Source organism: Paenirhodobacter sp. (assembly GCF_041916475.1).
Lineage (GTDB): Bacteria > Pseudomonadota > Alphaproteobacteria > Rhodobacterales > Rhodobacteraceae > Rhodobacter.
On sequence record NZ_JAYRZN010000002.1, the window covers coordinates 1 to 54,662 of the forward strand.

The 54,662-nt window shown below is 68.3% G+C and carries 53 protein-coding genes, 1 pseudogene and 1 riboswitch (1 of these 55 running past the window's edge); of the genes and pseudogenes, 20 read left to right on the forward strand and 34 right to left on the reverse strand.

Annotation, left to right across the window (positions count from 1 at the left end):
* A partial coding sequence (locus tag ACOMG5_RS00925; RefSeq protein WP_420342063.1) for an ABC transporter transmembrane domain-containing protein occupies positions 1-1,075 on the reverse strand: 1,075 nt, incomplete at its 3' end.
* A 565-nt stretch (positions 1,076-1,640) separates the two neighbouring features.
* On the opposite strand from ACOMG5_RS00925, the gene ACOMG5_RS00930 reads away from it, so the two are divergent.
* A complete protein-coding gene (locus ACOMG5_RS00930; protein ID WP_420341895.1) occupies positions 1,641-2,840 on the forward strand; it encodes a pyridoxal-phosphate-dependent aminotransferase family protein in 1,200 nt (399 codons plus the stop codon).
* Positions 2,841-2,949: 109 nt separating this feature from the next.
* Here ACOMG5_RS00930 and ACOMG5_RS00935 read toward each other — a convergent pair whose 3' ends face one another.
* The 3 genes from ACOMG5_RS00935 to ACOMG5_RS00945 form a co-directional block, all read right to left on the reverse strand.
* Positions 2,950-3,321: a DUF305 domain-containing protein gene (locus ACOMG5_RS00935; RefSeq protein WP_420341896.1), complete on the reverse strand. Its 372-nt coding sequence runs from the start codon at positions 3,319-3,321 to the stop codon at positions 2,950-2,952.
* Positions 3,322-3,425: 104 nt separating this feature from the next.
* Positions 3,426-4,529: a pyridoxal phosphate-dependent aminotransferase gene (locus ACOMG5_RS00940; RefSeq protein ID WP_420341897.1), complete on the reverse strand. Its 1,104-nt coding sequence runs from the start codon at positions 4,527-4,529 to the stop codon at positions 3,426-3,428.
* 39 nt (positions 4,530-4,568) lie between these two features.
* Positions 4,569-5,339, reverse strand: coding sequence for a DeoR/GlpR family DNA-binding transcription regulator (locus ACOMG5_RS00945; RefSeq protein ID WP_420341898.1), 771 nt, complete (start codon positions 5,337-5,339; stop codon positions 4,569-4,571).
* Positions 5,340-5,474: 135 nt separating this feature from the next.
* Here ACOMG5_RS00945 and glpD point away from each other — a divergent pair, with 135 nt between their 5' ends.
* Complete coding sequence (gene glpD, locus ACOMG5_RS00950; RefSeq protein ID WP_420341899.1) at positions 5,475-7,103, forward strand: glycerol-3-phosphate dehydrogenase; 1,629 nt, start codon at positions 5,475-5,477, stop codon at positions 7,101-7,103.
* Positions 7,104-7,156: 53 nt separating this feature from the next.
* Positions 7,157-8,647 (forward strand): glycerol kinase GlpK, encoded by a 1,491-nt coding sequence (gene glpK, locus ACOMG5_RS00955; RefSeq protein ID WP_420341900.1) that lies wholly within the window; start codon positions 7,157-7,159, stop codon positions 8,645-8,647.
* A gap of 53 nt (positions 8,648-8,700) precedes the next feature.
* On the opposite strand, the gene ACOMG5_RS00960 is transcribed toward glpK, so the two are convergent.
* From ACOMG5_RS00960 to ACOMG5_RS00995, 8 genes are all read right to left on the reverse strand, one after another.
* Positions 8,701-9,639 (reverse strand): 2-hydroxyacid dehydrogenase, encoded by a 939-nt coding sequence (locus ACOMG5_RS00960; protein ID WP_420341901.1) that lies wholly within the window; start codon positions 9,637-9,639, stop codon positions 8,701-8,703.
* The gene (gene rodA, locus ACOMG5_RS00965) at positions 9,639-10,778 is read right to left on the reverse strand and encodes a rod shape-determining protein RodA (RefSeq protein WP_420341902.1); all 1,140 of its coding nucleotides are present in this window, start codon (positions 10,776-10,778) and stop codon (positions 9,639-9,641) included. Before rodA ends, ACOMG5_RS00960 begins: the two co-directional genes overlap by 1 nt.
* 3 nt (positions 10,779-10,781) lie before the next feature.
* Positions 10,782-12,725 (reverse strand): penicillin-binding protein 2, encoded by a 1,944-nt coding sequence (gene mrdA, locus ACOMG5_RS00970; protein WP_420341903.1) that lies wholly within the window; start codon positions 12,723-12,725, stop codon positions 10,782-10,784.
* 11 nt (positions 12,726-12,736) lie between these two features.
* A complete protein-coding gene (locus ACOMG5_RS00975) occupies positions 12,737-13,276 on the reverse strand; it encodes a rod shape-determining protein MreD (protein ID WP_420341904.1) in 540 nt (179 codons plus the stop codon).
* Entirely contained in the window at positions 13,269-14,153 is an 885-nt protein-coding gene (gene mreC / locus ACOMG5_RS00980) for a rod shape-determining protein MreC (RefSeq protein WP_420341905.1), read from the reverse strand. Before mreC ends, ACOMG5_RS00975 begins: the two co-directional genes overlap by 8 nt.
* A 5-nt stretch (positions 14,154-14,158) precedes the next feature.
* Positions 14,159-15,193, reverse strand: a complete 1,035-nt coding sequence (locus tag ACOMG5_RS00985) for a rod shape-determining protein (protein ID WP_420341906.1) — start codon at positions 15,191-15,193, stop codon at positions 14,159-14,161.
* Between the two features lie 299 nt (positions 15,194-15,492).
* A complete protein-coding gene (locus tag ACOMG5_RS00990; RefSeq protein WP_420341907.1) occupies positions 15,493-17,049 on the reverse strand; it encodes a 2-isopropylmalate synthase in 1,557 nt (518 codons plus the stop codon).
* A 314-nt stretch (positions 17,050-17,363) separates the two neighbouring features.
* A complete protein-coding gene (locus ACOMG5_RS00995) occupies positions 17,364-18,761 on the reverse strand; it encodes an MORN repeat-containing protein (RefSeq protein ID WP_420341908.1) in 1,398 nt (465 codons plus the stop codon).
* A 145-nt stretch (positions 18,762-18,906) separates the two neighbouring features.
* Between ACOMG5_RS00995 and ACOMG5_RS01000 the strand changes: the two genes are divergently transcribed.
* Positions 18,907-20,571, forward strand: coding sequence for an NAD+ synthase (locus tag ACOMG5_RS01000; protein WP_420341909.1), 1,665 nt, complete (start codon positions 18,907-18,909; stop codon positions 20,569-20,571).
* A gap of 33 nt (positions 20,572-20,604) precedes the next feature.
* Here the strand turns inward: ACOMG5_RS01000 and ACOMG5_RS01005 are convergent, their stop codons facing one another.
* From ACOMG5_RS01005 to ACOMG5_RS01020, 4 genes and pseudogenes are all read right to left on the reverse strand, one after another.
* On the reverse strand, positions 20,605-20,979 hold the full coding sequence (locus ACOMG5_RS01005) for a hypothetical protein (RefSeq protein ID WP_420341910.1): 375 nt from the start codon (positions 20,977-20,979) through the stop codon (positions 20,605-20,607).
* Between the two features lie 134 nt (positions 20,980-21,113).
* Positions 21,114-22,061 (reverse strand): 1-phosphofructokinase family hexose kinase, encoded by a 948-nt coding sequence (locus tag ACOMG5_RS01010; protein ID WP_420341911.1) that lies wholly within the window; start codon positions 22,059-22,061, stop codon positions 21,114-21,116.
* Positions 22,062-22,134: 73 nt separating this feature from the next.
* Positions 22,135-23,055, reverse strand: a pseudogene (locus tag ACOMG5_RS01015) (MBL fold metallo-hydrolase).
* A 61-nt stretch (positions 23,056-23,116) separates the two neighbouring features.
* Positions 23,117-23,521: a metallopeptidase family protein gene (locus ACOMG5_RS01020; RefSeq protein WP_420341912.1), complete on the reverse strand. Its 405-nt coding sequence runs from the start codon at positions 23,519-23,521 to the stop codon at positions 23,117-23,119.
* Between the two features lie 78 nt (positions 23,522-23,599).
* On the opposite strand from ACOMG5_RS01020, the gene gltX reads away from it, so the two are divergent.
* Positions 23,600-24,928 (forward strand): glutamate--tRNA ligase, encoded by a 1,329-nt coding sequence (gltX, locus tag ACOMG5_RS01025; RefSeq protein WP_420341913.1) that lies wholly within the window; start codon positions 23,600-23,602, stop codon positions 24,926-24,928.
* A 7-nt stretch (positions 24,929-24,935) separates the two neighbouring features.
* Here gltX and ACOMG5_RS01030 read toward each other — a convergent pair whose 3' ends face one another.
* Positions 24,936-25,505, reverse strand: coding sequence for a hypothetical protein (locus ACOMG5_RS01030; RefSeq protein ID WP_420341914.1), 570 nt, complete (start codon positions 25,503-25,505; stop codon positions 24,936-24,938).
* A gap of 181 nt (positions 25,506-25,686) precedes the next feature.
* A riboswitch (glycine riboswitch) is annotated at positions 25,687-25,777 on the forward strand.
* A 134-nt stretch (positions 25,778-25,911) separates the two neighbouring features.
* Between ACOMG5_RS01030 and gcvT the strand changes: the two genes are divergently transcribed.
* From gcvT to gcvP, 4 genes are read left to right on the forward strand one after another with little or no spacing between them, the layout of a single operon-like run.
* Entirely contained in the window at positions 25,912-27,003 is a 1,092-nt protein-coding gene (gene gcvT / locus ACOMG5_RS01035; RefSeq protein ID WP_420341915.1) for a glycine cleavage system aminomethyltransferase GcvT, read from the forward strand.
* 10 nt (positions 27,004-27,013) lie between these two features.
* Positions 27,014-27,376, forward strand: coding sequence for a glycine cleavage system protein GcvH (gene gcvH / locus ACOMG5_RS01040; protein WP_420341916.1), 363 nt, complete (start codon positions 27,014-27,016; stop codon positions 27,374-27,376).
* Entirely contained in the window at positions 27,373-27,723 is a 351-nt protein-coding gene (locus tag ACOMG5_RS01045) for a VOC family protein (RefSeq protein WP_420341917.1), read from the forward strand. Before gcvH ends, ACOMG5_RS01045 begins: the two co-directional genes overlap by 4 nt.
* Before the next feature lies 1 nt (position 27,724).
* Positions 27,725-30,547, forward strand: a complete 2,823-nt coding sequence (gene gcvP / locus ACOMG5_RS01050; protein WP_420341918.1) for an aminomethyl-transferring glycine dehydrogenase — start codon at positions 27,725-27,727, stop codon at positions 30,545-30,547.
* 121 nt (positions 30,548-30,668) lie between these two features.
* Here the strand turns inward: gcvP and ACOMG5_RS01055 are convergent, their stop codons facing one another.
* The 12 genes from ACOMG5_RS01055 to ACOMG5_RS01110 all read right to left on the reverse strand — a co-directional run bounded on the left by ACOMG5_RS01055 (position 30,669) and on the right by ACOMG5_RS01110 (position 38,681).
* Positions 30,669-30,842, reverse strand: coding sequence for a DNA gyrase inhibitor YacG (locus ACOMG5_RS01055; protein ID WP_420341919.1), 174 nt, complete (start codon positions 30,840-30,842; stop codon positions 30,669-30,671).
* On the reverse strand, positions 30,839-31,879 hold the full coding sequence (locus ACOMG5_RS01060) for a ribonuclease E/G (protein ID WP_420341920.1): 1,041 nt from the start codon (positions 31,877-31,879) through the stop codon (positions 30,839-30,841). Before ACOMG5_RS01060 ends, ACOMG5_RS01055 begins: the two co-directional genes overlap by 4 nt.
* Positions 31,876-32,439, reverse strand: a complete 564-nt coding sequence (locus tag ACOMG5_RS01065) for a Maf family protein (protein ID WP_420341921.1) — start codon at positions 32,437-32,439, stop codon at positions 31,876-31,878. Before ACOMG5_RS01065 ends, ACOMG5_RS01060 begins: the two co-directional genes overlap by 4 nt.
* Entirely contained in the window at positions 32,436-32,654 is a 219-nt protein-coding gene (gene infA / locus ACOMG5_RS01070) for a translation initiation factor IF-1 (protein ID WP_036636451.1), read from the reverse strand. The genes ACOMG5_RS01065 and infA overlap by 4 nt, the downstream gene beginning before the upstream one ends.
* An 80-nt stretch (positions 32,655-32,734) precedes the next feature.
* Positions 32,735-33,619: a carbon-nitrogen hydrolase family protein gene (locus ACOMG5_RS01075; protein WP_420341922.1), complete on the reverse strand. Its 885-nt coding sequence runs from the start codon at positions 33,617-33,619 to the stop codon at positions 32,735-32,737.
* Positions 33,616-34,197 carry a GNAT family N-acetyltransferase gene (locus tag ACOMG5_RS01080; RefSeq protein ID WP_420341923.1) on the reverse strand — a complete coding sequence of 194 codons (582 nt, stop codon included), beginning with the start codon at positions 34,195-34,197 and terminating at the stop codon, positions 33,616-33,618. The genes ACOMG5_RS01075 and ACOMG5_RS01080 overlap by 4 nt, the downstream gene beginning before the upstream one ends.
* Entirely contained in the window at positions 34,197-34,601 is a 405-nt protein-coding gene (locus ACOMG5_RS01085; RefSeq protein ID WP_420341924.1) for a ketosteroid isomerase-related protein, read from the reverse strand. Before ACOMG5_RS01085 ends, ACOMG5_RS01080 begins: the two co-directional genes overlap by 1 nt.
* The gene (locus ACOMG5_RS01090) at positions 34,601-35,056 is read right to left on the reverse strand and encodes a low molecular weight phosphatase family protein (protein ID WP_420341925.1); all 456 of its coding nucleotides are present in this window, start codon (positions 35,054-35,056) and stop codon (positions 34,601-34,603) included. The genes ACOMG5_RS01085 and ACOMG5_RS01090 overlap by 1 nt, the downstream gene beginning before the upstream one ends.
* Complete coding sequence (locus tag ACOMG5_RS01095) at positions 35,056-35,535, reverse strand: UPF0262 family protein (RefSeq protein ID WP_420341926.1); 480 nt, start codon at positions 35,533-35,535, stop codon at positions 35,056-35,058. The genes ACOMG5_RS01090 and ACOMG5_RS01095 overlap by 1 nt, the downstream gene beginning before the upstream one ends.
* Positions 35,535-36,863: a histidinol dehydrogenase gene (gene hisD / locus ACOMG5_RS01100; RefSeq protein ID WP_420341927.1), complete on the reverse strand. Its 1,329-nt coding sequence runs from the start codon at positions 36,861-36,863 to the stop codon at positions 35,535-35,537. Before hisD ends, ACOMG5_RS01095 begins: the two co-directional genes overlap by 1 nt.
* Positions 36,864-36,920: 57 nt before the next feature.
* On the reverse strand, positions 36,921-37,316 hold the full coding sequence (locus tag ACOMG5_RS01105) for a VOC family protein (protein WP_420341928.1): 396 nt from the start codon (positions 37,314-37,316) through the stop codon (positions 36,921-36,923).
* Positions 37,317-37,388: 72 nt separating this feature from the next.
* On the reverse strand, positions 37,389-38,681 hold the full coding sequence (locus ACOMG5_RS01110; protein ID WP_420341929.1) for an Nramp family divalent metal transporter: 1,293 nt from the start codon (positions 38,679-38,681) through the stop codon (positions 37,389-37,391).
* 126 nt (positions 38,682-38,807) lie between these two features.
* On the opposite strand from ACOMG5_RS01110, the gene mntR reads away from it, so the two are divergent.
* Together mntR and ACOMG5_RS01120 are read left to right on the forward strand one after the other, a co-directional pair.
* The gene (gene mntR, locus ACOMG5_RS01115; protein ID WP_420341930.1) at positions 38,808-39,245 is read left to right on the forward strand and encodes a manganese-binding transcriptional regulator MntR; all 438 of its coding nucleotides are present in this window, start codon (positions 38,808-38,810) and stop codon (positions 39,243-39,245) included.
* Positions 39,245-39,907, forward strand: coding sequence for a GntR family transcriptional regulator (locus tag ACOMG5_RS01120; protein WP_420341931.1), 663 nt, complete (start codon positions 39,245-39,247; stop codon positions 39,905-39,907). The genes mntR and ACOMG5_RS01120 overlap by 1 nt, the downstream gene beginning before the upstream one ends.
* Before the next feature lie 5 nt (positions 39,908-39,912).
* Here ACOMG5_RS01120 and ACOMG5_RS01125 read toward each other — a convergent pair whose 3' ends face one another.
* Positions 39,913-41,316 (reverse strand): aspartate aminotransferase family protein, encoded by a 1,404-nt coding sequence (locus ACOMG5_RS01125; protein WP_420341932.1) that lies wholly within the window; start codon positions 41,314-41,316, stop codon positions 39,913-39,915.
* Between the two features lie 138 nt (positions 41,317-41,454).
* Here ACOMG5_RS01125 and ACOMG5_RS01130 point away from each other — a divergent pair, with 138 nt between their 5' ends.
* The 6 genes from ACOMG5_RS01130 to ACOMG5_RS01155 all read left to right on the forward strand — a co-directional run bounded on the left by ACOMG5_RS01130 (position 41,455) and on the right by ACOMG5_RS01155 (position 48,007).
* Positions 41,455-42,594 carry a M24 family metallopeptidase gene (locus ACOMG5_RS01130; protein ID WP_420341933.1) on the forward strand — a complete coding sequence of 380 codons (1,140 nt, stop codon included), beginning with the start codon at positions 41,455-41,457 and terminating at the stop codon, positions 42,592-42,594.
* A 161-nt stretch (positions 42,595-42,755) separates the two neighbouring features.
* A complete protein-coding gene (locus ACOMG5_RS01135; protein ID WP_420341934.1) occupies positions 42,756-44,360 on the forward strand; it encodes an ABC transporter substrate-binding protein in 1,605 nt (534 codons plus the stop codon).
* 66 nt (positions 44,361-44,426) lie between these two features.
* Complete coding sequence (locus ACOMG5_RS01140) at positions 44,427-45,434, forward strand: ABC transporter permease subunit (RefSeq protein ID WP_420341935.1); 1,008 nt, start codon at positions 44,427-44,429, stop codon at positions 45,432-45,434.
* Positions 45,431-46,333, forward strand: coding sequence for an ABC transporter permease subunit (locus ACOMG5_RS01145; protein ID WP_420341936.1), 903 nt, complete (start codon positions 45,431-45,433; stop codon positions 46,331-46,333). The genes ACOMG5_RS01140 and ACOMG5_RS01145 overlap by 4 nt, the downstream gene beginning before the upstream one ends.
* Before the next feature lie 4 nt (positions 46,334-46,337).
* Entirely contained in the window at positions 46,338-47,177 is an 840-nt protein-coding gene (locus tag ACOMG5_RS01150; protein WP_420341937.1) for an ABC transporter ATP-binding protein, read from the forward strand.
* On the forward strand, positions 47,174-48,007 hold the full coding sequence (locus ACOMG5_RS01155) for a dipeptide ABC transporter ATP-binding protein (protein ID WP_420341938.1): 834 nt from the start codon (positions 47,174-47,176) through the stop codon (positions 48,005-48,007). The genes ACOMG5_RS01150 and ACOMG5_RS01155 overlap by 4 nt, the downstream gene beginning before the upstream one ends.
* Positions 48,008-48,158: 151 nt before the next feature.
* Here the strand turns inward: ACOMG5_RS01155 and ACOMG5_RS01160 are convergent, their stop codons facing one another.
* Both ACOMG5_RS01160 and ACOMG5_RS01165 read right to left on the reverse strand, forming a co-directional pair.
* A complete protein-coding gene (locus ACOMG5_RS01160; protein WP_420341939.1) occupies positions 48,159-49,097 on the reverse strand; it encodes a nucleoside hydrolase in 939 nt (312 codons plus the stop codon).
* Between the two features lie 42 nt (positions 49,098-49,139).
* Positions 49,140-49,409: a DksA/TraR family C4-type zinc finger protein gene (locus ACOMG5_RS01165; protein WP_420341940.1), complete on the reverse strand. Its 270-nt coding sequence runs from the start codon at positions 49,407-49,409 to the stop codon at positions 49,140-49,142.
* Positions 49,410-49,581: 172 nt separating this feature from the next.
* Here ACOMG5_RS01165 and ACOMG5_RS01170 point away from each other — a divergent pair, with 172 nt between their 5' ends.
* Entirely contained in the window at positions 49,582-50,976 is a 1,395-nt protein-coding gene (locus tag ACOMG5_RS01170; protein ID WP_420341941.1) for an ethanolamine ammonia-lyase subunit EutB, read from the forward strand.
* Complete coding sequence (gene eutC / locus ACOMG5_RS01175) at positions 50,973-51,713, forward strand: ethanolamine ammonia-lyase subunit EutC (RefSeq protein ID WP_420341942.1); 741 nt, start codon at positions 50,973-50,975, stop codon at positions 51,711-51,713. Before ACOMG5_RS01170 ends, eutC begins: the two co-directional genes overlap by 4 nt.
* A 94-nt stretch (positions 51,714-51,807) precedes the next feature.
* On the opposite strand, the gene ACOMG5_RS01180 is transcribed toward eutC, so the two are convergent.
* Positions 51,808-53,178: a phosphomannomutase gene (locus tag ACOMG5_RS01180; protein WP_420341943.1), complete on the reverse strand. Its 1,371-nt coding sequence runs from the start codon at positions 53,176-53,178 to the stop codon at positions 51,808-51,810.
* 66 nt (positions 53,179-53,244) lie between these two features.
* Positions 53,245-54,342, reverse strand: coding sequence for a redox-regulated ATPase YchF (gene ychF, locus ACOMG5_RS01185; RefSeq protein ID WP_420341944.1), 1,098 nt, complete (start codon positions 54,340-54,342; stop codon positions 53,245-53,247).
* Positions 54,343-54,458: 116 nt separating this feature from the next.
* Between ychF and ACOMG5_RS01190 the strand changes: the two genes are divergently transcribed.
* Positions 54,459-54,662 carry the start of a VOC family protein gene (locus tag ACOMG5_RS01190; RefSeq protein WP_420341945.1) on the forward strand. 210 nt of this gene lie beyond the right edge of the window, so only the first 204 of its 414 coding nucleotides appear in the window; the start codon lies at positions 54,459-54,461; its stop codon lies beyond the right edge, outside the window.

Below are 54,662 nucleotides of genomic sequence, written 5' to 3' on the forward strand. Positions count from 1 at the left end.
GCGCGGTTGTCTGCCCGGCCTCGGCGATGAAGCTGAGCCCGCGCAGCACCTCCTTGGCGCCATAGTTCAGATAGACGTCATCGAGCCGCACATCCATCTGCTGCGGCCGCGGCAGCGCCGGGACCGGATCGTGGATCTTCGGGCGGATGTCGAACACGCGGTAGATCCGCTCTAGGCTCGCCGCCGCCGATTGCCAGGTGCCCGCGAGGCCCCCCAGCCGCCGCAGCGGCTGGAACGCCAGCGCCATCGCCGTGAAGAACGACATGAACTCGCCCACGGTACGCTGCCCCTCGGCGATCTCGTGCCCGCCGAGCACCAGCACCGCAAAGAAGCCGAAGCCGGTGACCACGTCGATCAGCGCCGGGATCATGGATTGCGTGAGCGCCATCTTGATCATCGCGCGCCGGATCCGCTCCACCAGGAGCGCGAAACGGCCGATCTGATAGTCCTCCAGCCGGTTCAGCTTCACCGCCGCGATACCGTGGAACACTTCGTCGAGCCGCGTGGCCCGGGCGCCGGCCTGCGCGCGCATCTGGCCGGTCTTGCGGCGGATGTATTTCTGCGCCATCGCCGTCGGCGCAATCAGGAGCGGCGCCCCCACCAGCGCGGCCAGCGTCCAGCGCCAGTCGATCGAGACCGCCACGGCGAAGAGCGACACGAGGGCGATGGCATCGCGCCCGGCGCCGGTGATGAACACCTGCCACACGCCCTGTACGGCCTGGGTATCGCCCTGCACCCGCTCGATCAGGGCGCCGGGGGAGTTCTCCATGAAATAGCTCTGATCGAGGGTCAGCATGTGGCGCACGAGGTCCACCTGCATCTGCGAGGACGAGCTTTGCGAGATGTTCGACAGCATCGTGCGCGAGCCCACCGATGTGAGCGCGCGCAGCAGGAACAGCCCGAAGATCGCCCCGCCCGCGCCCCAGATCATGCCCGCGCGGCCTTCCACGAACACCTTGTCGAACAGCGGCTCCAGCATCCAGCTGAGCGCGCCGAGGGTCGAGCCCTCCACCACCATGAGCGCGATGGCCACCAGCATCTTCGGCCAGTGCTGGACCAGGTAGCTGCGCCACATCCGGGCAAACAGCCGGTGCGATCCGTAGGGATCCGAGTTGCTGGCCACGACACCCTCCACCTGGTTTCGGAACACGGGACTTAGCGCGAACCGGCCTGCGCGGCAAGAACGGGCCGCTGGTGCGGCGCTGCCATGCTCCGGCTGGAAAGGCCTCATGGGCCAACACTGTCGCTACCCTGGCCCGTACTGGCTCCATACAGGCGGCGCCAGCACTGGCCCCGCCGGACCGGGAAATGGCTTAGGTTTCCCCTGCCGCGGTCGGCTGGTCCGGCGATCGGGGAAGTGAAAACAGTATGAGCCCCCTGCGCCCGCCTGGCAAAGCTGCGCCAGCCGCCCATGGCGCAGAGATACCGGCGCGACCGCCCCGAAATGCCCGAAAGGCACGGCCTCCGGATCCGCCGCGCGGGGCTCGCTTCTCCCGCCGCGCATCGCCGCTTTGGCATCAGACCGGCCGCAGCCGCCGCAGCGGCGGGCCCTGCGTGATTTGTGTCGGGTACAGCCCGCCCGTTGACCGGCGCGGCAGGGTTCAGTAACCCAATCCCGCAATCAGCCTCAGGAGCAGATGATGAGCCTCGCGCAGGGCCGCCCCTATCTTGCCATTCCCGGGCCCTCGGCCATGCCCGACCGGGTGCTGGCGGCGATGCACCGCCCGGCACCGAATATCTACGAAGGCGATATCGTCGCGATGACCGAAGGCGTGATCGACGGGCTGCGCCGCGTCGCGCTCATGCAGCAGAACGTCGCCTTCTATATCAGCAACGGCCACGGCATCTGGGAGGCGGCGATCGCCAACCTGTTCTCGCGCGGCGACAGGGCGCTGTCGCTGGTCACGGGGCGCTTCGGGCTGGGCTGGGCGCAGCACGCGCGCGCGATGGGTGTGGAGGTCGATATGATCGACTTCGGCCTGCGCACACCGGTGGATCCGGGCCGTGTGGAGGCCGCGCTGCGCGCCGATCCCGCGGGGCGGATCAAGGTCGTCCTGCTGACGCATGTCGATACCGCGACGGGGGTTCTGAACGATGTGGCGGCGGTGCGCCAGGCGATCGATGCCGCGGGTCATCCGGCGCTCTTGGCGGTCGATTGCATCGCCTCGCTCGGCTGCGACCCGTTCCGCTTCGATGACTGGGGCGTGGATATCATGGTCGCCGCCAGCCAGAAGGGGCTGATGGTGCCGCCGGGCGTCGGCTTCCTGTGGTTCTCGGAAAAGGCGCGTGCGCGCTGCGCCAGCGCCGATCTGCGCACCCCCTATTGGGACTGGACGCCGCGCGCCTTCCCGCAGTTCTACTACGAATATTTTGCAGGCACCGCGCCCACGCACCATATCTTCGGTCTGGCTGAGGCGCTGAAGATGCTGCTGGACGAGGAGGGGCTGGAGCACGCCTGGGCCCGGCACGAGACGCTCGCGCGCATGGTCTGGGTGGCGTTCGATGCCTGGGGGCAGGGCGGCGATATCCGCCTGAACATCGCAGATCCCGCGCAGCGCGGCCATTCGGTCACCGCGGCGCGGCTGGGCGGCGGCGTGGCCACCCGGTTGCGCAGCTGGTGCGAGCGCGAGGCGGGCGTGACCCTCGGCATCGGGCTCGGCATGGCCGAACCCGGCACGCCGGAGGCCGACGATTTCCTGCGCGTCGCCCATATGGGCCATGTGAACGCGCATATGACGCTGGGTGTGCTCGCGGTGATGGAGGCGGGGCTGCAGGCGCTGCAGGTGCCGCATGGCGCGGGCGCGCTGGCCGCGGCCACGGCCATCTGCGCCGGGGCCTGACATCCGGGCGCGGGCGGCGCGGGGAGGGATAGACCCGCGCCGCCCGTGCTCCTCCGGGATGGGGGATGGATCCCCGGAGGTATCTCTACTTGGGCTCGTGCTGCGCAAGCTAATCCTTCATCCAGGCGATCTCGCCCTGCTGCGCGGTGATGATGTCCTGTGCCAGCTTGCGCACATCCGGATCCGAGCCGTAATCCAGCACGACTTTCGCCATGCCGATCGCGCCCTCGTGGTGGGCGATCATGCCGCGGACGAAATCCACATCGGCATCGCCGGTGTAGGGGATTTCCATCCCGGCATGCATTTCCTTGTTCACCGCGATGTAGCCCTGGGTGGAGGGCGCGGCATCCGCGGTGGAGGCCTCGGTCGACATCTTGCTCATGTCATGCCCGCTATGGGCCGCATCCTGCGCCAGCGCCGGCAGCGCGGCCCCCAGAGAGGCAAGCACGACCGCGCAGCGCAGCATATCTCGTCCGGTCATCTTTCCAGTCCGTTCTGATCCAAGGCCTTCGCCCGCAGCCTGCGGCAGAAACCGCGGCCGTGCAAATCACCAGACGGAGAGAGAAACGTGACGCGGCGTGTGCTTCAGCGGGCCCGGGCGAGGGCGCCCGGGAGGGCTGCGGCGAAGGCGGCCATCTCCGGCTCCGGGCCGCAGGATACGCGGATGCAGCGGTCTTGTGGCGCGACCCCCGGCATGCGCACGAAAATGCCGGCCGCGGCCAGCTCCTCCAGCACCCGGCGCGCGAAGGCGCCATCGGCGCCGCAGTCGATCGCGACGAAATTCGTGGCCGAGGGCAGCGGTGCCAGCCCGTTTTCCCGGGCGATGGCGGCGATCCGGTCGCGCGAGGCGGCGATCAGGCGGCGCATATAGGCGGCCCAGGTGGTGTCGCCGAGTGCCGCGAGCGCGCCGGCCTGGCCGATGCGGCTCATGCCGAAATGGTTGCGCACCTTGTCGAAGGCCGCGATCAGCGGCGCCGCCCCGATCGCATAGCCGACGCGGGCGCCCGCCATGCCATGCGCCTTGGAAAACGTCCGCATCCGGATCACGCGGGCATCATCCGGGTCCAGAGGCGCCTCGGTGCCTTCGGGCGCAAGCTCCACATAGGCCTCGTCCAGCACCAGCAGGCTGCCCTGCGGCACCTGCGCAACCATCCGCGCGATCTCGGCGCCGGGATGGGCGCTGCCCATCGGGTTGTCCGGATTGGCAATATAGATCAGCTTCGGCCCGACCTGCCGCGCCAGCGCGATCAGCGCCTCCGGGTCTTCGTGGTCGTTCTTGTAGGGCACCCGGTGCAGCACGCCGCCGAAGCCCGACACATGGAAATTGAACGTGGGATAGGCGCCGAGCGAGGTGACGACGGCATCGCCTTCAGCCACCAGCATACGCACCAGATAGCCCAGAAGCCCGTCGATCCCTTCGCCGACGACGATATTTTCCGGGCGGCAGCCGTGATGGGCGGCCAGCGCCTGCTTCAGGTCGTGGTTCTCCGGATCGCCATACATCCAGGCCGTCCCGGCCGCCGCGGCCATGGCGGCAATGGCTTTCGGGGAGGGGCCGAAGCCGTTCTCATTGGCGCCGAGGCGGGCGGTGAAAGGGTGCCCCATGCGGCGCTCCTGCGCCTCCGGCCCGACGAAGGGCACAGTGGCGGGCAGGGTCTCTACGAGCGGGGTGTAGCGTGGTCCGGTCATGCGCCTGTGCTAGGCGCAAAGCGGCGCCCGGGCAAGTGGCTAGCTGCGTGGCGGGCAGAGCGTGACCGCCGTGTGCCACTCCGTGCAGCGCCGCGCGAGGTCTGCGGGCAGGGGCGCGTCGGTGAACAGCCGGTCCACCTCCGACAGGCTCGCGATCCGCGCCGGGGCCGGGCGGCCGATCTTGCTGTGATCGCTCACCACGAAGGCCTGCCGCGCCTGGCGCAGGATCGCCCGGCTGACCCGGACTTCCGCGAGGTCGAAATCCAGCAGGTCGCCCTCCTGATCCAGCGCCGAGGTGCCGATCACCGCGTAATCCACCTTGAACTGTTCGAAGAACTGCGTCGTCAGCTCCCCCACCAGGCCCCCGTCCTGCCGGCGCAGCCCGCCGCCCGCCACCATGATCTCGCAGCCCGGATTGGCCAGCAGGATATTGGCCACATTCATGTTGTTCGTCACCACCATGATGTTCTTGTGCCCGAGCAGCGCGCGGGCGACGGCCTCGGTCGTGGTGCCGATGTTCAGGATCAGGCTGGAATTGTCGGGGATCGCCGCCGCGCAGGCCGCGCCGATGGCGGCCTTGGCCTCGGCATTCATGCGCCGGCGCGCCTCGTAGCCCAGGTTCACCACGCCTGCGCGCGGCACCGCGCCGCCATGCACCCGCTCCAGCAGCCCGGCCTCGGCCATGTCCGTCAGGTCGCGCCGAATCGTCTGCAGCGTCACGTCGAACCGCGCCGCCAGATCCTCCACCCGGACCTGCCCCTCTGCCCGTGCGAGCTCCATGATCGCGCTCTGGCGCATGTTCAGCGGCATGGTTCCTCCATTTTGGCCCAGTCTATGGGCTTCGCACCCGTTCGCAATGGCTTCGCGCGAATTGTGCGCGAAATTGTTCGGTATCGCGCAAAAACGCGCTATAAGGAGCATAGGGCATATCTGGCGGAGGCGGCGATGACACAGGCGGTAGCGGATCTCTTCGTGATCGGCGGCGGCATCAACGGCTGCGGCATTGCGCGCGATGCGGCCGGGCGCGGGCTTTCCGTGACGCTGGCGGAGCAGGGGGATCTTGCGCAGGGCACCTCTTCCGCCTCGACGAAGCTCTTCCATGGCGGGCTGCGCTATCTCGAATATTTCGAGTTCCACCTCGTGCGCGAGGCGCTCGAGGAGCGCGAGACCCTGCTCTGCGCCATGCCCCATATCAGCTGGCCAATGCGCTTCGTGCTGCCCTATTCGCCGCAGATGCGCTTCGAGAACGACACGCCCACCTCGCGGCTGCTGTCGGCGGTGATGCCCTGGATGAAGGGGCGCCGCCCGGCCTGGCTGATCCGGCTCGGGCTGTTCCTCTACGATCACCTGGGCGGGCGCAGGATCCTGCCGGGCACCCGGCGGCTGGACCTGAGCCGCGATCCGGCCGGCCAACCCTTGCGCCCGGGCTTCCGCCGCGCCTGGGAATATTCGGATTGCTGGGTGCAGGATTCGCGACTCGTGGTGCTGAATGCGCGCGATGCCGAGGCGCGTGGCGCGCGGATCCTGACGCAGACCCGTGTCGTCTCGGCGCGGCGCGTGGGCGATCTGTGGGAGATCGCCACCGAGGGCCCGCAGGGCGCAGCGCGCCATCAGGCCCGCGCGCTGGTGAATGCGGCGGGGCCCTGGATCGGCGCAGTGATCCACGATGTCGTCCATCTCGAGACCCGCGAGGGCGTGCGCCTCGTGCGCGGCAGCCATATCGTGGTGCCGAAGCTTTACGACCACGACCGCTGCTATTTCTTCCAGGGCACCGATGGGCGGATCATCTTCGCCATCCCCTATGAGCAGGATTTCACCCTGATCGGCACCACCGACAAGGACCACCACGGCACTCCCGAAGAGGCCCGCTGCACCGAGGAGGAGCGCGACTACCTTTGCGCCTTCGCCAGCCGCTATTTCACCCGCCCGGTGCGGCCCGGCGATGTGGTCTGGACCTATTCCGGCGTGCGCCCGCTCTATGACGATGGCGCAAGCTCCGCCACCGCCGCCACGCGCGATTATGTGCTGCGGGTGGATGCGGCGGGCGCGCCGGTGCTCAATATCTTCGGCGGCAAGATCACCACTTACCGGCGGCTGGCCGAACATGCGCTGGAGAAGCTCGCGCCGTTCTTCCCGCAGGCGGGCGCGGCCTGGACGGCGCGGGTGCCGCTTCCGGGCGGGGATTTCCCGGTCGATGGCGTGGCTGCGCTCACCGGGCGGATCCGGGCCGCGCATCCCTATCTCTCCGCCGCCCATGCCGCGCGGCTGGTGCGGACCTATGGCACCGAGGCGCTGGCGCTTCTTGGCGCCGCGCGCAGCTTTGAGGACCTCGGCCCGGATTTCGGCGCGACCCTCACCGGGGCGGAGGTGAATTGGCTGGTCGCGCATGAATTCGCCCGGAGCGCGGCCGATATCCTGTGGCGGCGCACGAAGCTCGGGCTGCATCTCGATCCCGCGCAGGTGGCGGCGCTTGACGCCTATCTCTTGACCTCGGGCGCCGGGGCGCAGAGGCTCGGCCCCGGAGGAGGCCCGCGCGGGCCTGAGGAGACCCCGCGCCCGCCCGACAGGCTTTGATTCAGCCCATCCCTGCGGGATCGGGCCGCCCGTTCTCATGACAGGAAGACGCGATGCCCCATATCCTTGCCATCGACCAGGGAACCACCTCGACCCGCAGCATCCTCTTCGATGCTGCGCTCCGCCCGGTCGCCTCGGCCCAGCAGGAATTCCCGCAGCACTATCCGCAGCCGGGCTGGGTCGAGCACGACCCGGCCGACCTCTGGGCCTCGGCCGCCGCCACCGCCCGCGCCGCGATCGAACGCGCGGGCCTGCGCCCCGCCGATGTGGCCGCGATCGGCATCACCAATCAGCGCGAAACCACGCTCCTGTGGGACCGGGCAACCGGCCAGCCACTGTATAACGCCATCGTCTGGCAGGACCGGCGCACCGCGGAGCGCTGCGCCGAGCTGCGCGCGGCGGGCCATGCGGAGCTGGTGCAGCGCCGCACCGGGCTGCTGCTGGACCCGTATTTCTCGGGCACGAAGCTCGCCTGGCTGCTGGACCGGATCCCCGATGCCCGCGCCCGGGCGCGGCGCGGCGAGCTGGCCTTCGGCACCGTCGACAGCTGGCTGATCTGGAACCTGACCGGCGGGCGCGTCCATGCGACCGATGCCACCAATGCCGCGCGCACCATGCTCTTCGACATCGGCGCCAATGCCTGGGACGCGGAGCTGTGCGCGCTGCTCGATATCCCGATGCAGCTCCTGCCCGAGGTGAAGGATTGCGCGGCCGATTTCGGCATGACCCGGGCCGACCTGTTCGGCCGCGAAATCCCGATCCTCGGCGTCGCCGGGGATCAGCAGGCGGCGACGGTCGGGCAGGCCTGCTTCGCGCCCGGGATGATGAAGGCCACCTATGGCACCGGCTGCTTCGCGCTGCTGAACACCGGGGCGGACCGGGTGCCCTCCAGCCACCGGCTGCTGAGCACGATCGCCTACCGGCTGGAGGGGCGCACGACCTATGCGCTCGAAGGCTCGATCTTCATCGCGGGGGCGGTGGTGCAATGGCTGCGCGACGGGCTGAAGCTGATCCGCACCGCGCCGGAGACGCAGCCGCTGGCCGAGGCCGCGGATCCGCTGCAGGAGGTGGTCATGGTCCCCGCCTTCACCGGCCTTGGCGCGCCCTACTGGCGGCCGGACTGCCGGGGCGCGGTGTTCGGGCTCACGCGGAATTCGGGGCCTGCGGAATTTGCCCGCGCGGCTTTGGAAAGCGTGGGCTATCAGACCCGGGACCTGCTGGAGGCGATGCATGCCGATTGGGGCGCGCGGGAGGCGGGCGTGCTGCGCGTCGATGGCGGCATGGCGGCGAGCGACTGGACGATGCAGTTCCTGGCCGACATCCTGGGCGCGCCGGTGGACAGGCCGAAGGTGACGGAAACGACCGCGCTCGGGGCGGCCTATCTCGCGGGGCTGCGCGCCGGGATCTGCGCACCGCCCGAGGCGTTCGGCCGCGGCTGGGCGCTGGAGCGCCGCTTCACGCCGCATATGGCGCCCGCGCTGCGCGCACAGAAATATGCCCGCTGGCAGCGCGCGGTAGAGGCCACGAGGGCCGCCGCCGGATAGCCGATTATTGCTCCGGGGGCTGCGTGCGGGCGGGGCGCCCGCAGCCCGGGCGCTCAGTAGCCGCGCGCGCGGTCCACCAGATGCAGGAATGGCGCGCCCGCCTCGCCGCGGCGGATGTTCTCGGCCACCACGCGCGCGGCCGAGGACGGCCGCGTGGCCGCCGCGATATGCGGGGTGACTGTTACTTGCGGATGCGCCCAGAACGGATGCGCGGCGGGCAGGGGCTCCTGGCGGAACACATCAAGCACCGCATGGCCGAGCGCCCCCGCATCCAGCGCCGCCAGCAGCGCCGCCTCGTCGATCAGGGTGCCGCGCCCCGGGTTCAGCACCACGGCGCCCTTCGGAAGCAGGGCGATGGTTTCGGCATTGAGCAGGTTCTCGGTCTCGGGCGTGTTGGGCAGGATCAGCACGAGGATTTCCGCCCCGCGCAGCGCCGCCTGCAGCCCCTCCGGCCCGCTCAGGCAGGTGATGCCCGCAAGCGCGCGCGGGCTGCGGCTCCAGCCGGTGACGCGAAACCCGAGCCCTGCGAGCGTGCCCGCGCAGGCCGCGCCCAGCACGCCGAGGCCCAGCACCGTCACCTGCCGCTCCGCCGCGAGGGGGGCCGCCTGATCGTTGCGCCACTGGCCATCCTGCGCGCCGCGCCAGAAATCCAGCCGCAGGTGCTGCGCCAGCACATGGCCGGTCACCCATTCGACCATGCCGCGCTCCAGCCCCTCATCGACCATCCGGCACAGCGGCTGGGTCAGGGTCTGGTTGCCCACCACGCGCTCCACCCCGGCCCAGAGGCTCAGCACCGCCTTCGCGCGGCTGTAGGGCGCAAAATCGCTCAGCGGCCCGGTGGGGGCATAGACGATGTAATCCACGCTCTCGGGCGCCGCCGCGCCGGGCAGGACCAGCCGCGCCTTAACCCCCGCCGCATCCAGCGCCTGCGTGAGCGCGGGCGCATATTCGCCCCATTCTCCGGCCTCTCCGGCATACAAAACCGTGAGCATCAGCGCGGCCTGTGCACGTTCGCGCTCTGCACGAGGCCGAAGGCGCTCAGCAGGATCATCATCTGGGTTCCTCCATAACTCACCAGCGGCAGGGGCACCCCCACCACCGGCATCAGCCCCATCACCATGCACATGTTGATCGCGAAGAAGAAGAAGAACGTCCCCGCCACCCCCATCGTCAGCAGGCTGGAAAAGCGGTCCTTGTTCACCAGCGCCGCCTGCAGCGAGAAGGCGATGATGCCGGCATAGAGCATCAGGAGGCCGAAGGCGCCGACGAAGCCGAATTCCTCGGCCAACGTGGTGAAGATGAAATCGGTGTGCTTCTCGGGCAGGAAGTTCAGCCGCGATTGCGTGCCCTGCATGTAGCCGCGCCCCGAATAGCCGCCCGAGCCGAGCGCGATCTGCGCCTGCATGATGTTGTAGCCCGCGCCGAGCGGATCCTGGGTCGGGTCGAGGAAGGTATCGATCCGGCGGAACTGATAATCGTGCAGGAGCTGCCAGTCGGTGCCCCGGCTCTCCAACACCCCGAACACGAGGGCCACGATCAGCGCGATCACCGTGCCGAAATACCACAGGCTGACCCCGGCCGCGAACATGACGAAGCCGCCGCCCAGCACCAGCATCACCGCCGTGCCGAGGTCTGGCTGCGTGAGCACGAGGAAGGTCGGCATCAGGATCAGCGTCACCGGGAGCAGGACCCAGAGCGGGCGCGAGACCTTCTCCACCGGCAGCCAGTCGTAATAGGCCGCAAGCAGCATCACCAGCGCGATTTTCATCAGCTCCGAGGGCTGCAGCCGCAGCGGCCCGAGGTCGAGCCAGCGCTGCGCGCCCATGCCGATTTCACCCACCAGCTCCACCGCCAGCAGCAACAGCAGCGCCACCGCATAGGCCACGCCCGAAATGTTGCGCCAGAACCAGATCGGCGTGAAGCCGATCACCACCATCAGCAGCATCCCGGCTGCGAAGCGCTCCATCTGCGGCTCGGCCCAGCGGCTCACATCGCCGCCCGCGACCGAATAGAGCATCAGGAACCCGGTGCAGCTCACCGCCGTCAGCAGGATCATCAGCGGATAGTTCAGATACAGGACCTTGCGCAGCCCGGTCGGAACCGTCTTCAGGTTGTTTTCCAGATAGCTCATCGCTCAGGCCCGCGTCCTTGTGCCGCCCGGGGCATTGGGGTCGACCAGCTTCATGCTGTCGAACCGGCTCTGTACCTCGTCGCGCTGGCCCGAAGGATAGGCCTCCAGCGGCGGCAGCCCGCCCGCAAGCGCAAACAGCAGGATGTCGCGCGCCATCGGCGCCGCCGCGGTGGAGCCGCCGCCGCCATGCTCCACGATCAGGCTGACCGCATATTTCGGGTTGTCCGCCGGCGCATAGCAGACGAACAGCGCATGGTCGCGCCGGTTCCAGGGCAGCTGTTCGTTGCGCAGCACGCCGCGGGCGCGCTCGGCGGTGGAAATATTGCGCACCTGGCTGGTGCCGGTCTTGCCCGCCATCTTCCATTCCGCCAGCGCGATGCGCGATTTGGCCGCAGTGCCGCGGTTGCCGTTCATCACCATGATCATGCCGCGGCGCACATTGTCGAGCCAGCTTTCGCGCAGGCCGAGCGCCGGGGCCGGGGCCGGCGGCACCTCCACCCCGTTGCGCGAGCGCACGAGCCGGGGCTCCACCGCGCGCCCGGAAGCGAGCCGTGCCGTCATCACCGCGAGATGCAGCGGCGAGGCCAGCACATAGCCCTGGCCGATGGAGGCGTTGATCGTATCGCCGATCCGCCATTCCTTGTCGTAGCGCTCTTTCTTCCAGGCCTTGGATGGTGCCACGCCTTCGGCCACCGCCGACATCGGCAGGTCGTGGCGCACGCCCACGCCCATGCGCTTGGCCATCTCGCCGATCTTGTCGATGCCGACGCGCTGCGCGACCTCGTAGAAATACACGTCGCAGGATTGCTCGAGCGCCTGCGAGACATTCACGCGCCCGTGGCCGGAATGCTTCCAGCAGTGGAACTTGCGCCCGCCCATTTCATAATAGCCCGGGCAATAGACGGTATCATCGGCGCCCACGACGCCCGCATCCAGCGCGGCCAGCGCCGTCACCACCTTGAAGGTCGAGCCCGGCGGATACAGGCCCTGCACGGATTTGTCGGCCAGAGGGCGGTGGTCGTTCTCCATCAGCGCCTTGTATTCGGCCGAGCTGATCCCGCGCACGAACACGTTCGGGTCGAAGGACGGATCCGAGGCGATGGCCAGAATGTCGCCATTGGTCACATCCATCACTACCGCAGCGGCGGATTCGCCCTTCAGCCGCTCGTGCACGAAATTCTGCAGCCGGTAATCCACCGTCAGCTGCAGCGTGACCCCGGGCTCACCCTCGCGCCGGTCGATCTCGCGCATCTCGCGGCCCATGGCATTGACCTCGATCCGCCGCTGCCCGGCCTTGCCGCGCAGATCGTCCTCGAGCTTTGCCTCGACCCCGGTCTTGCCGATCTGGAATTTCGGGATCCGCAACAGCGGGTCCGGATCCTCGATCTTCTTCAGGTCGTAATCCGAGACCGCGCCGACATAGCCCAGCACATGGGCGAAATCATAGCCCCGCGGATAGATCCGCGAGAGGCCCGCATCGGGCGAGACGCCGGGCAGGGCGGGGGTATTCACCGCCACGCGCGAAAATTCCTCCCAGCTCAGCCGGTCAGCGACCTGAACCGGGGCATGCGGCGGCTGGCGGCGGATCTCGGTGAGCACATCCTCGGCCTGCGCATCGCTCAGCGGGATCAGGCGGCGCAGGTCGGTCAGCACCTTTTCCACGTCGCCCGCATCCTCGCGGGTGATGGTGACGCGGTAGTTCTGCTCGTTGCCCGCGATCAGTACGCCGTTGCGGTCATAGATCAGCCCGCGCGCGGGCGGGATCAGCCGGATCTTGATCGAATTGCCATCAGCCAGCAGCCGGTAGTCGTCGGCATGCTCCAGCTGCATCTTGCGCATCCTCAGGCCGATGACCGAAATCACCGCCGCCTGCGCCACGCCCAGCATCAGCCCGCGCCGGGTGATCGCGGAGCGGCTGGCCTGAACGTCCTTTTGCGACTTCTTCATGCCCGCACCCCTTACAGCCTGCGCCCATAGGACGCATCGCCCCCCGGCACCGGCCGGCGCAGCCCGAAGGCCATCGCCGAAAGTGCCACGACGAAGGGATAGGCGACAAGCGTCATCAGATAACGCAGCAGTTCCAGCCCGAGCGCGGGCTGATCCACCATGAACAGCGCCAGCACCAGCCGGGTCGTCAGCAGCATCACCAGCATCGCCGCCGCGACGATGAGAATTTCCGCCGGCAAGGACAGACTGCGCGCCGGATTGACCCGGCTGCGCAGGAATTCGGTGCCACCCAGCACAATCAGCGGCACAAGGCCGAGCGGGCGCCAGTAGATCAGGTCCTCGAACAGGAAGATCGCCACGATCAGCAGCGCGGGCACATAATCGGGGCGCCGCAGCAGCCAGGCGAAGGTGAAGGCCAGCATCAGGTCCGGCCCCGGAATGCCGTGGCTGACCGGGCTGATCGGCAGAAGGCGCAGGAAGGTCGTCACCGCCGCGATCGCCGCGAACAGCGCCATATGGCCCAGCCTGCGCGAGGCGACCGGATCAACCATTGCTGCCGCCCGGGCCCGGCGCCGTCGGCGGCGGGATCAGGGGGCCTGCGTCATGTAGCTGCTCGGCCGGATGCGAGCGCAGCACGCGCAGGAAATCGAGCCGCCCATAATCGGCCGCGAGCCGCACCCTGAGCCGCCGGTCCTGACCCTGCATCACCTGCCCGACCAGAAGCCCCGCCGGGAACACGCCGCCATCGCCCGAGCTCACCACGCGGTCGCCGGGGCGGACCTGATCGGGGTTCTCGAGGAAATCCACCGCCGGGAAGGGGGTGTTGTCGCCCGACAGGATCGCCCTCTGACCGGAGGGCTGGATCGTGACCGGGATTCGGCTGGAGGTATCGGTGAGCAGCACGACGCGGCTGGTCGAATTGCCAACGCCGGAGATGCGGCCAACAAGGCCGAGTCCGTCCATCGTTGCCCAACCATCAACAATCCCGTCGCGGGAGCCAACATTGAGCAGCACGGATTGCCGGAACGGCGAGCCGCTATCGGCCAGGACGACGCCCGAGACCGACGTGAGCTTCGGATCCAGCCGCACCTGGTTCTGCGCGAGCAGCTTGGCGTTCTGCTGCTCCAGCTGTACGGCGGCTTCCTTCCAGGCGCGCATCTGCTGCAATTCGCGGCGCAGTTCCTGGTTCTGTTCATAGATCCGGGCGTAGGACTGGAAGTTCTCCACCATGCCCAGCACCTTCGTCACCGGCACCATAGCCCAGTCGAAGGTCGGCACGAAACGGTCCACGAAGGCGGAGCGGAACCGCTCCACCCGCGGGCTGTCGATGCGCCAGACGAGGAAGGTCGCAGCCAGAGCCAGCGCCAGGATCGCAATCGCGATCCGGCGCAGCGGGCCTGCGTAGTCCTCGTCGCGGTCTCTGGCCATGGGCCTCAGCTGTCGTAATCGATCACGTGGCGCAGTTGCTTCTCGTATTCCAGCGCCTTGCCGGTGCCGAGGGCAACGCAATTCAGCGTCTGATCCGCGATCGAGATCGACAGGCCGGTCTGCTCGCGCAGGCTCAGGTCCAGCTCGCCCAGCAGCGCGCCGCCACCGGTGAGCATCACGCCCCGGTCGACGATATCGGCCGCGAGATCGGGCGGGGTCGCTTCCAGCGCCTGCATCACGGCGTCGCAGATCTGCTGCACCGGCTCGCTCAGCGCCTCGGCGATCTGCGCCTGGGTGATCTCCACTTCCTTCGGCACGCCGTTCAGCAGGTCGCGCCCGCGTACCATCAGGCTCGCGCCGCGGCCGTCGTCGGGCATGCGCGCGGTGCCGATCGTGGTCTTGATGCGCTCCGCCGTGGCTTCGCCCACCAGCAGGTTCTGGTTGCGGCGCAGATAGCTGATGATCGCCTCGTCCATACGGTCGCCGCCGACGCGGACCGAGCGCGCATAGACGATGTCACCGAGGCTCAGCACCGCGACCTCGGTGGTGCCGCCGCCGATATCGACGACCATCGAGCCGGTGGGGTCGGTGATCGGCATCCCCGCACCGATCGCCGCCGCGATCGGCTCCGCGATCAGGCCGGCGCGGCGCGCGCCCGCCGAGAGCACCGATTGCCGGATCGCGCGCTTCTCCACCGGGGTGGCGCCATGGGGCACGCAGACGATGATCTTGGGCTTCGAGAGGGTGGAGCGCCTGTGCACCTTGCGGATGAAATGCTTGATCATCTCCTCGGCGCTGTCGAAATCCGCGATGACGCCCTCACGCATCGGACGGATCGCCTCGATGCTACCCGGGGTGCGGCCGAGCATCAGCTTCGCATCCTCGCCCACGGCGAGCACCTGTTTCTTGCCGTCCTTGACATGATAGGCGACGACCGAAGGTTCGTTCAGGACGATGCCCTTGCCCTTCATATAGACGAGCGTGTTCGCCGTCCCGAGGTCGATCGCCATGTCCGAGGAGAAGATCCCGCCAAGTCCCATATGTCCGAATCCCGCTTGCCCTGTGCCGCGACTCGCCCCGAGAGCGGCTTTGCGCCCATATAGGCAAAGGCTCCGCGCGGCGAAAGGCGATTTCCCGCAGGCCCGCGCGGGCTCAGCGGCATTCCGCGGGGGGGGAGTGTACTGCTATCACTTTTACAATATTAGCCTTCTCGCTCCTGCATCTTATCCAGCAATAATTTCACTTATACAACCTGTCACGAAATCGTGCGGTTCTCGCGCCGTTGCCATGAAAAAGGGCGCCGGAAACCGGCGCCCTGGAGAAGCTGCGCCGAGGGCGCTCAGACCTTGTAGCTCACCGTCTTCATATCGGCATCGGGCGCGGTCTTCTGGCTGCGTACCCGCAGCCGGTTCAGCGCGCCGACATATGCCTTCACGCTCGCCAGGATCGTATCGGTATCGGCGGCGGAGCCGGTGACGATGCGCCCGTCCTCCTCCAGCCGCACGCTCACCGTGGCCTGCGCATCGGTGCCCTGCGTCACCGCCTGCACCTGATAGACCTTCAGCCGCGCATTGGTCGGATAGATCGCCTTCACCGCCTTGAAGCAGGCATCGACCGGCCCGTCGCCCGGCACGCGGGCGGATTTCTCGGTGCCATCCACCGTCATCTTCAGCTCGGCTTCCTGCCCGTCCGATCCACAAACCACGCGCAGCCATTTCACCTGCAGATAGTCGTTCTCGGTGTTCGCCGTGGAATCCGACATCAGCGCGACCAGATCCTCGTCGTAGATCTCCTTCTTGCGGTCGGCCAGCGCCTTGAACCGCACGAAGACGTCGTTCAGCTGGTTCTCCGCCAGATCGAAGCCCAGATCGGCCAGCTTCGAGCGCAGCGCCGCGCGGCCCGAATGCTTACCCATCGCGATGTTGGTCTCGTTCAGGCCGATATCGGCGGGGCGCATGATCTCGAAGGTCTCGACGTTCTTCAGTACGCCGTCCTGGTGGATGCCCGATTCATGCAAGAAGGCGTTCTTGCCGACCACCGCCTTGTTGAACTGCACCGGGAAGCCCGAAACCTGGCTCACCCGGCGCGACAGGTTCATGATCTTGGTGGTGTCGATCGCGGTGGTGTAGGGCATCAGGTCGCGCCGCACCTTGATCGCCATCACCACTTCTTCCAGCGCGGTGTTGCCCGCCCGTTCGCCCAGCCCGTTGATCGTGCACTCGATCTGCCGCGCGCCCGCCGAAACCGCCGCCAGCGAGTTCGCCGTCGCCATGCCCAGGTCGTTGTGGCAATGCGTGGCGAAGATCACCTGATCGGCGCCCGGCACCTTTTCCAGCAGCATGCGGATGATGTCCGCGCTTTCCTGCGGCAGGGTGTAGCCCACGGTGTCGGGGATGTTGATGGTGCTGGCGCCGGCCTTGATCGCGGCCTCCACCACCCGGCACAGATAGTCGCGCTCGGTCCGGATCGCATCCATCGCCGACCATTGCACATCCGCGCACAGGTTGCGGGCATGGGTCACGGTGTCATGGATGCGCTCGATCATCTGGTCCTGATCGAGGTTGGTGATGCCGCGGTGGCTCGGCGAGGTGCCGATGAAGGTGTGGATGCGCGGCTTCGCGGCGTGCTTCACCGCCTCCCAGCAGCGGTCGATATCCTTGTAATTGGCCCGGCTCAGGCCACAGATCACCGAATTCTTCGAGCGGCGGGCAATTTCGGAGACCGCCTCGAAATCGCCTTCGGAGGCGATCGGGAAGCCCGCCTCGATGATGTCCACCCCCATTTCATCGAGCAGCTGGGCAATCTCCAGCTTCTCGTCATGGGTCATGGTGGCGCCGGGCGATTGCTCGCCGTCACGCAGGGTGGTGTCGAAAATCAGGACGCGGTTGTCGGTCATGGGTCAGGTCTCCTCGCGGGGTGTTCCTAGCTGTGCGTGGGTCCGAAGGCCAGCGGTCGCGTGGGCTTCGGTGCGGTCCGGGCGCTGGATACCCCTGAGCGGTCGCGCCCGAAGGCACGCTCAGAGGCTGCTAAGAAGAAGGAGACCACGGACGGACGGGCCGACGGCCGAAGCCCCGGTCAGATGCGTCAGATTGTTCAGCGTCCGTGTCATGGGTCGGACTATGCCCTGCGATCCCGGAATTGAAAAGCGGAAAATTCCGGCGCGATTGCCAGTGCTTCGGGCGGAGCGCGAAGCGCCGCGCCGATTCGGGCTCATTGCTGCGGAGGGGCGCTGGTGTCGAGTGTGTCGTTCGTCCAGTTCCCCGCGGCCACGGTGCCGCTTCTGTAGCGCATCGTGCCCTGGCCCTGACGCTTGCCCATGACGAAGGTGCCCTCATAGACATCGCCATTCGCATAGGTGGCGGTGCCGGTGCCGTCGATCTCGCCCGCGCGCCAGCTGCCCTCGTAGCGGAAGCCGTCGGGCATGCTCAGCAGGCCGTGCCCCTCACGCTTGCCGCCGATGAAGCCGCCCTCGTAGACGGTGCCATCGGCATAGGTGGCGCGGCCCTGGCCCTCGCGCTGGCCATCGACCCAGTCGCCCTCATAGACATAGCCGTCGGGGTAGGTCATCCGGCCCTTGCCCGCATTGCGCGCAGCCTTGAAGCCGCCCTCATAGACCAGCCCGTTGGCATAGCGCGCGATGCCCTGGCCCTCGATCACGCCCGCAACCCAGTCGCCCTCATAGCTCGACCCGTCGCGATAGGTGATCCGGCCGCGGCCATCGGGCTGGTCGTTTCGGAAGCTGCCCTCATAGACGGAGCCATCCGGATAGGTCACGCGGCCCTGGCCCTCGATCCGGCCCTCGGTCCACTCGCCCTCATACAGGTAGCCGTCGGTGCCGCGGAACTGGCCCTTGCCCTGACGCCGGTCGGCCACGAAGCCGCCCTCGTAAACGTCGCCGTTGGCATAGCTGACGCGGCCCTGGCTCTCGCGCTTGCCGCCCGCCATCTGGCCTTCGTAGGTGTCGCCGTTGGGCTGCACGAGCTTGCCGGTGCCGTTCATCTGGCCGCCGGCCCAGGCGCCCTCATAGACGGTGCCATTGGCGAGCGTGAGCCGGCCCTGGCCCGCGCGCTGGCCCGCGGCCATGCCCCCCTCATAGACGGAGCCATCGGCATAGGTGATCCGGCCCTGACCCTCCTTCACACCCTTCACCCAGTCGCCCTCGTAGCGGTAGCCATCGGCGCCGGTGAGCACACCGCGCCCGTCGTGCAGGGCATTGCTGAAATGGCCGCTGTAGCTGGTGCCATTGGCATAGTGCGCCACACCTTCGCCGGTGATCTCGCCCGCCTGCCACTGGCCCTCGTAGGTGCCGCCATCGGCGAAGGTGATCCGGCCCTGGCCATCGGGCTTGCCGCGCGCGAAATGGCCGATATAGACCGAGCCATTGGGGAATTTCGCCCGGCCCTGGCCGAGGATCTCTCCCGCGACCCACTGGCCTTCGTATTCATAGCCCGAGGGCAGCCGATAGATGCCCTCGCCATGCTGCTTGCCGTCCTTGAAGGTGCCTTCGTAGACGCCGCCGTCCTCGTATTGCTTGGTGATGACCTCTTGCGCCGAAGCCGCGCCCGCGGCGAGCACGAGCGCGAGGCCGAGGATCCGTGCCGCCTGCATGCTTCCCCCTGTCCGTCCGGCGCCAGACTAGTGCGCCTGCCGCGCGGGCACAAGCCGCCCTCCGGCGGGGAATGCGCGCGGGGCGGCTTTCCTTGGCGGGGATCAGCCGCTAAACCGGGGGCGCAGTTACAGGGACCTCCTCCGCATGGCCGACACTTTCCGCCTCACCCTCGCGCAGCTGAACCCGACCGTGGGCGCGCTTGCCGCCAATGCGGCCAAGGCGCTGGAGGCCTGGCAGGCCGGGCGCGCGGCCGGGGCGGCGATGGTGGCGCTGCCCGAGATGTTCCTCACCGGCTATCAGACCCAGGACTTGGTGCTGAAGCCCGCTTTCGTGGCGGATGCAATGGCGGCAATGGAGGCGCTGGCGGCGCAGATCGTGGATGGCCCCGCGCTCGGCATCGGCGGGCCCTATTGGGACGAGACCGGGCATTACAACGCCTGGTGGGTGCTGCACGAGGGCAAGGTCGCGGCGCGGATCCTGAAGCACGACCTGCCGCATGAGGACGTGTTCGACGAATACCGGATTTTCGATTCCGGCCCGATTTCCGGCCCCTACCGGATCGGGCCGCTGCGCATCGGCACGCCGGTGTGCGAGGACAGCTGGCACCCGGAGGTCTCGGAAACGCTGGCCGAAACCGGGGCGGAGATCCTGCTGGTGCCGAATGGCTCGCCCTATTTCCGCGGCAAGATGGAGACCCGGCTCAACGTCACCATCGCGCGGGTGGTGGAGACGGGGCTGCCGCTGGTCTATCTGAATGCCGTCGGCGGGCAGGACGACCAGCTGTTCGACGGGGCGAGCTTCGTTCTCAATCCGCATGGCGAGATGGTCGCGCAGCTGCCGGCCTTCGACGAGGTGATCGCGCATATCGATTTCGCGCGCGGGCCCGAGGGCTGGCGCGCGCTGCCGGGCCCCTTCGCCGAGCAGCCCGATGCCTGGGAGCAGGATTACCGCGCCATGGTCATGGGGCTCCATGATTATCTCGCGAAATCCGGGTTCTCCAAGGTGGTGCTGGGCCTGTCCGGCGGGATCGATTCCGCGCTGGTGGCGGTGCTGGCGGCCGATGCGATCGGGGCCGAGAACGTGCATTGCGTGATGCTGCCCTCGCGCTATACCTCGCAGGGCTCGCTCGACGATGCGGCGGAGCTTGCCCGGCGGCTGGGCGCGCGGCTCGATACGGTAGAGATCGAGGGCAGCCGCCATGCGGTCGCGGGCGCGCTCGATCATCTGCTCGCGGGCACCACCCCCGACATCACCGAAGAAAACATCCAGTCCCGCCTGCGCGGGGTGATGCTGATGGCCCTGTCGAACAAGTTCGGGGGCATGCTGCTGACCACCGGCAACAAATCCGAAATGGCGGTCGGCTACTGCACGATCTATGGCGATATGAACGGCGGCTACAATCCGATCAAGGACCTGTACAAGACCCGCGTGTTCGAGACCTGCCGCTGGCGCAACAGCCATCATCGGCCCTGGATGAAGGGCCCGGCGGGGGAGGTGATCCCGCCTGCGATCATCGACAAGCCGCCGAGCGCGGAGCTGCGCGACAACCAGAAGGACCAGGACAGCCTGCCGCCCTATGACGTGCTGGACGATATCCTCGAGCGGCTGGTGGAGGGCGATCAGTCTGTGGCCGAGATCGTGGCGGCGGGGCACGAGCGCGCCACGGTGAAGCGGGTGGAGCACCTGCTCTATATTTCCGAATGGAAGCGGTTCCAGGCCGCGCCCGGCCCGCGGCTCACGCGCCGCGCGTTCTGGCTCGACAGGCGCTACCCGATGGTGAACCGCTGGCGCGATACCTCGGGCGCCTGATCCGGCGGCGGCCCTGCGCCGCCGGAGGCCGGGTCACTTCGTGACGGGGATGACGTAGCTCGCCGGATATTCGCGGTGCTTGTCGGTGATCGCATCGACCATGCCGAAATCCAGAAACACCGCACTTGCGACGATCTTGCCGCCCATGGTGCTCGGGATGGCGCCGGTGGCCTCCTTGCCGCGCGCGGTCTGGCAATCATATTGCAGCGCGTCGTCGGAGCGGCGGACCTGAACCGCGCCGGGGATATTGGCCGATTGCGCCTGCCGCTTGTTGCGCAGCGCGCAGGAGCCCGAATCGCCCGAGCTGAACGACAGCGCGACGGGCACGTTTTCGTCGTTGGTGAGGGTGGCGCAGCCCGAAACGCCGAAAGAGGCAATGAGAGTCAGAATGAGGGAAGATCGAAGCACTGAATACAGTTTCTGATGCCGCTACTGAAACAGTGGCGCCAGAAAATACGCATGCGGTTCGGAATGTGTTAACCCGACGGTCTGAGGTTTTTATAAATTAAATCAATTTGATGCCGGATCATCTGCGCGCCGGATCAGAGCGCGGTAAGGGCGCAGCCCTTCAGCATCGCCCGGAAATCCGGCCGCAGGCACAGCCCTGTGGCGGGCGTCATCACCGCCGCCGCAGCCGCCGCAGAGCCCCAGCGGAGCGCCTCCGGCTGGCTCAGCCCCTTCGCCCGCGCGAGCGTGAAGGCCGCAACGAAACTGTCCCCCGCGCCGACCTTCGAGACAACCTGCGGCGGCACCGCCTGCGCCACCCAGCGGCCCTCCGCCGTGGCCAGCACATTGCCATCCGCGCCGCGCGCCACGATCACCGCATGCGCAATGCCGCGCCGCACCAGCCCCTGAGCGAAATCGGCGGTATCGGTGCGGCCGGGCAGGGGGCGGGCCGCCAGCTCTTCGGCCTCCAGATCGTCCATCCGCAGCACATCGGCAGGCTTCGCCCCCGCCGTCATCAGCCGGTGCAGCGCGGGGCCGGAGGTATCGAGGAAGAACCGCGCCCGGGTGCGCGCCAGCCGGGTGGCCAGGCGGGCGGGGAAATCTTCGGGCACGCCCGGCGGCTGGCTGCCCGAGAGCACCACGATCCCGTCCTCGGGCGCGGCGCGCGCGATCCGGTCGATCACGCGGGCCACGTCGCGCGACCCCCATTCCGGCCCGGGCATCACGAAGCGGTATTGCGCGCCGGTCGCGGCATCGGTCACCGTCAGGCTTTGGCGGGTCTCGCCTGGGGCGGGGAAGGGGCACAGCCCGATCCCCTGTTCGGAGAGCAGATGCATCACCTTGTCGCCCGTCGGCCCGCCGAGCGCCACGAAGGCGGTGGAATGCCCGCCAAGCGCCGCGATCGCGCGGCTCACGTTCAGCCCGCCGCCGCCCGGGTCCGTATCCGGGCGCGAGCAGCGCAGCTTCCGCTCGGGCAGCACATGATCGGCCGAGATCGACAGATCGACCGTCGGGTTGAGCGTGATGGTCAGGATCGCAGCCATGGGCGGGCACCGTCAGCAGGGGAAGATGCACCGATCATGTCAGCAATCCTGACCTCCTGCCAAGAGGAACCGCTCACAGGTCCAGCTGATAGCTCGCCGGCACGAAGCGGTACCCGGGCCCTTCGGCCTGCAGGAAGCCCACGCCGGGGAAGGGCATGTGATAGCCGATGAACGGGATCTTCTGTTCGGCGATCTGGCCCAGGATGCGGCGGCGGGTCTCGGCGGCCAGGGCCTTGTCCATGTCGAAGCGCACTTCCCAGTCTGGCTGGCCCAGCGACCAGACATAATGGTTCGCGGTATCGGCGGTGAGCATCAGCCGCCGCCCGCCGCTTTCCAGCAGATAGGTCATGTGCCCCGGGGTATGGCCGGGCGCCAGCATCGCGGTGATGCCGGGGGCCGGGCTGTCTCCATCGCCGATCAGCCCGAACTCAGCGGCCAGCGGCTTCACCTTGGCGGCGAAGGTCTCGTTGCCCGAGGCGTTCCAATGGTCGAATTCCGCCTGCCCGGTGACCTAGCGCGCCTTCGTGAAGGTGGGCCCGTCGCCGTGGAGCCCGCCGATATGGTCGCCATGCATATGGGTGATGACCACGAGGCTCACATCCTCCGGCGCATGCCCCGCGGCGGCGAGCGCGGCGGTGATCGCGCCCGGATTGATCCCGGTGTCGAACAGGATCACCTCCGAACCGGTGTCCACCAGCGTCGGCACATGGAAGCTCATGCCGCGGTCGGCCGGGATGAAATGCGCGGCCGATAGGGCGGCGAAGTCCTCGGGGCGCGCGTTCATGCCGAAGGTGCCCTGCGGGTTGTCCATCGGCTGCGCCGCGGTGAGCAGCGTCGTCACGGTGAAATCGCCAAGGCGCATGCGCCGGTAAAGCGGGATCGCGGGGGGCATCGGTCTTTCGGTGGCGGCGGCCATCTGCGGCATCAGGGCGGGGGCCGCCAATGTGCCGGCGGCGGTGATCATGGCTGCGCGGCGGGTGAGCCGTGTCGTCATCGTCGGGCCTCCTCTGGGATGTTGGCCGAAGGTAGCCCGCACCTGGCTCATGGCAAGGAATTCATTCCCACCAGTGGTCGATGGCCGCGATATCCGCATCCGACCAGCCGAAATGATGCGCGAGCTCGTGCACATAGACATGAGCGACAAGCGCATCCAGCGCCACGTCGCCGCGCGCGACCCATTCATCCAGGATCGCGCGGCGGAACAGCCAGATCACATCCGGCCCGCCCGGATCCATCACCGATTTCTGCGTCATCGGGATCCCGTCATAGAGCCCGGTGAGGGCGAAGGGATCGTCGATCTCCATCTCCTGCAGGATCTCCTCGGCGGCGAAATCCTCCACCCGCAGCACTACCGCGGCCGCGGGCCCGGCGAAGGCCGCGGGCAGGGCGGCGCGCGCGGCCTCTGCCAGCGCCGCGATATCGTCGAGCGAGGGCGCGTCGCGCCCGGTCCATTCGGTCATTGGGTCCTCCTGTCTGCCTTGCCGATATGGACAAAACGGCGCCTTTGTGAAAGAGCGGGGCCAACAGGAGAGCTCCGAATGACCACCGTTACCCGCTTTGCCCCGTCGCCCACCGGCTATATCCACGTCGGCAACCTGCGCACCGCCCTGATGAACTATCTCATCGCGCGCAAGTCCGGCGGCACTTTCATCCTGCGGATCGACGATACCGACCAGGAGCGCTCGAAGCAGGAATATGTGGATGCGCTGAAGGCGGATATGGAATGGCTGGGCCTGACGTGGGACCGGGAGGAGCGCCAGTCCGCGCGCCTCGGCCGCTATGAGGAGGCCGCGCAAGACCTGCGCGACAAGGGCCGCCTGTATGAGGTCTTCGAGACCCCGACCGAGCTCGACCTGAAGCGCAAGAAGCAGCTGAACATGGGAAAGCCGCCGGTCTATGACCGCGCGGCGCTGAAGCTTTCGGAGGCAGAGAAGGCCGCCTTCCGCGCCGAGGGCCGCGAGGGCTACTGGCGCTTCTTGCTGGATCAGGAACGGATCGAATGGGCCGATGGCATCCTTGGGCCGATCTCGATCGATGCGGCTTCGGTCTCGGATCCGGTGCTGATCAAGGCCTCGGGGCAGGTGCTCTATACCTTCGCCTCCTCGGTCGATGATGCCGACATGGGCGTGACCGATATCGTGCGCGGGGCGGACCACGTCACCAATACCGCGACTCAGATCCAGATCATCCGCGCGCTCGGCGCCACGCCGCCGAATTTCGCGCACCATTCGCTGCTTTCGGGTCCGCATGGCGAGGAGCTGTCGAAGCGCCTGGGCGCGCTGTCGCTGCGCGACCTGCGCGCGGGCGGCATCGCGCCGGAGGCGCTCCTGAGCATGATGGCGCGGCTTGGCTCCAGCCAGCCGGTGGAGCTGAAGATGTCGCTCGACGAGATCGCCGAGGGCTTCGCGCTGAGCCAGTTCGGCGCGGCGCCGACGAAATTCGATGCTGAGGACCTGGTGCCGCTGACCAGGCACCGCAATCAGCAGCTGCCGTTTGCGGCCGTGGCCGCGCAGATCGCCGAGCTGGGCATTCCCGCGGAGCAGGCGGAGGCGTTCTGGAAGGTCGCCTCGCAGAACATCGACCGGCTGTCGGACCTGAAGCAATGGGCTGATCTGTGCCTGAACGGTGCCGCGCCGGTGATCGAGCCGGAGGATGCAGGCTTCATCGCCGAGGCGCTGGCCATGCTGCCCCCGCAGCCCTGGGGCCCGACCACCTGGGCCGACTGGACCGCGCAGGTGAAGGCCGCGACCGGGCGCAAGGGCAAAGGCCTGTTCATGCCGCTGCGCAAGGCGCTGACCGGGCAGGCGCACGGGCCCGATATGGCCGAGCTGCTGCCCCTGCTGCACAAGATCCCGGCGAAGGGCTGAGCCGGGCTCAGACCCGCAGCACCCCGCCGATCAGCGAGAGCGCGACGAAGGCGAGCCAGCCCGCCGCGACCCGCTGCACCACCATGAGCCGCGGCCCGGACAGACCCGTCCGGGCCAGCGCGCCGGCCGCCCCCCAGAGCACCGCCACCGCCGCCACCATCGTGCAGAAGGCCGCAAGCCGCGGCAGGTAGCCCTCCGCCCCCGGCGCAGGCAGCAGCACCAGCCCGAAGATCAGCGCCTTCGGGTTCAGCACCGTCGTGAGATAGACCCGGCCCCGGCCCACGGCCGCCACCCCGGCCGCCGCCGCACCCGGCCGCCAGAGCCGCACCGCCAGCACCAGCACCCAGGCCGCCGCCGCCAGCTTCAGCCCCATGCCCGCCTGCGGCCAGTGCATCAGCGCGGCCCCGAACCCTCCGAGCGGCAGCACCGCCGTCAGATAGCCCAGAACCTCCGCCGGGATCAGCCGCAGCGCCCCGCGCAGCCCGGCGCGCGCGCCCGCGAGCGCAATCAGCGTATTGGTGGGCCCGGGCGCGAGCAGCAGCGCGAGCACGGCCGAGGCAAAGGCGAGCAGGGTCATCGGGCGGTCCTCCGTGGCAGCGGGGGTATAGCGGCGCCTGGCCCGGCGCAACATGACCTGGATCATGCCCGCTGTGCGCCGGTTTTCGCGGCATTCGGGGCCTGCGCGTCGCTTTTCCGGCCTGAATGGTCGATTCCGGTTTTTCCTGTTGCGCAGGCGGGGGATGCTCGGCTATCCGATGCGCGACGGAATCGGGAGAAGCTGGCCCCGCGCCAGTGCCGAAGGAGCAACCGCCCCGGTAAACTCTCAGGCAAAAGGACCATTCCGGCCAGAACTCTGGAGAGGGCATCCGCCCGCCGAAGGATAACGATCTCAGGCGCCCTTCGGGGCAGGGACAGAGGGGGCATCGAGAGGGTCGCAAGGCCCGGAGAATCGATGCCGGGCATCCGGCAGGACAGGGGACGACATGGCCGGAGACAGCCTGAAGCGCACGCCGCTCTACGATCTGCATCTCGAACTGGGCGCGAAGATGGTACCCTTCGCGGGCTGGGAAATGCCCGTGCAATATCCGATGGGCGTGCTGAAGGAGCATCTGCACACCCGCGCGGCCGCCGGGCTGTTCGACGTCAGCCATATGGGCCAGGTGATCCTGCCCGCGGCGGGCATTCCGGCGCTGGAGGCACTGGTGCCGGTGGATGTGGCGGGGCTGGGCCTGAACCGGCAGCGCTATGCGATGTTCACCAATGCGGCAGGCGGCATCCTCGACGATCTGATGATCGCCAACAAGGGCAGCCACCTGTTTCTGGTGGTGAATGCCGCCTGCGCGGAGGCCGACATCGCCCATCTGCAGGCGCATGTGCCGGGCGTAGAGGTGCTGCGGCGCGGGCTTCTGGCGCTGCAGGGGCCGCAGGCGGCGGCGGTGCTGGAGCGGCTTTTGCCGGGGGCTGCGGCGCTGCGGTTCATGGATGTGGCCGAATTCGGCTGGGAGGGCGCCGTGCTCTGGGTCTCGCGCTCGGGCTATACCGGCGAGGACGGCTACGAGATCTCGCTGCCCGAAGAGGCGGCTGGGGCCTTCGCCCGCGCGCTGCTGGCCGCGCCGGAAGTGGCACCCATCGGCCTTGGCGCGCGCGACAGCCTGCGCCTGGAGGCGGGGCTGTGCCTTTATGGGCATGACATCGACACCACCACCACCCCGGTCGAGGCCGATCTGACCTGGGCGATCCAGAAGCGGCGCCGCACCGAGGGCGGCTTCCCGGGCGCCGAAACGATCCTGGCCGAGATTGCCCGGGGCCCCGCGCGGCGCCGGATCGGCCTGCGCCCCGAGGGCCGCGCGCCGATGCGCGAAGGCACCGAGATCTATGCCGCGGCCGAGGGCGGCACCCCGATCGGGCGGGTGACATCGGGCGGCTTCGGCCCCTCGATCAACGCACCGATGGCGATGGCCTATCTGCCCGCCGATTGCCCCCTGGGCGCGACCGTCTATGGCGAAGTGCGCGGCAAGCGCCTGCCCGCGACCGTCGCTGCCATGCCCTTCCACCCCCATTCCTACAAACGCTGAGGAGCGCCCCATGACCGTCAAATTCACCGAAGATCACGAATGGCTGCGCATCGAGGGCGACCTCGTGGTGGTGGGTATCACCGAGCATGCCTCCGAACAGCTGGGCGATGTCGTCTTCGTCGAGCTGCCGGAGGTGGAGACAAAGGTCGCCAAGGGCGACGAGGCCTGCGTGATCGAATCGGTCAAGGCCGCCTCCGACATTCTGGCGCCGCTCGACGGCGAGGTGGTGGAGGTGAACGTCTCGCTCTCGGACAATCCGGCGCTGGTGAACGAGAACCCGATGGAGGCATGGTTCTTCAAGCTGAAGGTCGAGGATCTGTCGCAGCTCGATGGTTTCATGTCCGAGGAAGAATACAAGGACTTCATCGGGTGAGCGTGCGGCGGATCGTGGCCAATCTGCCGGGAGATCCGGCGGTGGCGTCCTTCTACCGGGCGCTTCTGGGCCTCGATCCGCTGATGGACCTCGGATTTCTGGTGACGCTGGGCGCGGCCCAGCCCGGCCCGGTGCAGCTGAGCATCGGGCGCGAGGGCGGCTCGGGTACTGCGCTGCCCGCCATTTCCATCGAGGTCGACGATTTCGACGCCGTGCTCGCGCGCGCCCATGCCCTGGGTGCCGCGATCGTCTATGGCCCCGCGGCCGAGCCCTGGGGGGTGCGGCGCTTCTACCTTCGTGATCCGGCGGGAACGCTGGTCAATATCGTGACACATACCGAGGCATGACATGGCCTACACCCCATCCACCTACGACCCCTATGATTTCGCGAACCGTCGCCATATCGGCCCCTCGCCCGCCGAAATGGAGGCGATGCTGAAAGTGGTGGGCGCGCCCACGCTCGATGCGCTGATCGACGAGACGGTGCCCGCGAGCATCCGCCAGGCCGAGCCGCTCGACTGGGCGCCCCTGTCGGAGCACGAGCTGCTGGCGCGGATGCGCGCGGTGGCGGCGAAGAACCGGGTGATGACCTCGCTGATCGGGCAGGGCTATTACGGCACGGTGACGCCGCCGGCGATCCAGCGCAACATCCTGGAAAACCCGGCCTGGTACACCGCCTATACCCCCTATCAGCCCGAAATCGCCCAGGGCCGGCTGGAGGCTTTGCTGAATTTCCAGACCATGGTCGCGGATCTCACCGGGCTGCCGGTCGCGAATGCCTCGCTCCTCGATGAGGCCACGGCGGCGGCCGAAGCGATGACCATGGCCGAGCGCAGCGCCAAATCGAAGGCGCGCGCCTTCTTCGTGGACAGCGGCCTGCATCCGCAGACGATCAGCGTGATCCGCACCCGGGCGCTGCCGCTCGGCATCGAGATCATCGAGGGCGCGCCCGCCGAGCTGATCCCCGAACAGGTCTTCGGCGCCATCTTCCAGTATCCGGGCACGCATGGCGCGGTCACCGATTTCACCGATCAGATCGCCGCGCTGCATGCGGCAAAGGCGCTCGCCGTGGTGGCGACGGATCTGCTCGCGCTGTGCCTGCTGAAGGAGCCGGGCGCGATGGGCGCCGATATCGCCGTGGGCTCGGCGCAGCGCTTCGGCGTGCCGATGGGCTACGGCGGGCCGCATGCGGCCTTCATGTCCTGCGCCGATACGCTGAAGCGCGCGATGCCGGGGCGGATCGTTGGGGTCTCGATCGACAGCCGCGGCAACAAGGCCTACCGGCTCAGCCTGCAGACCCGCGAGCAGCACATCCGCCGCGAGAAGGCCACCTCAAACGTCTGTACCGCGCAGGCGCTCCTCGCGGTCATGGCGTCGTTCTATGCGGTGTTCCATGGGCCGATGGGGCTGCGCGCCATTGCCGAACGGGTGCATTTCAGCGCCGTGCGGCTGCGCGACGCGCTGGTGGCTGCGGGCGCCGATGTGGCGCCGGGCGCCTTCTTCGATACGCTCACGGTGCGCGTGGGCGTGGGCCAGCAGGGCATCATGGCGGCCGCGCGCCACCGCGGCATCAACCTGCGCAAGGTCGGCCGCGACCGGGTGGGCATTTCCGTCGATGAGCTGACCGACGCCGGGGTGATCGCGCGGGTGCTCGATGCCTTCGGCATCAGCGAGCCCGCGCCCGCGCCTGCGGGCCTCGGCTTTCCGGAGGCGATGCTGCGCCAGAGCGCTTACCTGACCCATCCCGTGTTCCACATGAACCGCGCGGAATCCGAGATGATGCGCTACATGCGCCGCCTGAGCGATCGTGACCTCGCGCTCGACCGGGCGATGATCCCGCTCGGCTCCTGCACGATGAAGCTCAATGCCGCCGCCGAAATGATGCCGATCACCTGGCCCGCCTTCAACGCGCTGCACCCGTTCGCGCCGCGCGCCCAGGCCGAGGGCTATACCGAGGTGATCGCGGATCTCACCGGGAAGCTGTGCGAGATCACCGGCTACGATGCCTTCTCCATGCAGCCGAATTCGGGCGCGCAGGGCGAATATGCGGGGCTTCTGACCATTGCCGCCTATCACCGCGCCCGCGGCGAGGGCCACCGCGACATCTGCCTGATCCCGATGTCGGCGCATGGCACCAATCCGGCTTCGGCGCAGATGGCGGGGATGAAGGTGGTGCCGGTGAAATCCGCGCCGAATGGCGATATCGACCTCGAGGATTTCACCGCCAGGGCCGCGGAGGCGGGGGCGCGGCTTGCGGCGTGCATGATCACCTATCCCTCGACCCATGGCGTGTTCGAGGAAACGGTGACGCAGGTCTGCGCCATCACCCACCAATATGGCGGCCAGGTCTATATCGACGGGGCCAACATGAACGCGCTGGTGGGGCTGGTGCGCCCGGGCGAGATCGGTGGCGACGTGAGCCACCTGAACCTGCACAAGACTTTCGCGATCCCGCATGGCGGCGGCGGCCCGGGCATGGGCCCGATCGGGGTGAAGGCGCATCTGGCGCCGTATCTGCCGGGGGATCCGGAGGCGGGCGAGGGCGCGGTTTCTGCGGCGCCGTTCGGCTCGGCCTCGGTGCTGCTGATCAGCTGGGCCTATTGCCTGATGATGGGGGGCAGGGGGCTCACGCAGGCGACCCGCGTCGCGATCCTGAACGCGAATTACATCGCCGCCAGCCTGAAGCCCGATTACCCGATCCTGTTCATGGGCAACCGGGGCCGGGTGGCGCATGAATGCATCCTCGATACCCGGGCCTTCGCCGATATCGGCGTGAGCGTGGACGACATCGCCAAGCGCCTGATCGACAACGGCTTCCATGCGCCGACGATGAGCTGGCCGGTCGCGGGGACGCTGATGGTGGAGCCGACGGAATCGGAAACCAAGGCCGAGCTCGACCGCTTCATCACCGCGCTGCGCGCGATCCGGGCGGAGATTGCGGATGTGGCCGAAGGCCGCATCACCGCCGAAGCCAGCCCGCTGCGCCATGCCCCGCATACGGTGGAAGATCTGGTCGCGGACTGGACCCGCGCCTACCCGCGCGAGCAGGGCTGCTTCCCGCCGGGCTCCTTCCGCGAGGACAAATACTGGCCGCCCGTCGGCCGGGTGGACAATGTCTATGGAGACCGCAACCTGGTTTGCACCTGCCCGCCGGTGGAGGCCTATGCCTGACGCGAAACGCCGCCCCTTGGGGCGGCGTTTTCCGGGGCGCGGAAGTGCCCAGGCGCTTCGCGGCGTTGGCGCGGCAGGGCCCGGCGCCCTGAGGATGCTGCCCCCATCCTGAGCCCTCGCTTCAGTGGATCGGCTCGTCCGGATTGCGCGGCACCTGATCCTCGTCTTCCGTCATCTCGCCCGGGATCACATAGGAGCCGTTCAGCCAGCGCGCCAGATCCACATCCGCGCAGCGCTTGGAGCAGAACGGGCGGTATTTCGGATCCGTGGCCTTGCCGCAGATCGGGCAGCTCATTCCCGCCCCTCCAGCAGCGCGCCGAGCGCCACCCGGTCACGCTTGCGCACCAGCTCGAACATGCCGAGCGGGGTCCAACCGGCAAGGCTCGTCTCCGCCGCCTCGCCCTTGAACGCCACCCGGATCTGCTGCTCCAGCGTGGCGCGGTCCTTCTTCGGCATCGGCGCAAAATCCACCACCACCTGCCCGCCAAGGCCGCGCAGCCGCAGCTGCCGCGGCAGGTCGCGCGCAGCGGCGATATTGGCCTTCAGGCTGGCGGCGGGGCTGGTATCGGGCCCGGTGTTCACATCCACCGCGATCAGGGCGCGCGTGGGTTCGATCATCATGTGGCCGCCGCCGGGCAGCGCCACGCGCGGGCTCAGCAGCGCATCCACCGCCTCCAGCACGCCGTTCTCGTCGAAGCCCTCGGCCACCTCGTCGGGCAGCGGATCGGCCCATTCGCGCCAGGCCTCCTCATGCGGGCCCGCCGCATCGACCAGCAGCTCGGGCTCGCCGGCCGCATCCGCCGTCACCGCCTCGGCCAGCTCGCGCAGCCCGGCAATGTCCTCGGCGATCTCGCCCTCTTCGGCGCCCTCGCAGGCCGAGCGCAGGATCAGCCCCATCTCGGAGCCCTCCATCACCACCCGCGCCAGCGCCTGCAGCCCCTCGCGGGTGTCTTCCTCGCGGATCCGGCGCGAAACGTTCAGCCCCGGCGCGCCGGGGGTGACAATGCCGTAGCGGCCCTTGAACAGCAGCCTCAGCGATTCCGGCAGCGCCTTGCCGGGCTCGGTGCCGCCCGTCACCTGACAGATCACCGTCTGCCCGGGCGTCAGGCCCTTCACCTCGCGCAGGAAGCCCGTCTCGCCGCCCGGCAGCCGCACGAAGACGCCGCCCTGGCCCTTCATCTGCCGCTCGATCCGGCCGCGGCAGATGGCACCCGGCGGCAGGCTCACCGCCTCCGACGTATCCACCAGCAGGTCCTCGATCTGGCCATCGACCATCAGCGCGGCCGCCTCCAGCCCACGCAGCACCCCCAGAACGACGATCCGGCCCTTCATGCCCGCACTCCGGCCGCCTGCAGCAGAACCGCCGTCTCGGCCAGCGGCAGGCCGACGACGCCGGTGAAGGATCCCTGGATCCATGGAATGAAGGCGCCGGCGAGGCCCTGGATGGCATAACCCCCGGCCTTGCCCTCCCATTCGCGCGCGGCGAGATAGCCGTTCACATCGGCATTGGACAGCGCGCGGAACTTCACCACCGTATCCACCAGCCGCTCGCGCAGGCTGCCTGCGCTGCGCACGGCAATGGCGGTGAGCACATGGTGGCGCCGGCCGGAAAGCAGCCAGAGGAACTCCGCCGCCTCCTTCTCATCCGCGGGCTTGCCGAGGATGCGCCGCCCGCAGGCGACGGTGGTATCGGCACACAAGATCACCTCACCCGGCGCGCAGGGCAGGGCGGCGGCCTTCTCGCGCGCCATCCGCGCCACATAATCGCGCGCGATCTCGCCCTTCAGCGGTGTCTCGTCGATGTCGGGCGCCCGCACCTCGGCGGGCGTGAGCCCCAGCTGCGCCAGCAATTCGCGGCGGCGGGGGCTGGCGGAGCCGAGGATCAGCTTCACTTGAACCGGTAGTTGATGCGGCCCTTGGACAGGTCGTAGGTGTTCATTTCCACCTGCACCTTGTCGCCGGCCAGAACCCGGATGCGGTTCTTCCGCATCTTGCCTGCCATATGCGCGATGATCTCATGGCCGTTTTCCAGCTCGACCCTGAACGTCGCATTCGGCAGGAGTTCCTTCACGACGCCGGGGAATTCGAGCATTTCTTCCTTGGCCATGGTCACTCCAAAACATGCACCCGCGGGAGTCGCGGGCGCCGGTCATATGCGCCGGGATGAGGCAAAATTCAAGCCATATGTCAAGTTTGGGCAGGGGTTTCCCGCGCAACCGTGACCTGCGCCGCCTGCGCGGCCTGTTCGGGCCAGTGCGCGAAGGGCAGCACGGCGCCATCCGCGCGGCTCTGCGCCACCAGCCGCAGGTCCACTTCGGCGCGCACCCAGCCCGGCGCATCGAGCGCGCCTTCGGCGATCACCCCGGCCTCCGGCCAGCCCCGGTCCGAGGGGCCGTAAACCGCCGCCGCGCCCCGGTTTTCGTCGATGGCCGGGCACCAGAGCGCATCGCCCACCGTCGGCGCCTGGACCGCCACGCACTGGTTTTCCAGCGCGCGCGCCATCGCCCCCACCTTTACCCGCCAGTAGCCCGCCACCGTATCCGTGCACGACGGCACCAGCAGGATTTCGGCCCCGGCCTCGCACAGCGCCCGCGCGAGCAGGGGGAATTCGCTGTCATAGCAGATCACCACCCCGATGCGGCCGAGCGCGGTATCGAACAGCGTCAGCCCGCGCCCCGCCTCCACCTGCCAGATCTCGCGCTCGAAGCGGGTCATGATCGCCTTGTCCTGGTGGCCGATCAGGCCTTCCGGGCCAAAGAGGCTCGCGCGGTTGATCCGCCGCCCCTCCACGATCACCGGCCCCGAAGGCGCCAATATGTGCACGCCCTGTGCCCGCGCGAGGCTTGCAAACAGCGCCTCCATCGCCGGGCGGTGGCGCACCACCTCCATCAGCGCGCGGTCCACATCGGCGGCCACTTCGGGCCCGCCGAGCGAGGCAAGCTCCATCGCGCCATATTCCGGGAAGACCAGCAGGTCGGCCCCGGCCGTCTCCACCCAATGGCGGATCTTGGCCTCATAGCCCGCCCAGTCCTCGTGCCAGTCCAGCGGATAGGCCGCGGTCGCGATCTTCATAGCCTGCGCCCCCAGAATTGCAGCGGCTTTTCGCTCTGGGCGCTCTCGCCCAGATCGGTCCAGCGGAAATGCGCGACCACGCCCGGCATCGGCGCATAGCCGCGCTTGCGCCAGAACCCGTCCAGCGGCCGGTAGTCCGCGGGCCGCAGCGGATGCTCCGCCGGCCGCACGACCGAGCAGAAGGCCGAAAATCCCCGCCCCAGAGCCCGGGCATGGGCCTCGCGCGCATCGAAAAACGCATGCCCCAGCCCGTGGCCCCGATAGGCGGGCAGCAGCACCGATTCCGCGCAATAGAACACCTCGCGCAGATCGAGCCCGGTGCCCGCGAAGGGGGCCGCGAAATCCTCGGCATGGTCCTCGAGCGGGGTGCCCGTGGCCGCGCCCACCAGCTGCGCCCCGTCGAAGGCGCCCACCACCACCGCGCCGGGGCTGTGGTAGCTTTGCAGATAGTCGCGCTCATAGGCGAGCGAGCCCTCGTAGATATAGGGCCAGTCGCGGAACACCGCGATGCGCAGACGCGCCACATCCTCCAGCGCGGCATCCAGCGCCGCGCCGGTCAGTACCCGGAGGTCGATCATCAGCTGACCTGACGGATCCAGTCGGACAGGTTGTAATAGGTGGTCACGCGCTGGATCCGCCCGCCCTTCAGGGTGAAGAACGTGCCCGCGGGCAGGACATAGGTCTGCCCCTTCGCCTCCGGCAGGCCCTCGTCGGTGGCCAGATAGGTGCCGTTCACCACGAATTCGGCCGCCGCGCGGGTGCCGCTGTCATCGGCCATCACCACGATGTCGGTCAGGTTCTCGCGGTAGCTGCGGGTCATATGGGCATTGAATTCGCGGAATTTCTCCACGCCCTTGCGGATGTTGCCCTCATTGACGTGGTGCTCGAAGTCATCCGAAAGCAGCGCCTCCATCGCGGCGGTATCGCCGGCGTTGAAGGCTGCATAGTAGCGGTGGATCGTATCCAGGGCCTGGTCGCGCATCATGTCTCCGTAGGTGGTCCGAAACGTCTGAGAAGGTTTTCGCGGATCTGGTCGCGGGTGAGCCGGTAGGCGTTCAGCCGGGCGTCGCGCCCCTCGCCAAGGCCGGTCGGGTCCATGATCGGCCAGTATTCCACGTCGATATGGTTGTAGCGGCTCAGCTCCTGCGCCTGGCGCAGCGAGGCCGGGCTCAGCGCCACGATCAGGTCGAAGGCGCCGAGGTCGTCGCCCCATTCCTGCAGCTCGGTGAAGGAGCGCGCCCGGTGCCGCTCCAGGTTCACCCCGATCTCCGCCGCCGCGGCAATGGCGAAGCCGTCGATGTCGAGGTCGGATTTCACGCCGACCGACTGCACATAGACGGCGCGGCCATAGTATTTCTTCATCATCCCCTCCGCCATCGGCGAGCGCGTGGCGTTGTGGTCGCAGCAGAACAGGACCGATTGGGGGAGTTCCGGCATCACTTCACGGGGGTCAGCACGCAAACGAGGGTGAAGAGCCGCCGCGCGGTATCGATATCGAGCGCGGCCTTGCCCTCCAGCCGCTCCTGCAAGATCCGCGCGCCCTCGTTATGGATGCCGCGCCGGGCCATGTCGATCGCCTCGATCTGGCTTGGCGGCAGCTTCTTCACCGCCTCGAAATAGCTCGCGCAGATCTGGAAATAATCCTTCACCGCCTGCTTGAACGGGCCGAAGGAGAGGTGGAACTCCGCCACCTTCGCGCCATCCTCGGTCGCGGTGTCGAACACCAGCCGCCCGTCGCGCACCGCCAGCGTCAGCGCGAAGGGCCCTTCGGGCGCAGGCGCGCCCTCCCGCCCCGGGATCGCGAAGCTGTTGTCCTCCAGCAGGTCGAAAACCGCGACCTTGCGTTCCTGCTCTATCTCCGGGCTCGGCGCATACTGGCCGGTGTCTTCGATATCGAGCCGGATGATGCGGGGCATCAGGCGTCCTCCTCCCTCAGGGCGTCTGCAGCATTCAGCGCATCAAGCCGGGCCCGCACGGAAAGGCCGTGCGCCTCGAGGCTTTCGGATTTCGCGAGCGTCTCGGCGGCGGGGCCGATGGCGCGCAGCGCCTCGGGCGTCATCTTGGCAAGGGTCGTGCGCTTGAGGAAGTCCAGAACCGACAGGCCCGAGGAAAAACGCGCCGAACGCGCCGTCGGCAGCACATGGTTGGGCCCGCCCACATAATCCCCGATCGCCTCGGGCGTCCAGGAGCCGAGGAAAATCGCCCCGGCATGGGTGATCCGCCCGCTCAGCGCATCCGGGTCCTCCACGCAGAGCTCCAGATGCTCGGGCGCGATCCGGTTCGACAGCGCCGCCGCCTCCGCCAGATCGCGGCACAGCACGATGGTGCCATAGTCGCGCCAGCTCGCCCCGGCGATCTCGCGCCGCGCGAGCGTCGCGAGCTGCGCTTCCACCGCGGCCTCCACCCGCCGGGCCATATCGGCCGAGGGCGTGATCAGGATCGATTGCGCGCTCTGGTCGTGCTCGGCCTGGCTCAGCAGGTCGATCGCGACCCAGTCCGGGTTCGCGGTCTCGTCGGCAATCACCAGGATCTCCGATGGCCCGGCGATCATGTCGATGCCGACCTTGCCGAACACCCGCCGCTTCGCCGCCGCCACATAGGCATTGCCGGGGCCGGTGATCTTGTCCACCGGGGTGATCGTGGCGGTGCCATAGGCCAGCGCCGCCACCGCCTGCGCGCCCCCGATGCGGTAGACCTTGTCCACCCCCGCGAGCCGCGCCGCCAGCAGCACCAGCGGATTGACCGCGCCCCCCGGCGTCGGGCAGACGACGACGAGCCGCTCCACCCCCGCCACCTTGGCCGGGATCGCATTCATCAGCACCGAGGAGGGGTAGGAGGCCAGCCCGCCCGGCACATAAAGGCCCGCCGCCGAGACCGGCGTCCAGCGCCAGCCGAGCTCAGCGCCATCGGGCTCCTTCCAGCGCGCGTCCTGCGGCATCTGGCGCTCGTGATAGGCCCGGATCCGTGCCGCCGCGAGCTCCAGCGCGGCGCGTTCGCCCGCGGGCACCTGCGCCACATGCGCATCTATCTCGGCCTCCGAAAAGGCGAGCGTCCCGGGCGTCAGCTCCAGCCGGTCGAACCGTGCGGTCAGCGCGATCACCGCATCGTCGCCGCGGGCGCGGACATCGGCGATGATATCGGCCACCGCCGCATCCACATCCGGGCTGTCCTCGCGCTTCAGCCCGAGGATCGCGGTGAAGCGAGCGTCGAAATCGGCGTCACGGGTATCGAGGATATGCGGCATCGGGCGGCCTCCTTGGTCGTAGAACGGGATAGGCCCTCCGCGCGCGCAGGGCAAGCGTCAGAGGTAGCGTCCGCCGCGCTCCAGCACTTCGATCTGATAGCCATCAGGGTCCGCGATGAAGAAAAACCGCGCGATCACCGCGCCTGCGGGCGCGAAATCCACGATTTTGCGCGGCGCAAGCCCCGCGGCTTCCAGCCGCGCATGCTCCGCCGCCAGATCGGGCACCGAAACGGCCAGATGGCCATAACCATCGCCGAGCTCATAGGGCGCGGTGCGGCCCTTGTTCACCGTCAGCTCCAGCTCGAAGCCGGTCTCGGCATTCGACAGGTAAATCAGCGTGAATTCGGGGAAATCCAGCCGCTCCGCGACCCGGAGCCCGAAGGCCGCCTCGTAGAACGCCACCGACCGCGCCGCGTCGAGAACGCGAATCATCGAATGGATCATCTTCGCCATGCCGGCCTCCCTGTTGTCCTGCTTGGACATAGGGGCAGGGCGCGCCCCGGGCAAGCCTCGGCCTGCGATGCTTCAGCCTTCTATGAAGGGGATCGGCAGGCCGAAGAAGGCCGCGAGCAGGATGAAATTCAGGCACAGCACCGCCGCCGCCCCCGCCGTGGCCAGCGTCCGCGTGAGCGGCCGGCTGACGAATTCGCCCATGACCTTGCGGTTGCCGATGAAGTGGATCAGCGCCAGCATCGGCACCGGCAGCGCGATCGAGAGCACCACCTGCGAGAGCACCAGCGCATCGGTGGCATTCACCCCCGCCAGCACCACCGCGAAGGCGGGCACCATCGTCACCGCCCGGCGCAGCCACAGCGGCACATGGAAGCGCAGGAAGCCCTGCATCACCAGCTGCCCCGACATCGTGCCCACGACCGAGGAGGAAATCCCCGAGGCGATCAGCGAGACGAGGAACACCCCCGCCGCGGCCGAGCCCAGAAGCGGCGTTAGGGTATGATAGGCGGTCTCGATCTCGGCCACCTCGGAATGGCCCTGATGGAAGGCCGAGGCCGCCATCATCACCATCGCCATATTGACCATGCCCGCCACCGCCAGCGCGATCACCACCTCGATATTGGAGAAATGCAGCACCCGGCGTTTCTGTTCGGCGCCGTGGGTGGCGGCGCGGTTCTGGGTCAGGCCGGAGTGCAGATATATCGCATGCGGCATCACCGTGGCGCCGATGATGCCCACCGCGATGGTCAGCGCGCCCGCATCGGGCAGCTGTGGCGTGATCAGCCCGGTCGCGGCGCCGGCCCAGTCCACCGGGGCGATCACCACCTCGATCAGGTAGCACACCCCGATCACCCCCACCATCGCGCCGATGATCAGCTCCATCGGGCGAAAGCCCAGCCCCTCGAAGGTCAGGATGCCATAGGTCACCACCGCGGTGATCCCCATCCCCCACAGGAGCGGCATGCCGGTGAGCAGCGACAGCCCGATCGCGCCGCCAAGAAACTCCGCGAGATCCGTGGCCATGGCGGCCACCTCGCTCACCGCCCACATCGCCCAGACCAGCGGCCGCGGCAGGTTCTCGCGGCTCAGCTCCGCGAGGTTGCGCCCGCTGACGATGCCGAGCTTTGCCGAAAGCCCCTGGAACAGCATCGCGATCAGGTTCGCGACCAGCACGATCCACAGGAGCGAATAGCCATAGCCCGCGCCCGCCTGAATATTCGTGGCGTAATTGCCCGGGTCCATATAGGCCACCGAAGCCACCACCGCGGGCCCGGCGAAGGCCAGAGCCGCGCGCGGCCCCCGCCGCCGGCCCTCCAGCACCTCCGACATCGTCGCCTGAGTCCGTCCCGAGAGTGATCCGCGCATCCGTCGCCTCCGTGTGTCGCGGCGATATTTAGCCAAGGCTACATTTTTGTCAAATGGCAACATCGGCGCTCGGTTCACAATCTGTTGCCGGGGCTGTAAGATCTGCCGCAGCAGACAGGAGGCCCCATGCCGCAAGACGAATCTCCGGATGATCCGGGCCGCGGGTCGGAGCGGTTCCACCATGCGCGGGCGGCGCAATCGGTCGCCGTGCTGGAGGATTACGCCGAGATGATCGACGACCTGATCGCCGAGATGGGCGAGGCGCGGATCACCGACATTGCGGCGCGGATGGGGGTGACGCATCCGACGGCCACCAAGGCGGTCGGGCGGCTGAAGCGCGAAGGGCTGGCGGTGTCGCGGCCCTATCGCGGCGTGTTCCTGACGGAGGAGGGCGCGGCGCTGGCGGCGCGCTGCCGCACCCGGCACCGGGTGGTGGTGGATCTTCTGGTGGCGGTGGGCGTACCCCCCGATACCGCCGAGATCGACGCCGAGGGGCTGGAGCATCACGTCTCCGAAACCACGCTGCGCGCGTTCGAGAGCTATCTCGCGGGGCGGCGGGGCTGATGGGGCTCGACGACAAGGCCCCGGCCCATCTGAACACCTATCTGGGCATCCGCGAGCTGATCCTGTGCGGCGATCTGGTCCCCGGTCAGCCGGTGACGATCCAGGGCCTGGTGGGCACGCTCAATGCCGGCATGACCCCGGTGCGCGAGGCGCTGCGGCGGCTGACGGCGGAAGGCGCGCTGCGCTTCCACGACAACCGCCGGATCACCGTGCCGGTGCTGACCATCGCCGAGGTGGACGAGCTGATCTTCGCCCGGCTGGCGCTGGAGCCCGAGCTCGCGCGCCGCGGCGCCGCGCGGATGCGCGCCCCCGATATCGCCCGGCTGGAGGAAATTGACCAGCATCTGGACCGCGCCATGCAGACCGGCAATATCCGCGACTATATGCTCTTCAACCACCGCTTCCACGCCGCGATCTATGCCGCCGCGGGCACGGTGGTGATCGAGCCGCTGGTCGATGCGCTCTGGCTGCGCTCGGCCCCGGCGCTGCGGGTGATGTGCGCGCGCTTCGGCGCCCAGAGCCTGCCCGACATGCACCGCGCCGCGCTCACCGCCATGCGCGCGGGCGATGCCGCCGCCGTGGCGGAGGCGATCCGCGCCGATATCCTGCAGGGGCTGGAGAATGTGCGCGCCCTCATCGCCGAAGGCGCGCCGCTGGTCTGAGGGGCTCAGGCGTCGGCCGTCGCCGCCTCCATCAGCCCCTCGGCCTTGGCCTGGGCATAGCCCTCGTCGAGCGACTTGCGCGCCCGCGCGATCAGGATATCGACTTCCTCACGGCTGATGGTCAGCGGCGGCGAAATGATCATCCGGTCGCCGACATGGCGCATGATCAGGTTGTTGGCGAAGCAGCGCTCGCGGCAGATATAGCCCACGGTGCCTTCCTTCGCGGCGAATTTCGCCCGCGCGGCCTTGTCGGGGGTGAGCGCGATCGACCCCATCAGGCCCACGATCTTCGCCTCGCCCACCAGCGGATGCTCCGCCAGCGCCTCCCACTGCGTTTTCAGATAGGGCGCCGTTTCCTCGCGCACGCGGGTGACGATGCCATCCTCCTCCAGGATCCGCAGGTTCTCCAGCGCCACGGCGGCCGCCACCGGATGGCCCGAATAGGTATAGCCATGGGCGAATTCCTCGGAGCCGTCGATCACCCGCGCGATCTCGTCCGACACGATCGAGGCCCCCATCGGGATATAGCCCGAGGTCAGGCCCTTGGCGCAGGTCATGATGTCGGGGGTGATGCCCATGGTCTGGCTGCCAAACCAGTTCCCGGTGCGCCCGAAGCCGCAGATCACCTCATCGGCGATCAGCAAGATGCCATGCTCGCGGCAGATCCGCTGGATTTCCGGCCAGTAGCTCGCGGGCGGCACGATCACGCCCCCCGCGCCCTGGATCGGCTCGCCGATGAAGGCCGCGACCTTGTCCGCGCCAATCTCCAGGATCTTGGCTTCCAGTTCGCGCGCCCGCGCCAGGCCGAAGTCCTCCGGGCTCATCTCGCCGCCCTCGGACCACCAGTCGGGCTGGTTGATATAGGCGATACCCGGGATCGGCAGGCCGCCCTGCTTGTGCATGCCCTTCATGCCGCCCAGGCTCGCAGCCCCCATGGTGGAGCCGTGATAGGCATTCCAGCGCGAGATCACCACGCTCTTCTCCGGCTTGCCGAGCGCCTGCCAGTAGCGGCGCACCATGCGCAGGTTGGTGTCGTTCGAATCCGAACCGGAGCCGTTGAAGAACACATGGTTCAGATCGCCCGGCGCCAGATCCGCCAGCCGCTTCGCGAGCGTGATCGCCGGGATGTGCGAGGTCTGGAAGAAGGTGTTGTAGAACGCGAGCTCGCGCATCTGCTTCGCGGCGGCCTCGGCCAGTTCCTCGCGGCCATAGCCCACGTTCACGCACCACAGTCCGGCCATGCCGTCGAGGATCTCATGCCCGTCGCTGTCGGTCAGCCAGACGCCCTTGGCGCGGGTAATGATCCGCGCGCCCTTCTTCGCCAGCGCGGCGCCATCGGTGAACGGGTGCATGTGATGGGCCGCATCGAGCGCCTGCAGTTCGGCGGTGGGCAGATGGTTCTCGCGCATGATGGCCTCCTGTGGGGTTTGCTTGCTCTGATAATATGATCAAATTATCCGAGGGTCAACGCGCCCGTCGCAGGCTGGAAGCCGGCGTGCAACGGGTGCATACCCGGGGCCGAACGGGCAGCGGATCAGGAGGATGCCATGACTGGACTGGACAGCGCGCTGAAGGGCTTCAGCCGCGTGAGCGTGACCGATATCACCGACGCGGAGCTGGCCGCGCGGCTCGCGGGGCTGCGGGCGCGGATGGCGGGGCAGGGGGTGCAGGCGGTCTGGCTCGATGCCTCCTCGTCGCTGCGCTATTATACCGGGCTTGGCATCGGCCTGTCGGAGCGGGTGCATGGCGCGCTGGTGCTGCCGGAGGCGCTGGTCTATGTCAGCCCGCGCTTCGAAGTGCCGAAGCTCGAGACCATGCTGCGCCTGCCCGGAGAGATCCTCGCCTGGGACGAGCACGAAGACCCCTGCGCCGCCATCCGCGCCCGGGTCGGCGGTACGCTGGCGCTGGATCCGGCGACGCCCTTCCTGTTCGCGTCGCGCCTGCTGCCCGCGGTGTCGGCCGGGCCGATGATCGCGGCGCAGCGGCAGGTGAAATCCGCAGCCGAAATTGCCATCATCCAGGCCGCGATGGACGCCAGCTACCGCGTGCAGCGCGCCGTCTGGCAGGGCCTGCGCCCCGGCATCTCCACCACCGAGGTCGGCCAGTTCGTGGATGCGGCGCATCGCGCGCTCGGGCTGTCGCCGCTGTTCGTGGCGGTGCAGTTCGGCGAGGCCACCGCCTATCCGCATGGCGTGCCCTATCCGCAGGTGCTGACCGAGGGCGATATGGTGCTCGTCGATCTGGGGGGCGTGCTGAAGGGCTACCGCTCCGACATCACCCGCACCTATGTGTTCGGCGCCGCCACCCCGCGCCAGCGCGCCCTGTGGCAGGCCGAGCACCGCGCCCATGCCGCAGCCTTCGCCGCCGCCCGCATCGGCGCGCCCTGCGCCGCCGTGGATGCCGCCGCCCGCGCGTCGCTCGCCGCCGATGGCTTCGGCCCGGGCTACGATGTGCCCGGCCTGCCGCACCGCACCGGCCATGGCCTCGGCCTCGATATCCACGAGGACCCGTTCATGGTGCAGGGCAACCTGACGCCGCTCGCCCCCGGCATGGTGTTCTCGATCGAGCCGATGCTGTGCGTTTATGGCGAATGCGGCGTGCGGCTCGAAGATATCGTGCATATGGGCGCGGCGGGCCCGCAGTGGTTCTGCCCGCCCGCCGCGCGCATCGACGCACCGTTTGAATAAGCCTTTACATGACGTCGCGTTGCGCCTTGAATGCCGCTCATAAAGATGTGAATAAGCGCCCATGATAGGATTTGTCCAATAGGTCAAAAGCGCCATCATGAACCCGCCGGCATTGTCATGGCGGGGGCCAAAATCTTCAACAGTGAGTGAAAGGACGCCTGATGAAACTCCGCACCCGCAGCCTTCTTGCCGCCTCCGCGCTGGCACTGACCGCCGCCGGGCCGCTGGCCGCGAAGACCTTCGTCTATTGCTCGGAGGCCTCGCCCGAAGGCTTCGACCCGGCGCCCTATACCGCCGGCACCACCTTCGATGCCTCCGCGCATCCGATCTACAGTGGCCTGGTGGAGTTCAAGCCCGGCACGACGGAAGTCGTACCCGCGCTGGCCGAGAGCTATGAAGTCTCGGAGGATGGCACCGTCTATACCTTCCACCTGCGCAAGGACGTGAAGTGGCAGTCGAACGACGTGTTCACCCCCTCGCGCACCCTGACCGCCGATGACGTGGTCTTCAGCTTCGTGCGCCAGGGCGATGCCGCCAACCCGTGGCACGAATATACCCCGGGCATCACCTACGAATATTACACCTCGATGGAGATGCCGGAGCTGGTGAAATCGGTCGAGAAGGTCGATGACCTGACCGTGAAGGTCACCCTGACCCATGCCGAGGCCCCGTTCATCGCCAACCTCGCCATGCCCTTCATGCGCATCGTCTCCAAGGAATATGCCGATACGCTGGAGAAGGCGGGCACCAAGGAAGACTTCAACAACAAGCCGATCGGCACCGGCCCGTTCAAATTCGTCGCCTATCAGAAGGATGCGGTGATCCGCTACCAGAAGAACCCCGATTACTGGGGTGAAGCGCCGAAGATCGACGATCTGGTTTTTGCCATCACGCCCGATGCCTCGGTGCGGCTGCAGAAGCTGAAGGCCGGCGAATGCCACCTGATGCCTTTCCCCGCGCCGGCCGACATCGCCGCGATCAAGGCCGACAGCAGCCTGAAGGTGGATGAGCAATCCGGGCTGAACGTCGCCTATCTGGCCTACAACACCACCGTCGCGCCCTTCGACAAGCCCGAGGTGCGCAAGGCGCTGAACATGGCGATCAACAAGCAGGCGATCATCGACGCGGTGTTCCAGGGCGCGGGCCAGGTCGCGAAGAACCCGATCCCGCCGACGATGTGGTCCTATAACGACAGCATCAAGGACGACCCCTACGACCCTGAAGCCGCGAAGAAAATGCTCGCCGATGCCGGTGTGAAGGACCTGACGATGGAGCTCTGGGCGATGCCGGTGCAGCGCCCCTACATGCCCAATGCGCGCCGCACCGCGGAGCTGATGCAGGCCGATCTCGCCAAGGTCGGCGTGAAGGCGGAGATCGTCTCCTATGAATGGGGCGAATATCTGAAGAAGTCGATGGAAGAGGGCCGCAAGGGCGCCGTCATCCTCGGCTGGACCGGCGACAACGGTGACCCGGACAACTTCCTGAGCGTGCTGCTCTCCTGCGCGGGCGCCAAGACCGGCGGCGCCAACCGTGCCTTCTGGTGCAACCAGGAGTTCTCCGACCTGCTGCTGAAGGCCAAGACCACCTCCGACATCGCCGAGCGTACCAAGGCCTATGAAGCCGCGCAGGTGATCTTCAAGGAGCAGGCACCGTGGGACACGCTGGCGCATTCGACGCAATATGTGCCGATGCGCAAGAACGTCACCGGCTTCACCCAGAGCCCGCTTGGCGATTTCACCTTCGAACACGTCGACCTGACCGAATAATCCCGGTCTGACAACAAGACGGGCGCGCGGGGGCCTCCCCCTGCGCGCCCGTTAAGGATCATCCCCATGATACGATTTCTTCTCACCAAGCTCGCCTATCTGGTGCCGACCTTCCTCGGTATCACCATCGTGGCCTTCGGCTTCGTCCGGGTGCTGCCAGGCGATCCTGTCCTGCTGATGGCGGGCGAACGCGGGCTCAGCCCCGAGCGCCATGCCGAGGTCGCCCGCCAGTTCGGCTTCGACCGGCCGATCTGGGCGCAATATCTCGATTTCCTGGGCCGCCTGTTCCATGGCGATCTGGGCAATTCGCTGGTGACGAAGAAGCCCGTGCTGGCGGAGTTCCTGCAGCTGTTCCCGGCCACGGTGGAGCTCTCGGTGGTGGCGATCATCCTCGCCACCGTGATCGGCGTGCCGGTGGGCGTGCTCGCGGCGATCAAGCGCGGCTCCTGGTTCGATCAGGTCTCCATGACCGCGGCGCTGGTCGGCTTCTCCATGCCGATCTTCTGGTGGGGGCTGCTGCTCATCATCTTCTTCTCGGGCATCCTGCAATGGACCCCGGTCTCGGGCCGGATCAGCCTGATGTTCTTCTTCCCGCAGGTCACCGGCTTCATGCTGATCGACAGCCTGCTCTCCGGGCAGAAGGGCGCCTTCGCCTCCGCGGCCGCGCACCTGATCCTGCCCTCGGTCGTGCTGGCCACGATCCCGCTCGCCGTCATCGCGCGCCAGACCCGCTCGGCCATGCTCGAGGTGATGGGCGAGGACTATGTGCGCACCGCCAAGGCCAAGGGCATGCCCTATGCGCGGGTGGTCATGGTCCATGCGCTGCGCAATGCGATGATCCCGGTGATCACCACGATCGGGTTGCAGGTCGGCGTGCTGCTCGCAGGCGCGATCCTCACCGAGACGATCTTCTCCTGGCCCGGCATCGGCAAATGGATGATCGATTCCATCGCCCGGCGCGATTACCCGGTGGTGCAGTCGGGGCTGCTGCTCATCGCCGCCATCGTGATGATCGTGAACCTGCTCGTCGACCTGACCTATGGTCTCATCAACCCGAGGATCCGCCACAAATGACCGACACCGCTGTCAAGCTTTCCGATGCGGCGATCCGGCGGCGGATGCTCACGGATTTCTGGTATCACTTCCGGCAGAACCGCGGCGCCGTCGCCGGGCTGTGCGTGTTCATCCTGCTGGTGCTGGCCGCGGTGCTGGCGCCGCTGCTGGCGCCGCATGATCCGACCATGCAATACCGCGATGCGCTCCTGGTGCCGCCGGTGTGGCAGGAGGGCGGGCGCAGCGCCTATCTGCTCGGCACCGATGCCGTCGGGCGCGACATGCTCTCGCGGCTGATCTATGGCGCGCAATATTCGCTCTTCATCGGCATCGTCGTCGTCTCCATCGCGCTGGTGGGCGGCATCCTGATCGGTACGGTCGCGGGCTTCTTCGGCGGCTGGGTCGATACCGTGATCATGCGGGTGATGGATGTGGTGCTTGCCTTCCCGTCGCTCCTGCTGGCGCTGGTGCTGGTGGCCATCCTGGGGCCGGGGCTGCTGAATGCGATGATCGCCATCGCCATCGTCTACCAGCCGCATTTCGCCCGCCTGACCCGCGCCGCGGTGATGGGCGAGAAGGCGCGCGAATATGTCACCGCGGCGCGGGTGGCGGGGGCAGGGAACATGCGGCTGATGTTCCGCACCATATTGCCGAACTGCCTCGCGCCGCTGATCGTGCAGGCGACGCTGAGCTTCTCCTCGGCAGTGCTGGATGCGGCCGCGCTCGGCTTCCTCGGCATGGGCGCGCAGCCGCCCGCCTCGGAATGGGGCACGATGCTCGCCGAAGCGCGCGAGTTCATCCTGCGTGCCTGGTGGGTGGTCACGTTCCCGGGCCTCGCGATTCTCGTCTCGGTGCTGGCGATCAACCTGATGGGCGACGGTCTGCGCGACGCGCTCGACCCCAAACTGAAGAAGGGCTGAGGCGATGGCACTGCTGAACATCCGCAACCTCACCGTCCGCTTCGCCACCGCCGCGGGCAGCTTCACCGCCGTCGACGGCATCGACGTCTCCGTCGATGCGCGCGAGGTGCTGGCGATCGTGGGCGAATCCGGCTCCGGCAAATCGGTGTCGATGCTCGCGGTCATGGGGCTTCTGCCCGATACCGCCACGGTCACGGCCGATGAAATGACCTTCGACGGCCAGGACCTGCTGCATCTGAGCGCGGCGGACCGCCGCCGCCTGATCGGGCGCGAGATCACCATGATCTTCCAGGAGCCGATCGCTTCGCTGAACCCGGCCTTCACCGTGGGCTTCCAGATCGAGGAAGTGCTGCGGCTGAACCTGGGCCTCTCGCGCCGCGCCGCGCGCGCCCGCGCGGTGGAGCTGTTCCGTGCCGTGGGCATCCCCGAGCCGGAGACCAAGATCCACTCCTATCCGCACCAGATGTCGGGCGGGCAGTGCCAGCGGGTGATGATCGCGATGGCGATCGCCTCCAACCCGCGGCTGCTGATCGCGGACGAGCCCACCACCGCCCTCGACGTGACAATCCAGAAGCAGATCCTCGATCTGCTGATGACGCTGCAGGAGCAGCACGGCATGGCGCTGATCCTGATTACCCACGACATGGGCGTGGTCGCCGAGACCGCGGACCGGGTGATCGTGCAATACAAGGGCCACAAGATGGAGGAGGCCGACGTGCTGAGCCTGTTCGAGGCGCCGAAGCATCCCTATACCCGGGCGCTGCTCTCGGCGCTGCCGGAAAACGCCACCGGGGACCGGCTGCCCACGGTCTCCGATTTCTTCGGGGTGGAGGGCGTGAAATGACGGCGGTCGTCGAAGGCATCGGCCTGACCCAGGACTATTACATCCCCGGCGGCATGTTCGGCGGCGCGAAGACGGTGCGCGCGGTGAAGGGCGCGAGCTTCGCGGTGCAGAAGGGCAAGACGCTCGCCATCGTGGGCGAATCCGGCTCGGGCAAATCCACGCTCGCGCGGATCGTGGCGCTGATCGACCATCAGTCGGGCGGCGTGCTGAAGATCGACGGGCAGGAGGTGGACATCTCGCGCCGCCGCCCGGACCATACCCTGCGCGCCAAGGTGCAGATGGTGTTCCAGAACCCCTATGGCAGCCTGAACCCGCGCCAGAAAGTGGGCGACGTGCTGATGGAGCCGCTCCTTCTGAACACGAAGCTGCCCGCGGCGGAGCGGCGCGCGCGGGCGGAGGCGATGCTGGTGAAGGTCGGGCTCGGGCCCGAGCATTTCAACCGCTACCCGCATATGTTCTCGGGCGGGCAGCGCCAGCGCATCGCCATCGCGCGGGCGCTGATGCTGAACCCGGCGCTTCTGGTGCTGGATGAGCCGGTCTCGGCGCTGGACCTTTCCGTGCAGGCGCAGGTGCTGAACCTGCTTGCGGACCTGCAGGAGGAATTCGGGCTGACCTATGTGTTCATCAGCCACGACCTTTCGGTGATCCGCTATATCGCCGATGAGGTGATGGTGATGCACAAGGGCGAGGTGGTGGAGCAGGGCAGCCGCGACGAGATCTTCGCAGGGCCGAAGCACCCCTATACGCAGCAGCTTTTTGCCGCGACCCCGGAGACGGATGTGGAGGCGATCCGCGCCCGTGTCGCCCGCCGCGCGGCGCTCAGACCCTGAGCGCTGGCGGGGCCGAGGGCGCGCGGGGGACGCCCCCCGCGACCCCCGGCGGCGGCCGTGCGCCCGCATCCTGCCACGGCCATCCATGCCGCTGGCGGGTGCCGGCTCTTGCCTGGGGACGGGCGCCTGCTTTGAGGGCGCGGCTCAGCGGTCAGGCGGTGATGACCCGGCGGATGGTCTGCAGTACCGCGCCCGCGTCTATCCCCTCGGCATAGGCCTGAACCGGCACCTCATCCCAATCGGTGGGCGGGAACACCATCTCCTCGGGCGCGGGCACCGTCATGCCGATGCCGATGCCCTCGGTGAGCACCCGCACCCGCGCCGGGCGCGTGCGGAACAGCGCCGGATCCGTGAGCGCCACGCAGGCGCAGCAATCATGCACCACCATGCCGCGGTGCCGGAGCGCCTCGTAAAAGCCCACATAATCCAGCGACAGATCGCGCAGCAGCGCGAGATCCGGCCCGATTGCGCCCAGCTCCTCGATCTCGGCGCGGGTCATTTCCACCTGCCGCGTCACATCGAGCCCCACCGCCAGCACCGGCCAGGGCGCGGCAAAGACCGCATCGGCCGCGGTGGCATCGCCGAAGATATTGGCCTCCGCCGCCGGGGTGATATTGCCGGGCACCGCGAAGGCCCCTCCCATCAGGATCACCTGGCGCACCATCCCGGCGATTTCGGGCGCCTCATAGAGCGCGCGCGCCAGGTTCGTCATCCGCGCCACGGCGACGAGGCTCACCTCGCCCGGATGGGCGCGCACGAGATCGATGATCAGCTGATGCGCCGGGCGCGGATCGGGCGCGCCCGCGGGCTCGGGCACACCGATATTCCCAAGCCCGTCATGGCCGTGGATATGCACCGGCCAATGCTCGGTGCCGCCGGCGCCGACGGGGCCCGCAGCCCCCGCCGCCACCGGGGCATCGATCCCCCAGGCCTCCTTCAGGAACAGCGCGTTGCGCGCGGTCAGCGCCACCGGCGCATTACCGAACACGGTGGTGATGCCGATCAGCTCCACATCGGGATGCCGGTGCAGGTAATAGAGCGCGAGCGCATCGTCCACGCCGGGGTCGGTATCGAAAATCACCTTCTGCATCGGGGCCTCCCTCTTTGGCCCCGGATTAGCCGCCCGGGCGGGCTACTTCAACTGGCTGTCCTTGGAGCCGCGCCGGTTGATGCCGCCGCGCGCCTGGGCCCGGCCGTCACGGGCCTTCTGGCAGTCGATGCAGAGCTTCACCCCGGGTATCGCTGTGCGCCGGGCCTCGGGGATCTCCTCGCCGCATTCGGCGCATTCCGGCAGGCTCTCGCCCACCAGCGCGCGCCGCGCCTGCAGCCGCTTCAGCTCATCCTCGATCGAAGCGTCGATCTGTTCGTTCACCGCGCCGTCGCGCGCCCAGCCACCGGCCATGCCCGTCCTCCTGTCTGGCCCAAGATGCGCGCCCGCCGCGCCGCGCGCAAGGGGGGCCTCTGCCCAAGCACTGATCATTCGGCGCGGCCCGCGCCCGATTCCGGGGCGCGGTGCTTGACAGCCCGGGCCGATCCGCCGAACCGTAGGCCATTACTGCAACAGGGAGATCCGCATGGCATATGCGACGGTCATCGGCCAGACGCGCTACAGCTTCGACACGCTGAAGGCGCTGCTCGCCAAGGCCACGCCGGAGCGCTCGGGCGACCAGCTCGCGGGCGTGGCGGCGGAGGGGCCGGTGGAGCGCCTGGCCGCGCAGATCGCGCTGGCGGATCTGCCGCTGAAAGCCTTCCTCGCGGAGGATGTGCTGGATGTGCCGGGCGACGAGATCACCGATCTGATCTTCTCCAGCCACGATGCCCGGGCCTTCGCCCCGGTGGCGCATCTGACCGTGGGCGAATTCCGCGAATGGCTGCTGCGCCCGGAAACCGGGGCCGCGGAGCTTGCGGCGCTCAGCCCCGGGCTCACGCCGGAAATGGTCGCGGCAGTGAGCAAGATCATGCGGCTGCAGGACCTCGTGGCGGTGGCGGCAAAGCGGCGCGTGGTCACGCAGTTTCGCAACACGCTCGGGCTCGCCGGGCGGCTCTCCACCCGCAACCAGCCGAACCACCCGACGGACGACAGCCGCGGCATCCTCGCCTCCGCGGTGGACGGGCTCCTGATGGGCACGGGCGATGCCGTGATCGGGGTCAATCCGGCGACCGATACGGTCGAGGATTACACCCGCATCGTCACCCTGCTCGACGAGCTGCGCCGCGCGCTCGAGATCCCCACCCAGCACTGCTGCCTCGGCCATGTCACCGTCGCGATCGAGGCGATGGCGCAGGGGGCGCCGGTCGATCTGGTGTTTCAGTCGGTCGCCGGATCCCAGAAAGCAAACAAGGGCTTCGGGGTCGATCTTCAGGTTCTGCGCGAAGCTCATGAGGCGGCGCTCTCGCTCGGGCGCGGCACCATCGGCACCAACGTGATGTATTTCGAGACCGGCCAGGGCGCCGCGCTCTCGGCCGATGCGCATTTCGGCATGGACCAGCAGACGATGGAGACCCGCGCCTATGCCGTGGCGCGCGCCTTCAGCCCGCTTCTGGTGAATACCGTGGTGGGCTTCATCGGCCCCGAATATCTGTTCAACGGCAAGCAGATCATCCGCGCCGGTCTGGAGGACCATTTCTGCGGCAAGCTGCTTGGCCTGCCGATGGGGGTGGATGTGTGCTATACCAACCACGCCGATGCCGATCAGGAGGATATGGACAGCCTGCTGATCTCGCTCGTGGCCGCGGGGGTGAATTTCGTCATCACCGTGCCCGGCGCCGACGACATCATGCTGAACTATCAGACCCTCTCCGCCCATGACGCGGTCTTCGCCCGCGAGACGCTGGGTCGCCCGCCGGCCCCCGAATTCGCCGATTGGCTCCAGCGCATGGGGGTGACGGACGGGGCCGGGCGCATGGCCGAGGGCCGCGCCCTGGTGGACCGCCTGCGCGGCGTGCCGCTCCTGGAGGCCGCGCAATGAGCGATGCTCCCGTGACCGCCCTCAGTGCCCGCCTGCGCGCGATGACGGCCGCGCGGGTGGCGCTCGGCCGCTCCGGCTCCGGCCTGCCCACGCGCGCGGCCCTCGCCTTCGCGCTGGATCATGCCCGCGCGCGCGAGGCGGTGTGGTCCGCGATGGATCTGCCCGCGCTGCGCACGGCCCTCAGCGCCTGGCCGCTCGCCGAAGTCGGCAGCGCCGCACCCGACCGTGCCGCCTACATCCGCCGCCCCGATCTCGGGCGCAGGCTCGCGCCGGGCACGGTGCTGAGCCTGCCGAAATCCGATCTGGTGATCGTGGTGGCCGATGGCCTCTCGGCCACGGCGGTGGATGCCCATGCCGCCACGGTGGTGAACGCGCTGCAGGCGCTGCGCGCCGCGCCCGCCTCCGTGGTTCTGGCCGAGCGCGCCCGGGTCGCTCTGGGCGATGAAATTGGCGCGGCGGCGGGGGCCGATGCCGTGGTGCTGCTCATTGGCGAGCGCCCGGGCCTTTCTGCGGCCGATAGCCTCGGCGCCTATATCACCTGGGCGCCGGAGCCGGGCCTCCCCGACAGCCGCCGCAACTGCATCTCGAATATCCGCCCCGGGGGCCTGGATCCGGAGGAGGCGGCGCATCGCATCGCGGGCCTGCTCGCGCAGATGAAACGCGCGAAAACCTCCGGCGTGGCGCTGCCCCGTGCCGTCCCGATCACGGCCGAGCCCGGCCCGGGCCAGATCGGCTGACGTTCCCGCCGGGGGTCGCGGGGGGCGTCCCCCGCGCGCCCTCAAGGGCCCCGCCGCCCCGCCCGGATGGGCGCCCCGCAAAGGGCGCCGCGCCCTAGCGCAGCCGCGCCGCCAGCTTTTCCAGATAGGCCGCAAGCAGCCCCGCCGCCGCGGCCTTGCTGTCGGCCTCCACATAGCAGCGGAACTCCGGCGCATTGCCCGAGGCGCGCAGATGCACCACCGATCCATCGGCGAACCGCGCCCGCAGCCCGTCGGTCAGGTCCACCTCGGTCACCTTGCCGGGCGCGAAGAAGGCATCGCGCCGCGCGGGTGCGTCCTTCAGCTCCGCAATCAGCTCCGCCGCCCGCTCGGTCGGGATCTCGGTCAGCCGGTCCGCGGCGGTGAACCGCGGCGGCAGCGCCGCCACCAGCCCCGCGAGCGGCAGCCCCGCGGCCTTCGCCGCTGCCAGCGGCGCCAGGATCGGCAGCAGGCAGTCGCGCGTCATCAGGGGCGCAAGCGGCCCTGCCGGCCCCTGCGCCTCGAAGCCCAGCAGGAAGCCGCCATTGGCCTCATAGCCCACCACGGCGCCCGTCTCCTGCGCCATCGCCGCGATCACGAAGGGCGAGCCGATCCGCGTCAGCACGATCCGCCCGAAGCCCATCCCCGCGATCATGCTGTTCGATGAAACCGGCGTGCAGATCACCTCCGCCCCCAGGCTCCGCGCCGTCAGCGCGCCCAGAATGTCGCCCGGGATCACTTCGCCCGCGGCATCGGTCACCATCGGCCGGTCGGCATCGCCATCGGTCGAGACCAGCGCATCCAGCCGGTTCTCGGCGCACCAGCGCGCGAATTGCGCCCGCGTTTCCGGGTCCACCGCCTCGGTATCCACGGGGATAAAGCTTTCGGAGCGCGCGAGCCGCACCACATCGGCGCCGAGCCCGGCCAGCACCTCGCCCAGGATCTCGCGCGCGACCGAGCTGTGCTCATACACGCCCACCCGCAGGCCGCGCAAAGCCTCGGGCCCGAAGCCCGCCACATAGCGCGCGCCATAGCGCCCCGCGGCCCCCGCATCGGCCTCCAGCGTGCCGCCGCCCGGGCCCGCAGGCGCCCCGAGCGCGCCAAGGATCGCGGTCTCGTCGGCCTTGGTGATCTCGCCTTCGGGGATATAGAATTTCAGCCCGTTGCGGTCTGCGGGGATGTGGCTCCCCGTCACCATCACCGCGCCGCAGCCTTCGGAAATGCAGGCCAGCGCCAGCGCGGGCGTGGGCAGCGCGCCGAGGTCTATCGCCCGGAGCCCGCATTCCGCCACCGTGCGCAGGACCACCTGCGCGATCTCGGGCGAGGAGGGGCGGTAATCGCGCCCGACCATCACGGCGCCGCCGGTCGGGCAGGCCGCAATGAAGGCGCGCGTATAATCCGCGACAAGCTCGGGGGTCAGTTCAAGCACGAGGCCGCGCAGGCCGCTGGTGCCGAATTTCGGAGCCATGCTGTTCTCCTGTGGATGCTGCCGCCCCTGTATGGCCCGTGGCCCGGGGCGGCGCAACAGGCGCCCTCAGGCGTTAAACAGGAAATGCAGAACGTCGCCGTCCTTGACCTCGTAGGTCTTGCCTTCCACGCGGAACTTGCCCGCCTCCTTGGCGCCGGCCTCGCCCTTGTGGGCGACGTAATCCTCATAGGCCACGGTCTCGGCGCGGATGAAGCCGCGCTCGAAATCGCCGTGGATCACGCCCGCGGCCTGCGGCGCCAGTGTGCCCTCGCGGATCGTCCAGGCGCGGGCCTCCTTCGGGCCCACGGTGAAATAGGTCTCGAGCCCCAGAAGCTCGTAGCCCGCGCGGATCAGCCGGTCGAGGCCCGCCTCGTGCAGCCCCAGCTCCTCGAGGAACATCACCGCCTCCTCGGCGTCGAGCTGGCTGATCTCCTCCTCGATCTTGGCGGAAATCACCACGATCCCGGCATGTTGCTCGGCGGCCATCTTCGCCACCGCCTCGGTCTTGGAATTGCCGGTCGCGGCCGATGCCTCCTCGACGTTGCACACATACAGCACCGGCTTCGCCGTCAGCAGCTGCAGCATGCTCCATTGCTTGCGGTCGTCCTCGGAGACCTGAACCGTGCGCGCGGGCTTGCCCGATTCCAGCGCCGCCAGCGCCGCCTTCATCAGCCGCTCCTGATCGAGCGCGTCCTTGTCGCCGCCCTTGATCTTGCGCTGGATGCCCTGCAGCCGCTTCTCGAGCGACTCCATATCCGCGATCATCAGCTCGGTCTCGATCGTCTCGGCATCGGCCACCGGGTCGATCCGGCCCTCCACATGGGTGATGTCGCCGTCCTCGAAGCAGCGCAGCACATGGGCGATGGCATCGGTCTCGCGGATATTGGCCAGGAACTGGTTGCCCAGGCCCTCGCCCTTGGAGGCGCCCTTCACCAGGCCCGCGATATCGACGAAGGTCATCCGCGTCGGGATGATCTGCTTCGAGCCCGCAATCGCCGCCAGCGTATCGAGCCGCGGATCGGGCACCGCGACCTCGCCCACATTCGGCTCGATCGTGCAGAAAGGGAAGTTCGCGGCCTGGGCGGCGGCGGTCTTCGTCAGCGCGTTGAACAGCGTCGATTTGCCCACGTTGGGCAGGCCGACGATCCCCATCTTGAAGCCCATGTCTCTCACCTCGCGGAAAACTCGGCCGCTACATAGGCACAAGCCCGCCGGCGCGCAAGCAAAGGCTTTCCGCTGCCGCCCGGTGCGCTATCTCTGTGGCGCAAGGAGGATCCATCATGTTCACACCCTATATGCACTTCCAGGGCTGCTGCGCCGAGGCGCTGACGACCTATTGCCGGGTCCTCGGCGGCACCGAACTGACGCTCATGACCTATGACGACGTGCCCGATGGCGGCTTCGGTGGCGCGGGCGCCGGGCAGCTGATCATGCACGGCAGCTTCCGGCTGCGCGACGGCATGCTGTTCGCCTCGGATTTCCCG

Excerpts from the sequence above, each read along its gene's own strand:
- ACOMG5_RS00930 (WP_420341895.1), top strand. The coding sequence starts at position 1,641 with ATGAGCCTCGCGCAGGGCCGCCCCTATCTTGCCATTCCCGGGCCCTCG.
- ACOMG5_RS00935 (WP_420341896.1), bottom strand. The coding sequence starts at position 3,321 with ATGACCGGACGAGATATGCTGCGCTGCGCGGTCGTGCTTGCCTCTCTG.
- ACOMG5_RS00940 (WP_420341897.1), bottom strand. The coding sequence starts at position 4,529 with ATGACCGGACCACGCTACACCCCGCTCGTAGAGACCCTGCCCGCCACT.
- ACOMG5_RS00945 (WP_420341898.1), bottom strand. The coding sequence starts at position 5,339 with ATGCCGCTGAACATGCGCCAGAGCGCGATCATGGAGCTCGCACGGGCA.
- glpD (WP_420341899.1), top strand. The coding sequence starts at position 5,475 with ATGACACAGGCGGTAGCGGATCTCTTCGTGATCGGCGGCGGCATCAAC.
- glpK (WP_420341900.1), top strand. The coding sequence starts at position 7,157 with ATGCCCCATATCCTTGCCATCGACCAGGGAACCACCTCGACCCGCAGC.
- ACOMG5_RS00960 (WP_420341901.1), bottom strand. The coding sequence starts at position 9,639 with ATGCTCACGGTTTTGTATGCCGGAGAGGCCGGAGAATGGGGCGAATAT.
- rodA (WP_420341902.1), bottom strand. The coding sequence starts at position 10,778 with ATGAGCTATCTGGAAAACAACCTGAAGACGGTTCCGACCGGGCTGCGC.
- mrdA (WP_420341903.1), bottom strand. The coding sequence starts at position 12,725 with ATGAAGAAGTCGCAAAAGGACGTTCAGGCCAGCCGCTCCGCGATCACC.
- ACOMG5_RS00975 (WP_420341904.1), bottom strand. The coding sequence starts at position 13,276 with ATGGTTGATCCGGTCGCCTCGCGCAGGCTGGGCCATATGGCGCTGTTC.
- mreC (WP_420341905.1), bottom strand. The coding sequence starts at position 14,153 with ATGGCCAGAGACCGCGACGAGGACTACGCAGGCCCGCTGCGCCGGATC.
- ACOMG5_RS00985 (WP_420341906.1), bottom strand. The coding sequence starts at position 15,193 with ATGGGACTTGGCGGGATCTTCTCCTCGGACATGGCGATCGACCTCGGG.
- ACOMG5_RS00990 (WP_420341907.1), bottom strand. The coding sequence starts at position 17,049 with ATGACCGACAACCGCGTCCTGATTTTCGACACCACCCTGCGTGACGGC.
- ACOMG5_RS00995 (WP_420341908.1), bottom strand. The coding sequence starts at position 18,761 with ATGCAGGCGGCACGGATCCTCGGCCTCGCGCTCGTGCTCGCCGCGGGC.
- ACOMG5_RS01000 (WP_420341909.1), top strand. The coding sequence starts at position 18,907 with ATGGCCGACACTTTCCGCCTCACCCTCGCGCAGCTGAACCCGACCGTG.
- ACOMG5_RS01010 (WP_420341911.1), bottom strand. The coding sequence starts at position 22,061 with ATGGCTGCGATCCTGACCATCACGCTCAACCCGACGGTCGATCTGTCG.
- ACOMG5_RS01020 (WP_420341912.1), bottom strand. The coding sequence starts at position 23,521 with ATGACCGAATGGACCGGGCGCGACGCGCCCTCGCTCGACGATATCGCG.
- gltX (WP_420341913.1), top strand. The coding sequence starts at position 23,600 with ATGACCACCGTTACCCGCTTTGCCCCGTCGCCCACCGGCTATATCCAC.
- ACOMG5_RS01030 (WP_420341914.1), bottom strand. The coding sequence starts at position 25,505 with ATGACCCTGCTCGCCTTTGCCTCGGCCGTGCTCGCGCTGCTGCTCGCG.
- gcvT (WP_420341915.1), top strand. The coding sequence starts at position 25,912 with ATGGCCGGAGACAGCCTGAAGCGCACGCCGCTCTACGATCTGCATCTC.
- gcvH (WP_420341916.1), top strand. The coding sequence starts at position 27,014 with ATGACCGTCAAATTCACCGAAGATCACGAATGGCTGCGCATCGAGGGC.
- gcvP (WP_420341918.1), top strand. The coding sequence starts at position 27,725 with ATGGCCTACACCCCATCCACCTACGACCCCTATGATTTCGCGAACCGT.
- ACOMG5_RS01055 (WP_420341919.1), bottom strand. The coding sequence starts at position 30,842 with ATGAGCTGCCCGATCTGCGGCAAGGCCACGGATCCGAAATACCGCCCG.
- ACOMG5_RS01060 (WP_420341920.1), bottom strand. The coding sequence starts at position 31,879 with ATGAAGGGCCGGATCGTCGTTCTGGGGGTGCTGCGTGGGCTGGAGGCG.
- infA (WP_036636451.1), bottom strand. The coding sequence starts at position 32,654 with ATGGCCAAGGAAGAAATGCTCGAATTCCCCGGCGTCGTGAAGGAACTC.
- ACOMG5_RS01075 (WP_420341922.1), bottom strand. The coding sequence starts at position 33,619 with ATGAAGATCGCGACCGCGGCCTATCCGCTGGACTGGCACGAGGACTGG.
- ACOMG5_RS01080 (WP_420341923.1), bottom strand. The coding sequence starts at position 34,197 with ATGATCGACCTCCGGGTACTGACCGGCGCGGCGCTGGATGCCGCGCTG.
- ACOMG5_RS01085 (WP_420341924.1), bottom strand. The coding sequence starts at position 34,601 with ATGCGCGACCAGGCCCTGGATACGATCCACCGCTACTATGCAGCCTTC.
- ACOMG5_RS01090 (WP_420341925.1), bottom strand. The coding sequence starts at position 35,056 with ATGCCGGAACTCCCCCAATCGGTCCTGTTCTGCTGCGACCACAACGCC.
- ACOMG5_RS01095 (WP_420341926.1), bottom strand. The coding sequence starts at position 35,535 with ATGCCCCGCATCATCCGGCTCGATATCGAAGACACCGGCCAGTATGCG.
- hisD (WP_420341927.1), bottom strand. The coding sequence starts at position 36,863 with ATGCCGCATATCCTCGATACCCGTGACGCCGATTTCGACGCTCGCTTC.
- ACOMG5_RS01105 (WP_420341928.1), bottom strand. The coding sequence starts at position 37,316 with ATGGCGAAGATGATCCATTCGATGATTCGCGTTCTCGACGCGGCGCGG.
- ACOMG5_RS01110 (WP_420341929.1), bottom strand. The coding sequence starts at position 38,681 with ATGCGCGGATCACTCTCGGGACGGACTCAGGCGACGATGTCGGAGGTG.
- mntR (WP_420341930.1), top strand. The coding sequence starts at position 38,808 with ATGCCGCAAGACGAATCTCCGGATGATCCGGGCCGCGGGTCGGAGCGG.
- ACOMG5_RS01120 (WP_420341931.1), top strand. The coding sequence starts at position 39,245 with ATGGGGCTCGACGACAAGGCCCCGGCCCATCTGAACACCTATCTGGGC.
- ACOMG5_RS01125 (WP_420341932.1), bottom strand. The coding sequence starts at position 41,316 with ATGCGCGAGAACCATCTGCCCACCGCCGAACTGCAGGCGCTCGATGCG.
- ACOMG5_RS01130 (WP_420341933.1), top strand. The coding sequence starts at position 41,455 with ATGACTGGACTGGACAGCGCGCTGAAGGGCTTCAGCCGCGTGAGCGTG.
- ACOMG5_RS01135 (WP_420341934.1), top strand. The coding sequence starts at position 42,756 with ATGAAACTCCGCACCCGCAGCCTTCTTGCCGCCTCCGCGCTGGCACTG.
- ACOMG5_RS01140 (WP_420341935.1), top strand. The coding sequence starts at position 44,427 with ATGATACGATTTCTTCTCACCAAGCTCGCCTATCTGGTGCCGACCTTC.
- ACOMG5_RS01145 (WP_420341936.1), top strand. The coding sequence starts at position 45,431 with ATGACCGACACCGCTGTCAAGCTTTCCGATGCGGCGATCCGGCGGCGG.
- ACOMG5_RS01150 (WP_420341937.1), top strand. The coding sequence starts at position 46,338 with ATGGCACTGCTGAACATCCGCAACCTCACCGTCCGCTTCGCCACCGCC.
- ACOMG5_RS01155 (WP_420341938.1), top strand. The coding sequence starts at position 47,174 with ATGACGGCGGTCGTCGAAGGCATCGGCCTGACCCAGGACTATTACATC.
- ACOMG5_RS01160 (WP_420341939.1), bottom strand. The coding sequence starts at position 49,097 with ATGCAGAAGGTGATTTTCGATACCGACCCCGGCGTGGACGATGCGCTC.
- ACOMG5_RS01165 (WP_420341940.1), bottom strand. The coding sequence starts at position 49,409 with ATGGCCGGTGGCTGGGCGCGCGACGGCGCGGTGAACGAACAGATCGAC.
- ACOMG5_RS01170 (WP_420341941.1), top strand. The coding sequence starts at position 49,582 with ATGGCATATGCGACGGTCATCGGCCAGACGCGCTACAGCTTCGACACG.
- eutC (WP_420341942.1), top strand. The coding sequence starts at position 50,973 with ATGAGCGATGCTCCCGTGACCGCCCTCAGTGCCCGCCTGCGCGCGATG.
- ACOMG5_RS01180 (WP_420341943.1), bottom strand. The coding sequence starts at position 53,178 with ATGGCTCCGAAATTCGGCACCAGCGGCCTGCGCGGCCTCGTGCTTGAA.
- ychF (WP_420341944.1), bottom strand. The coding sequence starts at position 54,342 with ATGGGCTTCAAGATGGGGATCGTCGGCCTGCCCAACGTGGGCAAATCG.